This is a genomic window from Paenibacillus sp. ALJ109b (assembly GCF_010747435.1).
GTDB classification, from domain to species: domain Bacteria; phylum Bacillota; class Bacilli; order Paenibacillales; family Paenibacillaceae; genus Paenibacillus; species Paenibacillus taichungensis.
Genome location: NZ_JAAIFP010000031.1, coordinates 57,672 through 115,342, shown reverse-complemented (window position 1 = coordinate 115,342; position 57,671 = coordinate 57,672). Strand labels below are relative to the sequence as shown.

Here is a 57,671-nt window from a genome sequence, read left to right as displayed (position 1 = left end):
TGGCATGAGCGACAAACTCACCGTGATTTCCCCAACTTGTGATCCGTCTCTGCCAGCTCCAGATCGATGGGTGCACTTAAGGGAACGCAAACGCAAAGAGCTTGGTTTCAAGCCATCGCAAATCTGTATCGGTTATATCTCATCATTTATATATGATGCCAAAGGTCTGAAGCCGTTTATTGACATGGCGCTGCAATTGTGTGAAGTCCATTCACGCTGTCGTTTCTGGATCATTGGCACATCTGCGGACAAAAAGTACTATGACGAGTGTGTGTCACGGGTGAAAAAATCGGGTTACTATCGCAGGTTCATCTTTACGACGTTCGAAGAGAACGTATCTCTGGCGTATACGGCTATGGATATCGTTGTTATCCCGAGTATGGTCAAAGAAGGATTCGGAATGACCGCGCTGGAGGGGCTTTATTTTGCCAAACCGGTTATCGCATTTGCCCAGGGTGGATTGAAGGAATTGCTGGAATCGGTAGGCAGTGGTGCATTTCTGGCTCCTCCGGGTGATACTCAAGCGCTGTTCACGCTGGCCACAACGTTGTTGAATGATCCTGAACTGGCTTCCGACACCGGATGGCGCAATCGGACAGAAGCGGAAAAGCTCTATGGTATTGAAACCTACAGGGCAAAGTTGCATACGATGGTGACACAGTGGTTAACGCGTTTTCCCGGATGGTTTCCGTATATTCAGCCTCCGAATGGTCCAGTGTACGCATGGGGCGAGGGGCAATTGCGAACCGTGCTGGTTCTGGAACCAGCTACAGTTCGGGCACTTTTATTTCCACTGAATGTGATCCAGGCGTTGCCGCTCTCACCGTTACCTCCGCTTGCGATAGGTCAACCTGTCCATGAAGCAACAGACACCCGATCAAACGGTAGAACGGGACGGAGCCGTCACCAGCGATTATCCCATCGCAGTAGGGTACATGACGGAACGAAACGGGTGACGGGAACAGGTAGAAGGAAGCTGAAGGCGCGTAAAAAGAAACGTGTACGCGTGGGGCAACCGACTACTCGCAAACGTGCTCCTGGCAAAACCAGACGAAGCCGGGTACGCCGGAGAGTATCCAATAGACGATGAAGGCAGGGATTACGATGAAGATCATGACGGTGCTGGGGACGCGACCTGAAATTATACGGCTCAGCCTGATCATTTCCAAGCTGGACCAGTACGCGTCCAAACATATTCTGGTACACACGGGGCAGAACTTCACGGAAAGTCTCAGCGGTCTTTTCTTCAAGGAAATGGGCTTGCGGGCGCCGGACTACGTACTTCAGGATGAAGCAGCCTCGTTGGGTCGGCAGTTATCCTCGATGTTTACGCAAATGGAAGATTTATTAAATCAGGAGCAACCGGATAAAGTGCTGCTGCTCGGCGATACGAACAGTGCATTATGTGCTGTGCTGGCTGAACGGATGGGCATACCCGTCATTCATATGGAAGCGGGCAACCGATGTTTTGATCTGGATGTGCCTGAGGAGAAAAATCGCCGGGTCATCGACGCCATTTCAACCATAAATATGCCTTATACCGAACAGAGCAAGAAACATTTGGTTAGTGAAGGGGTTCCCAGTCGACGAATTGTGCTGACAGGCAATCCGATCTATGAAGTGATGCGTCACTACGACACACAGGTGAGTTCCAGCAAAATATTGAAAAAATTGAAGCTGAAGTCCGGGCAATATTTCTTGGTTACGGCCCATCGGGCAGAGAATGTTGATCACCCTCCTCATTTGCTGGAGATCATGAAAGGCTTGAACCAGGTTGCTGAAGAACATGCCATGCGAGTCATATGCAGCATTCACCCTCGAACGGCTATTCGAATTGCCGAGCATCTGCAACTGGAGATGCACCCGCTGGTGGAATTTCACGAACCATTCGGTTTTTTCGACTTCGTGATGCTGGAACGACATGCACGCTGTGCACTTACGGACAGTGGTACCGTACAGGAGGAGTGCTGCATCATGGGTGTGCCTACGGTAACCATGCGTCGCACAACAGAACGACCGGAGACGGTGGATTGCGGCAGCAACGTGGTCTCAGGTCTGGATGCGGAGCGTATTGCAGGCTGTGTGAAAGTAATGATCGAAATGTCAAATGACTGGGATTGTCCACAAGGCTACAAAGCAACCGATGTATCCAGTATAGTGGTCAAATTTCTGCTTGGAGGGAAAATGCATGTTTGAAAATAAGCGTATACTCGTGACTGGCGGTACGGGATCATGGGGTTATGAACTTGTGGCTCAACTGTTGCCCCAGCAGCCCAAGGAGATTATTGTATACTCCCGGAATGAGTCCAGCCAAGTGGCGATGAGCCGTGAATTCGAAGACCCGCGTCTTCATTTTCGCATTGGTGATATTCGAGACAAAGAAGCGTTAACGGTTGCCTGTCAACATGTGGATTATGTGTTTCATCTCGCAGCGCTCAAGCATGTTCCAGTGTGTGAAGATCAACCCTACGAAGCACTCAAAACCAACGTGATCGGCACACAAAATGTCATCGAGGCTGCGATTGAAAATAATGTGGAAAAAGTCATTTACATCTCGACCGACAAGGCCGCCAATCCATCCAATTTCTACGGCATGACTAAGGCGATCGGTGAGAAGTTGATCGTATACGCCAATCTGCTCCACAGCAATACGCGATTTGTCACTGTACGTGGTGGCAATGTACTTGGAACGAATGGCAGTGTTGTGCATTTGTTCAAAAATCAGATTCGTCAGAAAGGTCAAGTTTCCATTACCGACATGAACATGACGCGGTTCTTTCTGACCTTGAAAGATGCCATCACTTTGCTTTTCAAAGCATCGGTGGAAAGCGTGGGTGGCGAGATTTTTGTTATGACCATGCCGACGTGCAAAATTGTGGATCTCGCTGAAGTGTTGATTGAGGATTCAGGTGTGGAGAATGTGTCCATTGTGGAGCGTGGCACCCGGCCAGGCGAGAAGATTCATGAAATACTGATGAGTGAATTCGAGAGCATGACAACCGTTGTATACGATGAGCAATACTTGGTGATTTTGCCTACCCTCGGCATTCCAGGGCTAAAGGAGCATTATACCAATTGCCCCCCTGTTTCTTTCAGCAGTTTTAGTTCGGAACATCAGCTGATGACCAAACAGGAGATTCGTGACATTCTGCAACGTGGAGGGTTCCTGTCATGAAGTTGCTGATACTTGGGGGGAACGGAATGGCCGGCCATATTATGGTCGACTATTTCCGCCGTCAAGGCATCCACAGCGTCTTCTATACCACCCGGGATGTAACGGACCCTAACGGTCTGTTGCTGGATGTAAATGACAGCTTTATGGTTGACCGTCTGGTAGAGGCGGTGCACCCGGATGTCATCGTTAACGCTGTGGGTGTTTTGAACAGCTTTGCAGATGAAGACAAAATTACGGCTTATCACATTAATGGATTCCTGCCGCATCGTTTGCGGCGGGTTGCCGACACGATTGGTGCACGTCTGATTCATATCAGTACGGACTGTGTGTTCAGTGGGGACCGTGGGGCGTATCGGGAGAACGATGTTACCGATGGGACATCTGCCTACGCGATCACGAAAGCACTGGGTGAAGTCCAGGATGCTGGACATCTGACGATTCGCACGTCCATTATTGGACCTGAAATTCGGAAGGGTGGCATCGGTCTGATGCATTGGTTCATGTCCACTACAGGGGAAGTTGGCGGATATACACGTGTCTTCTGGAATGGGGTAACCACCCTTGAATTGGCCAAATGGGTAGATCATTATCTGTCGTCCCCGCTTAGCGGTCTGATTCATTTGGCTCATCCGAAACCTGTCAGCAAGCATGATCTGCTTCTCCTGTTCCAACAGACATGGAATAAGCAGGATGTTGTTGTCGTACCGGATGATAGCGTAGTGCAGGATCGTACGCTGGTGTCCACACGTGAGGACGTGAAGACAGACCTTCCGGATTATTCTACAATGCTGAAGGAGCTGGCATTATGGATGGAGCAGAGCTGACAGGCAAGAAGGTGCTGATCACAGGTGCGTCCGGTTTTACCGGACGGCATGCGGTCGCTTATTTCCGGACAGCTGGTGCAGTGGTTACAGCGGTGGTCAGGCGAGTCGGAGTGCATTCGTTCGGCGATGGTGTAGCTGTGCATGTCTGTGATCTGAATGATAAAAAGCAAGTTCGTCATTTGATTGACGAGGTGAAACCGGACTATGCCTTGCATCTCGCAGGCAAAAATTCGGTGCCGGATTCCTGGTCCGATCCGCTACTTGTATTGGAGACCAATGTGATGGCTGTACTATATCTGCTAGATGCTCTCCGGAGCTGCCCAGCGGCACGGACCGTTATTGTAGGTTCCCGGTTAAAATACACGCCTGAACCCGGTCGGCATCCGCAGCCTCCCCACCCGTACAGTCTTAGCAAAGCACTAGAGGAGATGGTGTCGCTGTCGTGGATGTCCCTCTTTGGACAGCAAATTATGCTGGCAGAGCCGGGCAATCTGATCGGTGCAGGTCCTTCAACAGGAATATGTTCGCTTCTGGCACGTCATGTTGTCGCCTGTGAACAGGAAGGCAAAACGGAGCCTTTCCGTCTATCTGGCCGGGATAATACCCGTGATTTTCTGGATGTACGGGATGCGGTTCGTGCCTACGCAACCTTGCTTGTTCAGGGCACGTCAGGCACCGTTTACCCCGTCGTATCGGGCAAAGAGAGAAGCCTGGGTGAAATAGCGGATACGCTGCTGACCATGACCGAAGCGAAAGTACCCGTACGCTGGGACGGAGCTTCTTCCGGTCCGGACGGCGCTGGAGAGCAGGAGGAGATGTCACTGCTGCGCAAGTTGGGCTGGCAGCCACTGATTCCTTTTGCTCAATCTCTTCAGGACATTCTGAGCGATGTTCGTACCCAGCAAGGGAGGTCCACTGGATGAATCCAAGAGTGTCCATTGTCATTCCGTTTTACAATTGTCCATATGTGCCTCAAGCGATTCAAAGTGCGATGAACCAGACGTATCCCGATGTGGAGATCATTATCGTCAACGATGGCTCCACACGGCATGCGGATCTGCTTCAGCCTTATCTTCCATACATTAATGTTCTGGGCAAAAGTAATGGCGGCACAGCTTCAGCTCTGAATCACGGCATTCGTCATGCCTCCGGGGATTATATCGCGTGGCTGAGTTCGGATGATCTTATTTATCCGGATAAGATTCGTCATCAGGTTGAATTCATGCAACGGGAGAATGCGCTCATCTCGCATACCAACTTTCATTACATTAATGAGCATTCAGCGGTGACCAAGCTAAATGGAGGAGCTGAACCAATGGCCGAGCCGGATTGGCTGCGCCTCTTCGTATACGGTAATCCGGTGAACGGCTGTACCGTGATGATCCGCAGGGATCTGTTCAGTGGGGTGGGTCTGTTCAATGAACTGTTGCCTTATACGCATGATCTGGATCTATGGATGCGTATTCTGCTGAACGGTCATCGATTTCCATATCTGAACGAATCGCTTACGGCATACCGACGGCATGGGGGAATGGGGACGGTACGCCATGCGGATGCCATCGGTCGGGAGGCCTCCATGGTATGGTCCAGATATCGGGAGCCTTTGTTGCAGCGGATTGCTGCCATGGGGGGATAAAGAACTTTGGTGGGGGTTATGGAGGCCGCAAGTTGGCCGAATAACTCCCTCTTTATTTATATGCATTTCGATCTGAATTTTACTGAGGGAAAGCCCCTCTTTGGATTAATGCAAAATGCTCATAGACGTAATTTATGAGTCGTTATGCAACAGATGCCCGATACCTAACGGATCTATCCTCATATAATAGGGAGAATGGTAATATTCACGCGGAGAAAGGGGAGGACCGAATGGAGCCGAAGGTATCAATTGTCATTCCTTTTTATAATTGTGCGTATATCGAGCAGGCAGTTCACAGCGCCATTCACCAGACGTATCCGCATATTGAGGTCATTGTGGTGGATGACGGCTCTACGAAGCATGTGGAGCGGCTTCAACCATTCATGGATCGCATTCGCTATATTCGAAAAGAGAATGGTGGAACAGCAACCGCGTTAAACGAGGGAATCAAACAGGCGACAGGTGATTACTTTGTCTGGCTCAGCTCCGATGATGTGATGTTGCTGGACCGGGTAGAGAAACAACTGAAGTTCATGCTTGACGTCAAAGCTTCGTTCTGTCACGGTGCCTATCATTATGTAGATGCGAACAGCGAATGGATGGACACGGTGAGACCAGAAGTAGGGAGTCGTCTGGAGATGCTTCAGGTACTGACCGAAGGTTGCCCAATCAACGGTTGCACTGTGATGCTTGAGATGGATGCATTTCGAAAGTTCGGAGTGTTTGACACCGATTTTCGCTATACGCATGACTATGAGATGTGGCTGAGACTGTTTCCGCTCTATGAGCTGTTCTATTACAATGAGCCACTGATGTGTTATCGGGTTCATGAATCAATGGGAACCAAGAAACACTTTGAGGCATTGAAAGCCGAGATGGAACTTGTTCAAGCGAAGCATCGGCCCGTATTACTCAATCTGCTACAGGTTGGCGGTTACTGGAAGTAGATGTGACAAGTCATGGAAGAAACCACGAATGCTAGATAGTGAACCGCAAGAAAAAGAGGGTATTCGGTTGCCGTAAAGTGATTGCGGCATGAACGAATATCCTCTTGTTTGTTCCTGTTTGTATAGTTACTTGACTCTAATTTTTTTCGGAAGTGAGAATGTGCATGGTTGCCGGATCAGGAAAAACGTATCCTTTGGGCAGCTTTCTCATTAATTCATTCATTACAGCGTAATCCACCTCGATATGCGTCGTGGACACAGGGGTGGAGAACCAACGATTATACAAATCACTGGGGACGAGTAATGTCATATTCTCTGACCTCCCAACTGAATGGCTTCCTGGTAGACATGCAGCGTGCGCAATCCCATCTCTTCCAGTGATCGATGTTGTTCAGCCCATGCTTTGGCTGCTGCTCCTACCTTTGCACGGGTAGCATCATCCTGCAGAAGGGCATTTAACAGTGCGCTAAGGGCTTCGACATCCTGTGGTGGCACGACCCAACCGGTATGTTCAGGCTGCACCATCTCAGGCATACCTGCCGTACCGCTTACAATGACAGGTAATCCGGCGAGCTGAGCCTCTGTAACCGAGAAAGGCTGCGTATCCTGCAAGCTAGGCTGTACATAAATGTCAGCATGACGTAGGAATGAAGGGATGTTGTCGAGTTTCCCCCAGAAAACGATGTCAGCACCTACTCCAAGATCATTGGCTAGGGAGCGCAAATCCTCCATCAGATTGCCTTCCCCAGCAATCCAGCAGACCCAATCCGAGCGATTCTTCTTAAGGCTGGAGAGTGCTTTGACCAGAATATGAACCCCTTTGATGTGCTCCAGTCTGCCCGTAAAGGCGATCACTTTTTTGCCCGCTGTTTTCCTCTGACGGAACTTGACTGCTGCTTGGGCACGGTAGGCTGGAATATCCACAGCATAAGGAATAATTCGAAATTTGGACTCGGGAACATGGAGGTCCGTAAGTGTGCTCTTAATCCAATGGCTGGAGACCAGAATAAGCTGGGATTGTTCAGCGCTTCGCTCTTCCAGTGATAGGAAGTATCGTCCACGTTTGGATTGCAAATATTCGGGAAGTGTAAGCTGCGCGTTAGAGTTCTGAGCATCGTAAAAAGTTTCGCGCGCAAGCGCTCCGTGATAACTCGTTACCATGGGTGTGTTGCGGTTTAATATACGTCTCATTGAGACCGCTGCTACCGGGTCCTGCGCATGGATGACATCGTAATGATCAACGCCGAGATAGGCGGCTCCCATTTCAAAGGCATACCTGTTCAATTCATAATAAGCCACGAGAGAATCGGCAGTGAATTGAGGCAAATCTGTCGGATTAAGTTTGGCTTGAAGCATGGGCCATACCTTATCTTTGGAGAAGGAACGATTGAGATTACGAATGTACACTTCATTTTTGGCTCCGTTGGTGCCCATAATATCCACCTCTACGCCAAGAGCCATCAGCCTGTCAGCCAGCTGTTTCACATATGTCCATATTCCACCCATCTGTGTAAGCTCCCAATAGGTCACGAGCAGAACTCTCATAGGTACCTCCTTGTCACGGCCTGCACAGGCCGATCTTCTATCCTGTTAGTCTATGAAAAAAAGCAGACGAAAGGGTGGGCATTTCCGTGGAATTAATTAAAATGGGTGATTGCAAATAGCAATGGACGAGAGCAGGCATACCATATCTAGAGAAAGATTCAACTCTACTCTACAGGAGGGATATACCGTGGCCGCATATGTACTGGAGATTAACGAAAACCTGCTGCAAACCGTTGTTCCGGTGAAGTATATGGACATTGAATTGTCATTTGTGGGGAATGACGATGTGGATATCTTTGTCGGCGGAATCAGTTACACCCGTGGGGAGCTGTATCGCTATCTTTGCCGGATTGGGGCGGATACGGGAAATCACATTATTCATAATCTCGCGGTCTCATCCGAACCGTGCGAACTGCGCATCATTAGCAACAGTTCTACACCAAGTCATCTGGTTATTCGCATGTACTGTAGAAGTGACCAAGGCCAAACCTTGGGTATACTTTCGGAGCATCAGATGATCAAATTGGCAGATTAGCAAAGATCAACATAATGAGCATCGATTAACCAATGGGGTGGAGCAGGAGAAGACCTGGTCCATTTTTTGGCATACATACGGTTCGTTAACCAATAAAAAAATAGCTTGACAGCAAAGGTATTTTCATTAGAATTAACCTATGCTTAAACAAGAGTTTAAAACGACGGTTTAAAACAAAAGTTTGAAACGTCGTGAATATAAGGCCGATGGAGAGACAAATACAAAGACAATGCCTCCAGGCCGGAAAAGAGAGTGGAGAGAGTGAAACAACAAACAGCAGTGCCCCAGGACCCGGCGGAGTTTTCAATTAAAACGATTATTCTGCCGCTACTGGCTATTATTGTCGGGATGATTATGGTCATCTTGGACAGCACGGTGGTTAACGTGGCAATTCCGAATCTGGTTCAATATTTTGAGACCGATTTGAAGACCATTCAATGGACGGTTACAGGATATACGTTGGCCTTGTCAGCCGTCATTCCGCTGGCGGGATGGTTGACCGACCGATTCGGTGCCAAAAGAGTATTTCTGTTCACGATCGCGATGTTTACTCTGGGTTCAGTCTTATGTTCGATCGCGCAATCTCCTGAACAATTGATTATTTACCGTATCATCCAGGGGCTTGGCGGAGGTATGGTTGCGCCGATTGGTATGGCGATGGTGTTCCGTCTGGCTCCTCCTGAAAGAAGAGGCTCTATCATGGGTATGCTGGGGATTCCGATGCTGTTGACCCCTGCGCTGGGTCCGGTATTATCAGGCTGGTTCATTGAATCATTCAGCTGGCACTGGATCTTCCTGATCAATCTGCCGATTGGTATTGCCGCGTTTATTCTATGTATCAAATTCCTGCCGGATACGGATCGTGGACGCACGCCTGCGCTTGATCTGCTTGGTATGATTCTGGCACCAATCGCATTCTCGATGCTCGCATACGGTGTAAGTGAAGGCGGAACAAGCTGGACGTCTGCAACAACACTGACAGGTGTGATTGTCGGAGGCGTGGCGCTGATCTTGTTCGTTATCGTGGAGCTTCGTCACAAAAATCCGTTGTTGGAACTTCGGGTGTTCAAATCATCTGATTTCACACGGGGTATTATTCTGGCATGGGTATCACAAGTCGCTTTGTTTGGGGCAATGATTTTGATTCCACTTTATCTGCAACAAATCAAAGGCTACACTGCATTGGAAACAGGGCTCATTCTGCTCCCGCAGGCGTTGGCTTCGGGTGTAGGTATGCCGCTTGGTGGACGTTTGTTTGATAAAATTGGTGCAAGACCACTCGCTTTCGTGGGTCTGGGTATCATCTCGGGTGCACTGTTTATTCTGTCTTCAATTACGGCGGAAACTGGCCTTGGCCTGATTATTCTTAGCCTTGTCATGATGGGATTGGGTATGGGTTTCTCCATGATGCCACTCAATACGCATGTACTGAATGCTGCTCCACGTAAGCTGGTAGGTCGGGTTACCCCGCTTACTGCTGCTGCACAACAAGTGGTTGTGTCCTTTGCAGTTGCTGGCTTGACCGGATTCCTGACCTCCCATATTGCAAGCAATACAGCTGGAGCTACTGATCCTATAGGTGTGGTGAATGGATTAGTGGCTGGTTTCAACGATACCTTCTTCCTGGCAGCATGTATTGCCTTGTTTGGATGCCTGCTCAGTCTGATCCTGCGCAAACCAAAACGGTTGGAGGAAGAATCCCTTCAAACAGGGGATCAACCTGATCCTGCAATGATGATGGGACACTAATTCTTATAAGCCGATCTCAAGAAATTAATTTTAGGCAGTTCAGAGCATCTTCTGAACTGCCTTTTTGTTTTGTTTAGAAGAAAATGCTCAGGGCTGTCATCATTTCCCGGAATGAAGTGGCGTATCGATCAGGGGAGAAGGAGACGGCCATATGCTGTCTGCCCTGAATGCGTATATACTCCCTTAGTTCGTTGTTACGCATAAGGTCTACGGCTTCGGATACAGCAGCTTTGACGTTGCCAAGCGGATAGAATTTTCCCGTTCGGTTATGTGTAATAAAGGAACGTACACCATCCGAATCGGTACTGAGAACCGGACAGCCGCAGCTGATAGCTTCGGCAACGGCGTATCCAAACCCTTCAAGCAGCGAAGTCGACAGCATGATTCCTCCGGAAGCAGCCACCATGGAGTAGAATGTAGGCATCTGGGAATGGGGAACATTGATAAAGATGCCAATCCGATCTTCAAGCCCGTACTCCGCAAGCATGTGTCGAAACAAGACCTCGTCCTCTGGATTGGCCAAGGTGGGATCGTGGAACAACCATAGTCTGGCTTTCGGAATTTTTTTAATGATTTTCCTGGATATCGTCAAATATTCCCGCCAGTTTTTGTTGTGTTCGAGCCTTCCCACCCATGCAAGTACCGGATAGGGAGGGGTATCCACAGAAACTGGGGCAAAGGTATTGGTATCCAGCATATTGGGAATGACAAACCGGTGAAGCCATGGACACATATGGATGAACAGTTCCAGTAAATGATCCGTTGGAGGAATGACCGCTGCATTACAGTGGGCTTGCAGATAAGGTACTGCCATCTGGATGGTTTCCAGAGCCTGTTCACGCGTCCCAAGCCCCTGTGCTTCATAGATAATGCGTCCTTTATACCCGAGGGCTCTTAATCTACCCGGCATGGCAATATCGGAGGTAACAATAATGGCATCATAACGATGATGATGAATCAAACTGTGAATTTCCTCATCACTGGAAGTGGTGAAGACCGGCGTGCTGGCATTGTTCTGCATTCCCGAGCCAGGGTACAGATACAACACATGCGCTTCGATGCCATGGCGTTGCAGAACAGCGGTACGCAATCGGTTTAAAGTATCTACACCGCCGCTTGGAACAAAAAATGTGAATAGTACTTTCACACGGTTCACCCTCTGACTTTTGTGCAGGTGCTCATGCTCCTGTACTGTATGGTACGTTGCCCTAGAGTGCAGGGTGTGGGTGAATGAAGTGTTATTCACATTTTAGACACATATTTTTAAGCTCTCTTTTAAGTGACTTTAAGCTGCATTTAGGATACAACACGTAAGATACAAGGAACTTCCCGTGTTGACCATCTGAAGAAAGCAATGATGGCACACGGGTATTTTAACGGGAAAGGATGAATGATGTGCTCGAAGTGAAACAGGTAAGCAAAGTATTTGATGGACGGCGCGGCGTGCATCAACTGGATTTCACAATGGAGCGCGGTGAGATTGTTGGATTTTTGGGACCGAATGGTGCCGGGAAAACCACAACGATGCGAATGATTACAGGCTATTTGCATCCAAATGCAGGCTCCATTGCAGTGGATGGCATATCGGTGCACGATCAGGGCAGGAGCGTTCGTTCCAAGATCGGTTATCTGCCGGAGACACCGCCGCTTTATCCGGATATGACGGTACAGTCGTATTTGAAATTCGTTGCTATTCTGAGGGATGTCCCGACACGTGAAGTGAAATTGCGGATCAGTGAGATGGTCAGCAGGCTGGGTCTTCAAGGTCGCGAAAAGCAATTGGTTCGCGGACTGTCCAAAGGGTACAAGCAGCGTCTGGGGCTGGCAGGAGCCATTATTCACAAACCGGATCTGCTTGTGCTTGATGAACCGACTTCAGGACTCGATCCAAATCAGATTATGGAGATACGGGATCTGATCCGTGAACTGGGTGAGAATCATACAGTGCTGCTCAGTACACATATTTTGCCGGAAGTGAGCGCGCTTTGTAATCGCATGTTGATTATTAATCAGGGACAGCTCGTATTGGACGGTTCACCGCAGCATTTTGGTTCAGCGATGGGGGATCAGTTCAAGGTATCTATTGAAGTGAAGGCAACAGAGCAGCAATTACATAATGTGCTGACACCATGGGAGAAGGTACGTTGCGAAGTCATTCAAGCAGCAGATGGACAGGCTTCCACTGTTTCTGCGGATACGGTTAAAATGCTGCTTACCGGCGAATCTTCCGAAGATTTCCGGGAGGAACTATTCTACCTTTTGTCTGGTGCAGGCTTGCCGATCCTGGAGATGAAGAAAGAAAACCTCAGTCTTGAACAGATTTTCCTGAAGCTTACCACAACGGAAACGGAATCCGAAGCGGAACTGGCAACGCAGGAGACTGAAACGGATAAAGTGCAGCTCGCCAATCAGGCGACAGATGAAGAGGCCAATTTGGGCACGACGTCAGATCTGAAGCAATCGACTAGTTCCGAGAGCGCCTCATCTGATTCCCGCACAGGGGAGGGCTCCAAATGAGACGAATGATGGCGGTTTGCAATAAAGAACTGCAGGCATACTTCCTGTCACCGACCTCGTATTTTGCTTTTGCCGTATATGTACTGATGACAAGTTTGCTGTTCTATTCCAGCTTTGTGTATTACCAGCCTAGTATTGTAGATTATCGTCTGGTGCTGGGAGACACGTTATCCATGCTGCTGTTTGTGGTGCCTTTGCTGACGATGCGACTGGTGGCAGAGGAATTCCGGCAGGGAACGGACGAACTGTTGTTGACTTCACCTGCACGGGTGACGGAGATTATTTTCGGTAAATATTTGGCGTCACTCGCCATTCTTGTTGTACTTATTCTATGCAGTCTCGTTTACCCGTTTATTATGTCCTTCTTTGGTGAACTGGATCTGACATCTGTATGGTTATCTGCACTAGGTCTCTTTTTCCTGGGCGGAAGCATGATGGCGATTGGATTGTTTGCTTCCACGTTATCTCAGCACCAGATGGTGTCTGCGGTAGCCGGTTTTATTATTTTGCTCGTATTGTGGATGCTTGATTCATTTGCAGGCAATTCCGGATCTGCGTTACAGCAATGGCTGGACCCGTTTGCGTTGACGAACCGGTTTGACAGCTTCACGAAGGGTGTACTTAGCGGGCCAGATATATTGTATTACGTGACGCTCTCAGGTGTGTTTCTGCTGTTAAGCATTCAAATTGTGGAACGGAAGCGGTGGAGGTGAGAAGATGAAAAAATGGTTGAGTCATACCAACAGTACCGTGCTGTCTTTAGCGGTGATTGGCATCTTTATTTTGCTGACCCTGTTTCTGAATTCGCTTGGCGGCTTCCAACTGGATCTGACCTCGAATAAACAATATACCTTATCTGACCAGTCTCTTACTGCGATCAAAAACGTAAAAGAAGACGTCAACATTCTGGTGTTAACCGTCGAAAATGCGAATAATACGGTCTTGAACCGGGAAGTATCGGATATGGTTCAGGAATATACGAAACGCAACAGCAAACTGACGATGAAGCAATACAATCTAACGCAGGAGCCTACGCTGGCCTCCAAATATGGGATCACAGGCAGTTCCATTGTATTAGAGCAGGGCGATCAACATAAAGTTATTGATATCGCCAGTCTATTCACGGCTGTCGGAGATGGAAGCGATGGATCGTACCAGTTCACAGGTGAGGAAAAGTTGACACAAGCACTAATGAATCTGTCTTCAACGGAGATGCACAAAATGGTCTTCCTGACAGGACATGAGGAGCTTGGCCTGGATCAACTGACTACGCTGCGCTCATCTTTGGAACAGAATAATATCACGACAGAAGAACTTCAACTGAATCAGGCAGGTCAGGTTCCAGAAGATGCGGACGTACTCGCGATTATTGGGCCACAGCGGGATATTAGTGATACTGAACTCAAGGCTATTCGGACTTATCTCAGTAACGGAGGAAAATTGCTGTTATCCCTCGGTTTTCACGAAGACATGAAGTTGACTTGGAAAAATATCGATGCACTCATGACGGATTATGGTGTGGTTGATGAGCATGCAGTCATGGTGGATAATCAGCAGGCCAGCACAATGGGCCCACTGTGGGTTGTGCCGGAGTATGGCACACATGCCATCACGGATAAACTATCAGAAAGCAAACTGTACCCGATGTTATCCCTGTCTATTGCTTTGACAAGCAAAGAGCAGGATAAATACACCTTGTCGCCGCTCATTCATTCATCGAATGACAGTTATGGCGAGACGAACATTGCAGGTTTATTACAAAACGAAACAAATAACGATCCGGATCAGGATGTACAAGGTCCTGTTGAGCTTGGATATGCGGCGGATACAACAGAAGGCAAACCGAAAGCTGTAATTCTGGGTTCATCCATTTTCATGCAGGACTCGGAAATAGTGAACGGTGGTAACCGAGATTTTATTCTGAATACTGTCAATTATTTAAGTGAAAAAGAAGATGGAGTAACGATCCGACCTCGGGTGCAATCCGGTTATCAAACGGCGTACCTGGACGGTGAACAAGCCAGAACCATTTTCTTCGTGGCGATTGTCGCATTCCCGCTCATCTTTGTTATGATAGGTGTACTCTTATGGTGGAGGCGCAGACGTGTATGAAAAAATGGGTCCCAACGATTTTAGTCTTATTGGTCTTGATTATCGGGTGGGTCTATGCGGCCAGTCAAAATTATTTTCGTGAAGAGGAAGCGGAAAAGGTCAAGTTGCTCGGTATAAAGTCTGCCGATATACAGTCGATCACGATTCATGATAACAATACAGAGACATCAGGTGCATCAGCACCCTCATCTTCACAATTAGAACTAAAGAATGGCGTATGGAGTATGGTGGAACCTAAGGCCTATCCTTTGAATGGATATACGGTTAGCAGCTGGCTTGATGCCTTAAGTGCTGCGGATCAGGAACTGGTTGTAGAGGAAGAGCCGAAGGATCTCGCCAAGTATGGATTGGGCTCAGATGCAACACTGCTCGATATCCAACTAAAGGATAACCGTGAGATTAAACTGAGCATCGGTGGCCAGCTGCCAGCAGATGACGCTCGTTATGTGCGGGTAGACTCTGGGCCTGTCGTTGCAGTACAGACGGAATCCATCAGCAATATAGAACTATCACGGCAGGATCTGCTGGATACAACTCCTTTTAATCTGGATGAATCCAATGTCACTACGCTGGAATGGGAAGGTGAAGCAGCCACCTGGATGCTCAAATCTTCCTCCGAGGAGGGTGCGGCAGAGCAGACGTGGATGCTTAATGGTGAAGCGATTGAAGCTACAGATGCTGTATCTCTGATTGGCAAAATTAAAAACCTGTCCACAGCTGACGATGTGCGCAAAGCTTCTGAACTGAAGGGAACCGTGCCACGCTTTACTTTATCCGTTGAGCAGAAGGTTAATGGAGAAGCTGTTACGGATGTGTACCGAGGACTTACTATTCCATCAGAACCGGATCAGATCTGGGTAGTCACACCGGACGGTCAGTGGGCTTATCCCATGGATGCAGTTAGTCTGAAGGAAGCAGAGCAGTTTCCGAATTCGATCAAAAAATCAGAATCAGATGTAACATCTTCTTCGAGTGAAGATAATGCTGATGCGAATTCCTCCTCCACATCCAAATAAGTGAATGGCTCTTCAACATGATAATGAAGGTTCGCACTTGAATAGGAAGTAGAAGGTTATATGGAGCGGTGCTGCACTTTGTGCAAGCATCGCTTTTTTATTTTTTTTGTGTAAGAGAAATCGTTTGAGCCCAGATAAAGGAGGCTAATGTTCCATATCCTTTCAGCATATCGCTTTGTACAGAAGAGCATCCTATCCTTGTGACCAAAACCAACATAATTGGAGGATGAGACATGCCAGCAGCCAAAAAGGCGACAGCAATCAGCTTATCTTTGTCTACTGCAATCTTCGTAATGGCTGGATTGACGGGTTGTGGAACGAACACAAAAGATAACAATCTGCACACCCAAAGTGTTCGTCACGAAGTGAAAGGCATCAACCGATATGGTGTTGAGTCCAATGGGATGGATGGTATTCGTGCGAAAAGCTATCGGACGCATAACGTCAATGACCTGAAATCAAGTGACGAGCTGGCCAAACGTATTTCAGAAATGAAGGAAGTAAAGTCCGCCAGTGTTATGCTGACTGATCGTAACGCATATGTTGCAGTCCGTTTGACAGATGGTCACACTGGCAAATTGGAAAGCAAAAGCAAAGCAAACAGCACTTTGCGTAACCGGGCGAACGGAAATATGCGCACAGAAAGCTACAACCAGGATATGGGTGGGTTGCGTGTACATGGTGGTAATGGAACCATGTCTCCATACAGCACCAGCGGCATAGCCCCGGGATTGAACACGGATGCAGCTACGGATCGCAGCCACATGGGCAATGACCGCAGCATCTATGGAACCATGGGAACCGGATCTTATGGCATGATGCGTGGTCTTACTAACAGTGGCAATGCACGTACAATGAGCGAAGGTCGCTACGGGATGAAGAGTGAAACATCACGTATTGACAGCACGGATGACAACACATCCGAAGAGATTAAATCCAAAATCTCGGCGAAAATCAAACAATTTGCACCTCACGTGGAGAACGTATACGTGTCAGCTAACCCGGACTTTGTACAACATGTGGAGAGCTACGCCACAGATATTCGTAATGGCAAACCGGTTAGCGGCATGATTAACACGTTCCAATCGATGGTTGAACGTATTTTCCCAACGAATGCGTTGAACACAAATCACCGTGACGGCGTGCTTGATGATGGCATCATGAATCGTAACAACAACGATGGCATGATGAACCGCATGAATCGGTAATTTAGGTTGAACAATATGCCTTTGCGCTGATGGTCAACATTAGTCGCAGGGGCATGTTTTTTTTAAAAGGAATATTGATAATAACGATTAAGAAAATGATACATAGTATGCTTATATGAGACTAAGTCCAAATTGACGATTTCGGTTTATTAAGTTTGTACCCACATAGCGATATTCATTCAAATTGCAATTCACTGCCCATTTTTTTGATAAAACTGAACCAACGCCCTTGACCTAACATAAGATGAGTTGACTGTATCCCCTTAACCTTGTTACACCAACACAACCCAGGCAAGGAGGGGTGAACATTGAAGGGTATCGATCATAAAAGCAAATTTCTGTTGACCCACCGTGAACGCGAAGTATTCGAATTACTGGTTCAGGACAAAACGACGCGTGACATCGCAGGGCAGTTATTCATCAGCGAGAAAACGGTGCGCAACCATATTTCGAATGTGATGCAAAAACTCAATGTTAAGGGTCGTTCGCAAGCAGTTGTAGAGCTGATTAAGCTCGGAGAACTGAAGATCTGACGCGATACTGCACAGTTGATTGAAGCAGCATGAAAGTCTTTTTCTATTCTTCATGATGAAGAATGGGGAAAGGCTTTTTTGTTTAGGTGGAAAGCAAAAACAAGCGAATTCCTAAAGTGAAGGAATTCGCTTGTTTTGAATAGATATTCTCAGAAGTCTGGATTCAGAAGCTGCTGATTGCAGTCCGCTATTCTGATTAGCTCAGATTTTGGATAGCCTAGCCGCTTTGTCTTTTCGCAGCACCACCTACAGGAACAATGTATTTTGCCTTTGGCAAAAATCCCTTCGAACTTGTAGGACCAACCGTACCGTACAGCAAGCTGTTTTTTTCGTTGAATAACACGCTTTCTGTGATGCCTGTAATAGGCTTGATTTCTTTGCTGAGATTTCATAGATCATCACGCTCCCTTGGGAAAAGGCTCAGCCCGCAGAAATTCCAAGGGTACAGATTGCTACGGGCAGAGCGTGATGGGAATCACAACCGTAATCGTAATCGTAATCGTAATCGTAATCGTAATCGTAATCGTATATGACATAAGGGTTCACCTACATATGGTTATTGGAATGCAACTCAATAAAGGATCTCCATTGTTTCTTTGAAAAAGGCTGATAGAAGAGCTGCTCCAATTTCCCGTATTGTGTTTCATCTAGATGCAGATAGAGTGCTTTTTTCGCAATTTTGGCAGCAGGTTGGAAGGAAGATTTTGTACCGCCAGTTTTACGTTTGATTGGAATATGAAACTGCTGCAAGTCTGCGAGGCTATTCCAACCTTCCCAGCTCAGTCGCGCTCCGCGCTTCCAGTCGATGGCATAGAGGGCATAGTATTTATGAGCTTCAGTCTGTTTTATGGCAATAATCCAGGTGGAAGGAATCATTTTTTGACGTTGTCGTTGATTCATCGAGTGTACTCCTTCCTTAGAAATGAAATGTCCACATTCACTTCAAGGTTTATCTCCAATATAAGCGGAATCCCATTCCTTAATCAAGAAGATCCCTTTTTTAAAAATTTCATCATACATACCGTTAGTACATGGTTAAAATCCTCTTGATTTGCAACAACGTATTGATTAAAATAAAAATATAAAAATAATTTTCTTTATTTATAATAAATTAATAAAAATAATTTTCATAAAAGGAGAACTCATGGCAGCCATACTACATGCGTTGCAGCAAGAGCTGAATGAACTTCCATCTCAGGAACGACGAATTGCAGAGGTGATTTTACAGTCTCCATCTGATATTCCTGGCTGGACCATTAACCATCTTGCACAGCAAAGCGGAACAAGTGCGGCTACGGTAACCCGCTTTTGCAAATCATTCCATTTCAAAGGTTTTCCTGATTTCAAAATGAAGCTGGCTGCAGAATTGTCCCATTCCACCAATGAAACAGCATATCAGGATATCGTGGCAGGTAATCCTTTATCCAAAATTGTGGAAGCCATTGAAGCCAATCATCTTGCATCCATTGCGGACACCACCCGTTTGCTGGATCTAGGAAGGTTGGAGCATGCAGTTCAGTTACTATGTCATGCCCGTCGTATTGATCTCTACGGTGTCGCAACCTCTTCCATTGTTACGCAGGATTTCTATCAGAAACTTGTGCGGATTGGCAAAAGCTGTACTGCCTTCTCGGATTCACATATGCAAATTACGTCGGCTTCTTCACTGGGTGAGGGAGATGTGGCGATGGCGGTATCTTATTCGGGTGAAACACCGGAGACGATCGATGCCTTGCATTGTGCCAAAAAGGCTGGAGCTTCTACCATTTCACTGACATCCTATGGCAATAACAAACTTGCGGCGGTGTCGGATATTCCGCTCTTTACGTCTTCACTAGAAGAAGGCATGAGGCGGGGGGATATGGCTTCACGTATTGCACTGCTGCATGTCGTCGATATTCTGTTCACGGGCATGGTTAGTGCCGACTTTGACCGTTTTATCCCCAAATTGGAACAATCGTATCACAATGTACAGTCTTATCGAGTTCAACATAACGGAGGTGCCTAAGAAGATGAATATACGTATTTTTGAAAATGAAGAAGATTTGAACGCAACGGGTGCAGGTGTGATTGCCAGTTTGCTACAAACCAAACCCCGGGCTGTACTGGGACTTGCGACTGGAAGTTCTCCTGTGGGTATCTATAAACAGCTTATTGCTTTGTATCAAAAAGGTCTGGTCAGCTTTGCGCAGGCATCTTCCTTCAATCTGGATGAATATGTCGGTCTTCCTGTAGAACATCGCGAAAGCTATCGCAGCTTTATGAATGAACAATTGTTTTCCCATATTGATATCGATCTCGCCAGAACTCAAGTGCCGGATGGGCAGGCTTCGGATTTGGGTGAGGAATGTATTTCCTATGAACAACGGATTGATGATCGTGGGCCTGTAGATCTGCAGCTGTTGGGTATTGGACATAATGGTCACATTGGCTTCAATGAACCCGGAACCGAGCTCACAGGGCGAACACATGTGGTGGATCTCAAAGAAGAGACAAGAAAAGCAAACGCACGCTTTTTTAATAGTATTGATGAAGTTCCGACTCAGGCGATCACGATGGGTGTAGGTACGATTCTAAAAGCCAAACAAATCTTGCTGATCGCCCGTGGTGAGGAAAAAGCCGAAATTATTCGTGAAGCCTTTATGGGGCCGATTACAACACAATGTCCCGCTTCGTTGCTGCAATGTCATCCCAATGTGGTGGTATTGCTGGATCGTGCTGCTGGGAGGTTGGTGAAATGAACGTAGAACCTATGGAAAACCAGGAGCAAGAGAGTGAAAAAACCATTTCCCTTCTTCGAGGTAAAATCGTACTGCCCGATGGTGTAATGGAGGATGGTGTACTTGTCTGGACAGATGGGAAAATCCTTTATGCTGGCGCACCTGAGGGATTATCTGAACAGATTCGCCGTGAAGCCGTATCTGTGCCTGTTTCCAAGCATGGCGTCATTGTGCCTGGATTTATAGATATCCACGTACATGGTGGTAACGGAGAAGATTTCATGGACGCGAGTAAGGAAGTGTTGGATAAAATCACTTCATTCCACAGCACACAGGGAACTACTGCAATGCTCGCAACGTCCATGACAGCGCCCAAAGACAGTCTCGATCGGGTATTGTCTGAAGTGGACAGCTATCGTTCCGGTGACATGCCTTTTGCACAGTTGGAAGGTGTACATCTGGAAGGCCCGTTTTTCAGTCCTAAGTGGCCCGGCGCACAAAATCCGGATCATATCGTGTTGCCTAATGTTTCCTGGCTCGAAGCTTGGGAAAAGCAATATCCGGGCCTGATTCGTCAAGTCACCCTGGCGCCGGAACGTGAGGGAGCGCTCGAAGTCATTTCGTGGCTGTGTGAGCAGCGAATTACAGCGGCATTAGGACATACAGATGCGACGTATGAAGAAGTACAACTTGCGGTCGAAGCCGGGCTGCACCATGCCGTGCATACATTCAATGCGATGACACCGCTGCATCACCGCAATCCCGGAGCTGCCGGCGCAGTGCTTAGTGATTCCCGCATCAGTGCAGAGGTCATTGCAGACGGTATCCATGTGCATCCGGCGGCGATGTCTATTTTGGCTCAACTGAAAGAACAAGCAGATCAGCTTGTGTTAATCACAGACGCGATGTCTGCTACCGGGCTGGATGATGGTGAATACAAAATTGGCGATCTGCCTGTGATTGTTACGGAGGGTGTGGCACGTTTGAAAGACGGAGGCGCACTGGCAGGAAGCACGCTCACGATGATTCGTGGTTTCCGCTATCTGGTACAGGAAGTGGGCTTGAGTCTGAATGCAGCCTCACGCGCAGCCAGCCTGACGCCGGCACGTCTGCTCGGCATTGATCACAGAACGGGTTCCTTTGCTAAAGGAAAACAGGCGGACGTCGTTTTGCTGAATGGTGATTTGAAAATTGAGGAAGTGTGGGTGAAGGGCAGACGAGTCGGCGGTTAATTCTACATCTGTACTGTTGTCGTGTGCCTCAACAGGCAATAGCTTGCGTAATGTGTTAAAATAGATCTCAAAAAAGCCGGGATCTGCGGATCACGCATTACGGAGGCGTGAAACATGGAACGTAACGCTATGCTCGAATTCGACCCGTTCATCACAGAGCTGGCGGAAAAGCTGCACGTACACGGATATTATGCCTTTTATGGCGAGCACTACAATGAGACCGATATGGAGCAGTACCGTAGACACCTGTTCACCTCATTCAGCAATATCGTATGGGTGGAGCTGGATGCACGCAAAAAGTATATGATTGTGGATCATCGTGGACGCAACACGGTTATGAAGTTAATCGACGGTATGCTGAACACCCGTAGAACGCTGCGGGCCAATCTGGCGATGGCTGGTACAGACACCTCCGAAGTCCAGCAGGAAATCACGCACATGATGCAGCTTGTGCATATGCTAAATTTCACAACCTTCCGCTCATAAGTGGAGGATACAACGTGCTAGGTTCGTTAAAAGGTAAATAACGATTAGACGAATGAGTGTAACTGTCTCAATTGATGAGCAAAAAGAGGAGTCCTGTCATGAATATGGCAGAACTCCTCTTTGGTATATCACATATATGACCAATAGCGTAGCCTAATGCCTGCATGCGGAAAGCTATCATTTTACACCGGTCCTAAAGTTATACCTAATCTACTATCCAATTTTAAATCTCACTTACGCATAGAATTCACTTTTCTCGAATAAAAACGACGACCTCTAGGGCCGTCGTTTCTTTGTTGTATCTACCTACTACCCTTCATTTGTAAAGTAGGTTCAATCTTAAAATCAGTCATGGAAAAGCTGCAACGTAGTGAAGGAGACGAAATCGATTCTGAAGAAGCGAAGCGTTCGCCTAAAAGCTTTCTGCAAGAAAGCTACTTCGGAAGCATATGCTATCGTCGGATTTTACCCTTTGAGAAGGGGAATCCAAAAAATCCGACGATAACAGCGATCGAAAGAACGATTCGTATCCGTAACGGCCACTTCGCACGCTGACCAGCACTTATTTTTGAAATGAACTAAACTTTACAAACTTTTTAAAAACTGAACAATCGTCAACAACCCTTTATCAAAGTTCTCCAGGTTGAAATGCTCATTCGGTGCATGCAGATTCTCATCTGGCAAACCGAAGCCCATCATAACAGCCGGAATACCAAGCACACGCGAAAGTTTCTCCACGATCGGAATGGAGCCGCCGTCTTTCGTAAACAGGGCACGAACGCCGTACACTTGCTCATAGGCATCAGCCGCTTTTTGTAGTACTGGATCGGATGGATCAGTATTGAACGCAAAGGCTTTCTCGATCTGTTTCACATGCAGCGTTGCGCCTGGTTGAATATGAGCGCGCAGATGTGCCTCGATACGGTCCAGCACCTGCTGTGGATCTTGATCCGCAACAAGACGGCATGTAATTTTGGCATGAGCTTCCTTCGGAATAACGGTTTTGGTGCCTTCACCTTGGAATCCGCCCCATACGCCATTCAGTTCCAGCGTTGGACGTGCGCCAACACGTTCAACGAACGAGTAGCCTTCTTCTCCATACAGTTGCTCCAGTCCGAGGTCTTGACGAAGCTGCTCTTCATTGAAGCCTTGCTTCACGAACTCTTCTCTCATCTCAGGAGAGAGCGGCAGAACGCCATCATAGAAACCGTCTACGCTCACGCGGCCTTGCTCATCATGCAGCGTAGCGAGCAGGGATACCAATGCGTGCAGTGCGTTCGGTACACCGCCTCCAAATGAACCGGAGTGCAGGTCCGTGTTGGCAGTGTTCAGATCCACTTCGAGTGAGCAAAGACCACGCAGACCTGTGGAGATCGCCGGTTTTCCTTTTTCGAGAAGGGACGTATCCGAGATTAGTACCATGTCTGCACGCAGCTTGTCTGTATTGTCATTCAGATAGATCGGCAGGTTCGGGCTGGAGATTTCCTCTTCGCCTTCGATGCAGAATTTCACATTAACGGGAAGTTCCTTGTTTTCGGCAAGCAGTGCTTCAACCGCTTTGATATGTAAGAAGATTTGTCCTTTGTCATCCGTAGCACCACGTGCAAACAGTTTGCCGTCACGAACGGTAGGTTCGAATGGAGGTGTTTCCCACAGGTTAAGCGGATCGACAGGTTGTACATCATAGTGTCCATAGATCAGTGCAGTTGGTTTGCCGGGTGCATGCAGGTGATCTGCATATACAATCGGATGTCCCGCTGTTGGAATAACCTCTACATTTTCCATACCTGCACGAGTGAGTGCATCTGCAGCCCATTGTGCAGCCCGGTTAATATCCTCTTTATGCGTTGAAATGGCTGAAATACTTGGAATGGATAACCATTCGTTCAATTCTGCCAGGTGTTTCTCTCTATTTTCTTGAAAATAAGTTTGTTCCTTCATTAAAAGGCCTCCTTCATGTTTTGCTTTATCCTATTGTAATCCATTTTGATGCGTTAATAAAACATTGGTTAAAAAATGATCTGATACATACCGTTTCATTCCCCTGGAAATTATGCGTATAATACAAGAAACGGATTTCATCCATATATTCTCATGTAAATCATTCCGCAGGGGAGTTGAGGAGTTCCCATGACAGTCAGACCTTACGCAAACAGGCAGGTGAGCGCTAATGGAACCAGTTAGGAAGGGAAGACCCTCCAGCAGACTCACGCGTTGGCCAGGGTTAACCACAGGACGACATAAAGGGCGTTTTTATCGAAATAGTTTGATGCTTATTTTGCTGATTGCCAGCATTCCCGGACTGATTACAGGCATCGTGATGTACCAGTTGGTCGTTGGCCGGATGGAAAATGAATTTAATCAGATGCACCAAAGCCAGATTGAGAACCGGGCGCGCAACGTGGACGACCAACTCGCTTATCTGGAGATGACCTTGTCCCATTGGGCTTTTGAACCCAGGTTTGGCAATGTGCTGCGAACGCTGGATTTTGTGTATTATTTCAACGAAACACAGGAGATCGTCACCACACTGTACGTGCTGCAAGGCTCTCATCCGCTCATCAAATCCGCGCAGCTATATTTACAGGAACCGAAACCGATTTTGTTTAACCGGGATTATAACGAGTTGAAGGATGATGCAAAAATACAGGCCTACAACCGTTATCTGACGATGGGCAACCATGTGTATTGGACAGACTGGATTGCGAGCCAAAGCAGTGATAAAGCATCTCAAACGAATGATAGTATACTGCATACCGATCCGGGTAATGCAATGGTTCTTGTACATAAGATTCCGGGTGAAAGCATTAATCCATTTGGTGCGCTGATCATTACGCTGGATAATGAGAAAGTCGCCAGTTTGTTGAAAACGCTTACTCCTTATGATGAAGGGTTAACGTTCCTCATGGACCAGCAGGGCAATACACTGGTTACCGGTAATCCGGTAGCAGGGAAGGCTGACCTTGCTTTTGAGCAGCAGCTTAAAGAAGAAATTGCCATGAATTCAGACGCGCATTCCTTTCTTTTCAAATATGAGGACGAAACTTATTCGGTGTCCTATGGATCATTGAGTCGGATTGATTCGGACTGGACATATGTCTCCGCAGCTCCGCTGACATCGGTGACCTCGCCCGTGAAACTCGTATCCAAAATTATTGTCATTGCGAGTGCAGGGAGTCTCATCCTTGGGCTGGTGTTATCCTGGTTTGCTTCACGCAAAATATACTCCCCCGTAGCAAGGATGCTCCATTTATTGACGCCGGGCAGGAATGAAGCGACAACAGACACCAGGCTGGATGAATTCCAGCTGTTGGAACAACAGTGGAACGAATTGACTTCGCAGAGTCTGACCGCCCACCGGCAATTGCAGGAGCAGCTTCCCCATTTGCGGGATAGTTTTGTATTACAACTGGTGCAGGGGCATCTGTATGCCTATAATGAGCAGGATCTTCAGCAGCGGATGAGGAATCTTGGGTTTGAGGTGGACGACCAGCAGTTTTTGCTGCTTCAGATGTATTTTACGGGCTATGCCCAGCTGCAGGGGAGATTTGGGAGCCAGGACACGGGGCTGGTTACCTTTGCGGCGGTTAATATCATTGAAGAAGTTGCCAAAAATTATTTTGGTCAAATTAGTGTAATGAACTTTCACGACCTGTCTTCAGCCATGCTTGTGATTGCACCTGAGGACGAGCCTGTGAAGTCACAAGCATTGTTATGGGGTCAGGAATTGGTGGAGGTCATTGGTCAGACATTGAGAATGAACGTGACCGTGATGGTGAGCCGCCCGGCCGCTTCTCCTCAGGAATTGCCGGGATTATTCATGGAGATGGAGCAGGCGGTTGCCTATCGCAGCGTGGAAGACGGGAGCCAGATTCTTGATCTGGAGGATGAGCAATGTTTCCGCAGAAAGGAAGGAGCCTCGTACCCATTGGGGCTGGAACGTGAGATCCTTCAGGCAATTAGACTTGGGAAGAAAGATGAGGCTGAGCGCGTACTGGAGCAATTTATGGCCGAGATCACCCGAGCGGGCAGTTCCGAATTCCAGGTGCAGCAGATGATGCTTCAATTGCTGGGAAGTATTCAGCATATGATGCTGCAGACTGGGGTAACGCCTTACAAGTTGTTTGGTGGTTGCAACATGTATGAGCGCTTATCCACGATTCGCGAACCAGCACAAATGATGAAATGGATGATCGGAGAAGTATTGCTGCCATATGTGCAGGAGATTGAGATGCGATCCCAGGAGCCGCTGAAGCAGGTAGTGGAACGTACGATGTTGTTTATTGATGAGAATTATAGAAACGAACTTTCCCTGGAAGGCTGTGCAGATGCGGAGCAGATGACCCCTTATGCATTAAGCAAGGCATTCAAGCAAGTTTCGGGCATGAATTTCATTGATTATTTAACACGGGTTCGAATGGATGCTGCGAAGCAATTGCTGCGTGAGACTACGATGAAAATCAATGATATCGCAGGCGCTGTTGGATACCAGCACAGTTACTTTAACCGGATTTTTAAGAAACAGGAAGGTTTGACGCCGAGCCAGTATCGGGATCAATGGCTGGGTAAATAAATGTCCATAAGACTTCATCATTGACCGGAATCCCGCTTCATGGGATTCCGGTTTTTCATGTTTCACCTCGGAAACAAAGAAGGATAATGCTGCAAAAATGTGCAATAACTTCTGCCCAAATATGTCCAAGTCGAATTAGAAATGGCGTTATAGCGGGCTTTCAGACCACTTTGCGCAACCATGCAAAAAATGAAGGTTGCCGGAAACAAGGCAGCTGTATAGTCTGAAAAACAGATCAATTGATAACGCTTACATTAATAAGGAGGGGAGACATCATGAACGGGAAGACGGACTGGAATGGAAATGGCGCTACAGCAGCTCAAGTGGAAATGGCCGCATTGCCGATGAAGCGGGAGTCCAACTGGAAGAGGCAGTTCAAACGAAATAAATGGCTGTACGTGCTTGTGCTTCCCGGATTTTTGTACTTTGTCATTTTTAAATACTTGCCCATGTGGGGGATCGTTATTGCCTTCCAGGACTATCAGCCTTTTCTGGGCATTCGCGACAGTCAATGGGTGGGCATGGAGAACTTCACGAATTTTTTCTCCAATCCGGATTTCTTTCGATTACTGAGGAATACGCTCGTTCTTGCCCTATATGATCTTATATTCTTTTTCCCGGCACCGATTATTATCGCTTTGTTACTCAATGAAATCCGGGTCGCTTTCTTCAAAAGAACGATTCAGACGCTGGTCTATGTACCTCACTTTGTTTCCATGGTCATTATCGCGAGTATCACTTATGTATTCCTGACTCCGCAAGGTGGGGTACTCTATGACCTGATCTCCTGGATCACAGGCAAACCGATCGATGTATTGGCAAGTCCAGGGGCATTCCGTCCGCTCATTATTGTTCAGATGATGTGGAAAGAGATGGGCTGGGGAACGATTATCTTCCTGGCGGCACTGGCAGGTGTGGATACAGAGCAGTATGAAGCTTCCATTGTGGATGGTGCAGGTCGTTTGCGGCGCATGTGGCATATCACGCTTCCAGCGATCCGTACGACCATTGTTATCTTGCTCATTCTCAGGCTTGGGAACTTCCTGGATACCGGATTCGAACAAATCTATCTGATGACCAACTCGCTGAACCGTGATGTAGCAGATGTATTTGATACGTATGTATACACCGTCGGGATTACGCAAGGTGCATTCAGTTATAGTACCGCGGTTGGGTTATTCAAGTCTGTGGTCGGGATTATTCTGGTGCTGGGCAGCAACAAACTGGCCAAGAAATTCGGGCATCCCGGAATCTACTAAGCGTGTGTTGACATCCATTCATAAGGAGGAAATCGCCCATGAACAGCCGTCTATACAACAGCCCTGCCGGCAGAGTATTTGATATTTTCAATTACGTCATGCTGGGGATTCTGGGCATATTAACCGTCCTTCCTTTCCTGTATATTATAGGAAATTCATTCGCGACCGAAGCCGAGATTACCGAACGCAGTTTTTTCCTTATTCCTAAGGTGTTTTCATTCAGTGCGTATGAGTATATTTTTTCCTCGTCCACCATCTTCCGCAGTATAGGGGTTTCAATATTTGTTACGGTTGCAGGTACATTGGTCAATCTCTTCTTCACGCTGACGATGGCTTACCCGCTGTCCCGAAGTGACTTCTGGGGCCGGAATGTCATGATGAACATGGTGATTTTCTCTATGCTATTTGGCGGCGGGATGATCCCGACCTATCTCGTCATTCGTGTACTTGGACTTCTGGATTCCTATTGGGCCCTCATGCTTCCTGGCGCGATCAGCGCTTTTAACTTAATTGTTGTCAAAAACTTCTTTCAACAAATGCCGCCAGGGCTGGAGGAAGCGGCCCGCATCGACGGTTGTTCTGATCTAGGGGTACTGTGGCGAATTGTTCTGCCATTATCCAAACCAGTGATTGCCACATTTGCGTTATTCTACGCCGTAGGGCACTGGAATAACTTTTTCTCGGCACTCCTGTATATCTCCGACAGTGACAAATGGCCACTGCAAGTCATGCTGAGACAGATCGTATTGCTCTCGCAAGCCAGTGTCGGAGATATGGCGAACATGGACCCTAATTTTGTACAGCCACCAGAGCAGTCGATCAAAATGGCAGTTATCGTCGTAGGCACTATTCCGATTTTGCTGGTTTATCCGTTTTTGCAGAAGCATTTTGCCAAGGGTGTCATGTTAGGTTCAATCAAAGGCTAAAGCCAAGGGGGAGAACGTATGGGACAAAAGACGGGATTCAAAAAAGGTGCATTGCTACTCTCTGCATCATTGGTACTGAGTACGGTTCTGGGAGCTTGCTCCACGGACAAAGCAGGTTCAGGAACAGCTGCGGGAGGCACGGATCAGATCACAATTATGCTTCCGAACTTTGAAGCGGAGAATCCGCCCGATAACAGCCCTGTGGTTCAGAAGCTTGAAGAATTGACCAAGGTGGACGTGAATCTGCAATGGGTACCGAGCAGCTCTTATGAGGACAAATTCAATATCACGCTGGCCTCGGGCAAGCTGCCAGATGTTATGGTTGTGCTTGGTAAGTCCCCAAGTTTTATTAATGCGGCTCGTACCGGAGCTTTCTGGGAGCTTGGACCTTATTTGAAAGACTATCCGAACCTGAGCAAGATGAATGAAATTATCACTAACAATGCTTCTATCGATGGCAAAACCTATGGCATCTACCGCGCACGTGCTCTGGGACGTAACGGAGTCACGATCCGCAAGGATTGGCTGGAGAAGCTCGGTCTGGAAGAGCCAAAGACCATTGACGAGTTCTACAATGTATTGAAAGCGTTCACGAAGGATGATCCAGACGGCAACGGTAAAGACGATACTTACGGTCTGGTGGCGAGCAAATTCACGGGCCCTTGGGATAATATGCAGATTTGGTTTGGTGCACCCAACAAATGGGGCGATGATGGTAACGGAGGTTTAATGCCGGCACATGAGACTCCAGAATATATGGAAGCTCTGAAATTTTTCCGCCAAATCTATAGCGAAGGTCTGGTCAACAAGGACTTTGCCGTGATGGATGCGACGAAACTTCCTGATCCTTTTGTTAACGGGCAAGCGGGTGTCATGGTGGATGTAGCGGATAACGCACAGCGGATGGATCAGAAGATACTGGAGAAAGATCCGTCAGCGACTGGACATGTGGATGTGCTTCAAGCGATGGAAGGTCCAAAGGGATTGCGCGATATGCCAACTTCGGGCTATTCCGGCATGATTGCTATTTCCAAAAGCAGTGTCAAAACGGAAGAAGACCTGAAAAAGGTGCTGCGTTTCCTGGATCAACTGAATGAACCTGAATTGCAGGCGCTGCTAGGGAACGGTCTGGAAGGCAAGCAGTATGAGAAAAAAGAGGGTTACGTCATTCCGACCACTGACAAACTGGCGCTGCGAGATGTACAGGGTCTGAATCAGATCCTCATGTTTATTCCAGAGGACAAAACACTTCGTGTGCAACAGACCCCTGTTCGCGAAAAGGTTGCACAGGTACAGAAAGCCAATGAGGAAATCGTCATTGCCAATCCTGGCGAACCGCTGATTTCCGATGTGTATGCCCAGAAAGGACCACAGCTGGATAACATCATCAATGATGCCCGTATCAAATTCATCGTGGGGCAAATGGATGAAAAAGGCTTCCAGGATGCTGTTGCATTGTGGAAAAGCAGTGGCGGCGACGACTATGTCAAAGAAGTGAATGAGTTGTATGCTGCACTGAAGTAGTTTGATGTTCCAGAGCCCGGCAGCCTTGCTTGTAGTGTCTAGGCGGTAGCCGGGCATTTCCGTATATGCATAGTTCAGGACAATTAAAACCATCTTCCTCTTTTTTTTGTGAATTATAGCTTCCAGTCTTTGGATTTTGATGTATAATCATTGCAAAACAAACCCATTTGAACTTAAATGAACGTTATCGGTAAATGGACACCACTCTTGCACATACAGGGAGGAAGCGACATGTGGAACAGGGATGCATTTGAAAATCCCGAGGCGCAGTACCGGGTTCATCCCTTTTGGTTTTGGAATGGGGATATGGAAGAAGGGCAAATCAAACGGCAAATAGCCGAAATGTCTGCACAGGGCGTAGGTGGTTTTTTCATCTGTCCACGTCAGGGGCTAGAGATTCCCTATCTGTCCGAAGCATGGTTTGACAAGGTACGGATTGCAGTGGAAGCGGCGGCCGCATGCGGCATGCAGGTATGGTTATATGACGAGTATCCCTATCCAAGCGGGATGGCCGGCGGTGAGGTGACACTTGATTTTCCTGAGGCGAAGCAGCGCCAGCTTGTACATCAGCAGATTTGTGTTCATGGCGGAGAAACAGTGGATCATGAGTTGCCGTGGGGTCGGATTTTAGTGGCGAAGGCAATACCCAAGGATGCGCAGGGCAAACGATTGTGGCATGAATCCATTGATTTGCGTAGTAACATCGGCAATATCCAGACTGATCAGGTATATCAGGAGACAGGACTCACGTCGTATAATCGCAAGCGGTTTTTTACATACCGAACGGCCTTTCGCCTGTTATGGAAAGCTCCCGCTGGGGAATGGGACGTGATTATATTTCAGGAAGAAGAGATGGATGATTTCAAATATTACGGCAACTTTGTAGACCCTTGTCACAAAGAAGCGATGAGCCGTTTTATTGAACTGACCCACGAACGGTATAAGGAAGCCGTTGGAGAACAGTTTGAAAGCGTAATCAAAGGCATGTTCTCTGATGAAATTGCGCCGCTTGGGCGTATTCCTTGGTCTCCACAGCTTCCCCGATTTTTTAGCGAACGCTGTGGTTACAGTCTGATCGAGTCCCTGCCTGCTCTGCTGCATGGCGATGTCCCAGACGCAGAACGTATCCGGTATGACTATTATCAGTCGCTACATCTGCTGCTCAGGGAGTCGTATCACAAACAGGTACATGACTGGTGTGAAGAGGCAGGGATTCAGTATGCGGCAGAAGTGCCCGGGGTACGGATGACCACGCAGTTGTTCAGTCATATGCCAGGTGGAGATTCAGCACATGAGAAAATCGGACGCCCCTTATCCTGGATTCTGGAACGATATGGCAAAAAAATGCGTGACAATCCGAAGATGGTCAGCTCGCTTGCCAGACAGTTGGGACGAAGCCGTAATCTGATTGAGTGCTTCCACAGTGTAGGCTGGTCGATGACCTTACAGGATGCCAAATGGATGATTGACCGCATGGCAGCTATGGGCACCAACTTTTTTAACTTCCACGCCTTTTTCTATACCATCGGTGGACTTGCCAAGCATGATGCACCGCCATCCCAGTTTATACAGAACCCGTATTGGCGTCACTTCCGGCAGCTGGGGGACTACACGGGACGTTTAAGCTATCTGATGAGCAGCGGGACAGCGGACATTCGAATTGCCGTGCTTGATCCAACGACCACGTTCTGGAGCCTGATGGGCAATCCGCTTCACGGGTTCGAATATGGCGGAGAAGACGAAGCAGAACGGGCGAAGCTGGATCGTCTCACGAACGACTGGATGCGGATCACCTCACATCTGCTCGAAAACAGACGTGACTATGATCATCTGGACCCCGAGCTGTTAGCCGAAGCTGTACTGAACGAGGGTACGATTCAGATTGGCGTTGCACGTTATGACGTACTGATTCTTCCACCGATGCTGAATCTGGAGGCAGCAGCCTGGCAGCAGGTGAAGCAGTTCGTGGAAGAGGGGGGGACGGTTATATCTGTAGGTATGCCGCCGCATGTAGCCATCCAGCCAGGAAGCCCTGCAGGAAATGAGGCCGCTCAGTTCTTTGGTGCAGGTAACCAGCCGCACGAGGCATATTGGGGCAATGCGGAAGAAACAGGTCACGAGAGCAGCGAATTGATGTGGCAACAGGGACAGGGGAATGCCTATTTTCTACCTGCGGGAACAGGTCGCGGGGATGACTTCTCCTTGGAACTGATCTCCCTGCTGCTGGATCAGGTACTGCCCGAACCGATCTGTTGGATCATGGAAGAAGAAAGTGCATCGCTGCTTATGCAGACCCGTCAATTATCGGACGGAGAGTTTATGATCTTTTTGTCCAACCAGGAAGGACAGCAACTTGAAGGGCAATTGAAAATAGTAGCCAAGCGGTTATGGACGGATGTGGATCTTTCAGCGGGTACAACTATGCAGGCGGAACGGCTCGATCTGGAGACAGGACAGCTTGAATCATTGCCGTTTACCAGCAGTGGTGGTGAATGGTGCATTTCTCTAAAGCTTGCTCCCTATGAAGCACACGCGGTAAGACTTACTTTACAACTTGCCCAAGGGGTATCAGAAGGGAATTCTTTTGCTCTGAACCAAACAGGGACGAAGTCTGGAGCGGATCGTTTAGTTACTGAGACTGAGAACGCACCCTATACCATTCAGCTTCCTGCGGAAGGGCCATGGCGCCTGGAAACCGTGCAGTCCAACACACTTCGAATGGGACAGTTCAACGTAACAGCTTCCAATGACAACGGTGTAATTTTTGAATGTAATCATGCTGCAGTCAAACCGTTTATTGACCAGGCGGCTGAATTGTCGAAGAATCATCATCTGCCGCTCCAGTTTAATCAAGTATTTGGTACACCGAAGAAAGCATCCGTTGCCTATCCAATCCAGTGCAAGTATACGACTACATTTGAGCTGAGAACGGCATTGGCAGATTGTCTGTTATTCATGGACAGGGCAGCGATATCAGGTGACTGGACCATGGAAATTAACGGACAACAGATCGGACCTGATCAATTTGAATCGATTGAAATTACCGATCACCATAATATTGGCTGCAATATAACTGAATTGTTGTGCAGTGGTCTGAATGAAATGACCGTTACCGTACAGGTCACGAGGGATGAAGAAGGTATCGTTGATCCGCTGTATCTGCAAGGGCGGTTTGGCGTGGAATTCCATCATGAAGGCATGGTCTCTCTCGTTCGTGAGCCGGATACGGCGACCCGAATTGGGCCTGAGCCTCAGCCGTTTTATCCCCATTTTGCAGGGGAGTTGAGTTACAAACGAAGCTTCTGGCTGGATCAGTCTGCTGAAGAGGTTGCGTCCTTTGAACTGGAATTCAGCGACTGGCAGGTGCAGGATGTGGTCGAGGTACGGGTGAATGGTCACACTCTGGGTATTCGATGCTGGTCTCCATATCGCTGGACGGGAGAAGCCTCGTGGCTGCTAGCAGGGGATAACGATATTGAAGTACGAGTTACCAATACATTAATCGGACTGCTGGAAGGTACGTATTTTGACTCGGGCAGCCACCGTTTGCAGGAAGCTGGTCATGTATCAACTGAAGAATAAACCTCCCAAGATAAACGGATTTATTCCTTAAGGAGGTAGAAGGATCGTTGATCTGCTGTTCTACAGCAAGGAAAATGAAAAGCCGGAAAAAAGCAGTTGAAGTGGGAGGAGTAAAAAGATGGGACATCGTATCCAGTTTGACCGCTACCCACATGGCGTGATGAAGGCGTTGACGCTCAGTTATGACGATGGTGTGGTGCATGATCGCAGACTGGTGGAAATTTTCAATCAGCATGGGTTGCGGGGCACATTCAATCTGAATTCCGGTACGCTGAGCAAGCCTGGCCGAATTGAGACGACAGAAGTTGCGAAGTTGTATGCCGGGCATGAAGTGGCTGTGCATACGGTCACCCATCCCACATTGCCCTATGTTCCGGATGAGCTGCTGACCGAAGAGATCATGGAAGATCGGAGATCGCTGGAACAGCTTGTCGGTTATCCGGTAAGAGGTATGGCCTATCCGAATGGGGGTTATGACCGTTCACTCAGCACCAAGCTCGAATGGCTTGGCATCGATTATGCACGCACGGTTGAATCCCATGGCAGGTACACACTGCCTGAGCGGCCGCTCGAATGGCATCCAACCTGTCATCACAACCATGATTTGGCGGCCCATGCCGAACGATTTATCCAGCATACGAAGACAGGTACGCCACTCTTGTTATATGTATGGGGTCACAGCTACGAATTCAATGATAACGACAATTGGCAGATTATAGAGCAGTTTGCTGAGCAGATTGGTGGCCGGGATGACATCTGGTACGCAACGAACATCGAAGTGATTGCTTACTGGAAAGCGGTCAAACGTCTGGAATGTTCAGCAGATCGGTCGATTATCCATAACCCATCGGCCATCTCCATCTGGTTTACAGCGGATCAGCAGATGGTTGAAGTGAAGGCTGGAGAGACATTGCGACTAACCGAACGAATCAAGGTATAGGAAGGGAGCTGACGATCATTCGTTATTTTCATGAGAACGAGGCGATTGCAGGCAAGGTGTATGATTCAATTCCGGATATTTTGACTACCGTGGCACAGCGTTATATTGGGGACCATCCGAAACACTCTTTTCTGTTCCGAGCGTACCATCGTGGAGGCTTCCGCAGACTTGGGGATTATCGTTATGATCTGAATCTGGATGCCAAGTGGAAAGAGGCTCGTGCAGGACAGTACGTGTACGTATGGGGTAAGTTGTGGAGTCAGCAGGAGGCTACATTAAATACGGGACTAAACTGTTATAGTCCGGTGACGGTCTATGTGAACGGAGAAGAGATTTTCAAATCGGAGCTATTGCAGGAATTATTTCCCGAGCGCAGAACCCAGATTTCGATTTCCGTGAAATATGGCTGGAACGATGTGTTGCTTTGTTTTGTAAAAACAGAGGTGGGATTCGGCGGAATCTACGGAACGGCCTCCTTTAAAAACTTTCCGCTTCACTTCCACACACCTGGTGTGGACCGCCAAGGACAGGAGGGCTGGCTGTACTCGGAACCAGTCGATGAACCTTTATCATCACTCCCACGTGATGGCATGACTGAAGCAGAAACGGGCCTCTCCTGGTATCCGCGCAGGGACTGGACAGAAGGGGAACAGAACGTTGGAGCTTTCGCCAGAATCTTTGGGACAGAGCAGCCTGCTGTTGCGTACGCATGGTCCAAACTGGATGTCATCCAACCGGGATCGTCACCTGTTCTTTTGCAAGGGAAACATGAAGGTGCTCTCACCCTGTACGTTGATGGCAAGGTGATATATTCCGCTGGGCAAAGCGGTAATTTCCGTATTGAACTGCCTCGCCGCTACGGTGCATCTGATCTGGTAGCGAAAGGTGAAACCAAGGCTGGGAGCGAGTTGTGGGGATTCATAATTGAAGATGCGAAGGATTCCACTACAAAAGACTGGAGATTGAGACCACCTCATCCGGTTGCAGGATGCCCCGACGCTTGGCTGTATACGGGTGTATTTTCCCCAGGCTCTGAACCATCTCCCCAAGACATCGTGGTAACAGATACTGTATTTGATGATGGAGCCCAAGGTGTATACTGGCATGTTGATCTACCTGAAACGAGTGTCCGGCCCTATTTAGAAAATACCCATTATGGTAAATGGAACTATCCACTTGGTGTCACCCTCCTTGGACTTCTTCAGATTGGACAGGAGTTGGGACGTGACGACTATGTTCAGTATGTGCGGGACCATATCGGCCTGAGTACGTCGTTTGACCGTTATGGTCTATGGGATCGAGAAGGGTATGGCGCCACGGGAATCAATAATCAGTTGTCTGCAATCGACAGTCTGGATGATTGCGGTTCGTTTGGATCTACTTTGCTTGCAGCGATGGAACTCGGCGACATTCGTGGAGGCAGGGATACCGCAGATCGTATTGCGGGCTATATTACGGATGAACAGGAACGTCTGGAAGACGGGGCCTTTTACCGTGTTCGTGGCAGCGGAGAGATGCGCCAGGAAACGATGTGGTGTGATGATCTGTATATGAGCACACCTTTCCTGATGCGGTACGGTCAGTTGACGGGAGATATTTCTTATTGGGAGGATGCAATCAACCAGTTCCTGATGTTCCGCAAATATCTGTATATTCCCGAACAACAAATCATGTCCCATGTGTATGATTTTGTGCGTGGACGGGCGACAGGCATTCCATGGGGGCGCGGAAACGGATGGGTTCTGTTTTCGCTAACCGAACTACTATCGATTCTACCAAGCGATCACGTCAAACGGCCGGAACTGCTGGGCTTCTACCGGGATTTATGTCAGGGGTATCTGGCGCTGCAAGGTCAAAATGGACTCTGGCATCAGGTGCTGAATCGCCCCGATTCGTATGAGGAAACCTCCTGCACGTCAATGTTCATCTACGCTTATGCCCGCGGTATTCGTGAAGGCTGGCTGGAGCAGCCAGAGGCCTACCTGAATGCGGTGCGCAAAGGATGGGAAGGCATAACGCGTCTATCCATTGATTACAAAGGCAATGTGTACGGTGTATGCCGGGGTTCCGGTTACTCCTTTACCGCACTCTATTACCGGGATGATCTGGGATGGATTCTGAACGATACGCACGGTATCGGCATTGTGCTTCTGGCCGGGATTGAGGCGTATAAAATGAATCAGCAGCTGAGCCGGATTTCGTTCGACTCTTCGGTTACAGCTGCACAACGCTAGTACAGGAATCATGAGTTCATCTGCATATAACCTAACGACAGAAAAAGCGGCACAGCCTTAATGGCTTACCGCTTTTTTTCATTATGAATGGAAATATTCAATTCAGATTACAAATTTACCGTGTTGTTAAAACAGCTCCAATTGCTCCGGACCCTCTTCCTCCTCCGGCTCCGTGCGGTCAGGGAAGGGCTTCACGGGTTGCTCCAGCAGCTCCATCATCATCTGTGCATTGGCAGCCGCGTCGCCGCCCGAGTTGTTGTTGAAAATCACATACACATCTTTGCTCTGCTCCTGCAATTGCTCCAAATAACCTTTCCACTCCAGCAGCTCTTCCTGGTTGTAGCGATACAGATAACGGGTCTCGCGCCAATTGGGTGCACCATTCTGATGCCAGCCTGATACATTGCGCCCATGCATACGCACCAGCGTCATTTCCGCATCGGTAGCCTCAGGTACGATAGGGATAGATCCTGGCCCCGCTTGAGGTTCATCACAGACGCTGTGAATCCAGCCTTGTTCCTTCAGGAATGCCAGCGTTCGTTCGCGCATGCCCTCTTCATACCAGCTGCGATGCCGAAATTCGAGGGCACACGGGATGCCTTCCATTCTCAGTTTTACTTCACGCAGTTCATTGACGTTGTCCCGATTGCATTCAAACCACGGCGGGTACTGGAACAAGGCCGCTTGCATCTTGCCTGCTTCCATGACAGGCTGCAGGGATTCGCGAAAAGCCTTATACATCTCCGAGGTGCTTGTGAAATAGGGTTTTCCCCGCAGATGTCCTGTCATCCCTTGATAGGCTTTGACGATAAAAGCAAAGGACTCTGGCGTCTCCGCTGCCCAGCGTGCCATCCGGTCCCGAGGCTGAACGGCGTAGAAGGAACTGTCTACCTCCACGGTCGTAAAATATTGTCCATACAGACGGAGCTTGTCTTTCGCTTTGGTACGGTTCGGGTACAAATCTTCCTGATCTCCCCAGCCCGTAAGTCCAATCCGAATCATAAATAACACCTCCTGTTGCTTCTTCTTATGTCAACGTTATATTTTAGTCGTCTAATGGCGTTCATGAAGTGAAGATGCCATAGTAGTTATATATCAATCTTCTATGTATAGTTAACCGATTCGCGTGGGCCTGACTATGTTTAACATTATATCGTGTGGTTTCCGGCCGTTCAATGTGGACGATCCTTGGAAATTTTTGAGTTTGAAGGATAAAGACGATACAATGGCTAAAAGCTATAGAGATATGATCCGGCTGATAGAACAGCGTATTACGGATAGTTGGGCCAGTGACCATGTGGAGGGCGATACGTAATGACGGAATGGTATGAAAAGAGTTTTGGAGAAGACTACCTTCTTGTGTACAAACATCGGGATGTGCAAGGTGCATATCAGGAAGTACATAAAATGATCAATTGGTTAAAGCTTAAGCCAAAGTCCAAGGTACTTGACCTGTGCTGTGGTATGGGCCGACATTCTCTGGCCCTTGCAGATGCTGGTTTCCAGGTGACCGGAATCGACCTGTCTGATGTGCTTCTGCGTGAAGCACGCAACATGGACACCGAACATCGTGTTGAGTGGTATCATGCCGATATGCGTGAGCTTCCGTTTAAAGGCGGATTTGACGCCGTTGTCAATCTATTTACCTCATTTGGTTATTTCCGAGAGGATGGAGAGCAACTAAGAGTGTTACGCGCCATTCATCGGATGCTGAAGCCAGGCGGCAGCTATATTATTGATTTTATGAACACGGCTTATGTGACTCGCCATCTGGTGCAGCATTCAACACGTGAAAGCGAAGGACAGAATATTGAGGAGTTTCGCAAGATCCAGGATGGATTTGTGCAAAAAGAAATTCACATCACCGATACCGCATCGGGCCGAAAACCACGAATCTATCAGGAACGCGTCAAGCTGTACACTCGCGAACAACTACGTGATCTGCTTCACGAGGCAGGACTCATGGTGGATCAGGTACACGGTGGTTATGATGAAGAGAAGTACGATGAGCAGACATCGCCGCGGATGATTTTTGTCGGTCATCGGCCGGAGCAGTAGAGTTGGAGGAGAATATTAATGAAGCGAACGGAATCCATTTCCATGCCAGTAGGCATGCATCGTGTCAAGATTACTATGGCTTTTCCTCTACGTTGGGTGAACAGCTATGTGCTCTATGAACCGGATGGAACAATAACGATTGTTGACCCGGGACCACGCAGTACTGAGACGGAACAGGAGTGGTACGAAGCACTCGCAGATTTCAATTTAACTTTTCAGGATATTAGTCAGATTGTACTGACCCACCATCACCCCGATCATCTGGGGTTGTCCGGCTGGATACAGCAGCAAACGGGTGTGCCTGTTCGAATGTCCACACGATCCCGCCAGGAAGCGGATTACATGTGGGGAACGGGGGCAACCATCAATACAGTGTTGCCTGAATATTATGGTCGCCATGGAATGCCGGAAGACAAGACGCAGCAGATACGCGAACATATGGAGGGATTTATCTCACAGATTACGCCACTTCCGGTAGTGACACCGATTGAAGATGGCGATTGGCTGGTTATGGGCGGGAAAAAGTGGCTTGCTGTAGAGACAGGTGGTCACGCGCCAGGACATCTATCCTTCTATGCGCCGGATTCCAGGGAGATCTTGTGTGGAGATGCCGTATTGCCGCAGATCTCACCGAATATCAGCCTGCAGCCAGGAAGTGACGATCAGCCTTTATTGTCTTATATGGAAGGGCTGCATCGACTGGGGGCATTGGATGTAGAAGTGGCATATCCAGGGCATCGGAATCCGTTTGGCCATTTTGCCGATCGAACGGTTCATCTGCTCACTCATCATGAAGAGCGCCTTCAGAAAATGATGGAGCGAATCCGGGAAGCACCGACGAATGCGTATGATATCTGTGTGTTTATGTTTGGTGACCGATTGGGAACACATCAGCTTCGTTTTGCGATGAGCGAAACTTTGGCGCATCTGCAGGAATTGATCCGGCGAGAGCATATTGTACAGGAGCAGCAGCCCGACGGAGTATTCTTTTTTATCGAAAATACTTAGGATTACAAGACTTTGACCAGGAGAACTGCCTGTTCAGAGTCTTTTTTGCGTGTAACGACTCAAATAAATGAAAGCTTTAGTCTCTCTTAACCGTTCATTCATCTTCTTTTAAGGCAGCACTTCTATGATAAATGCATGAACTTCGCCAGAGAAAGCAGGGAAGAGCGATGACTAGGAAAAAACGAAATCAATGGAGAAAATGGCAAGCCTCAGCGGCAGCAACGTTGACCGTGGCTGCACTCTTTCAATATGTAAGAACTTCTGATGCCTTTGATGTCGCTTATGCGGCGGCTAATGGTACTGATATAAGCAATACGGCTTCTACCCAGATAGATGCTCAGGATGATGTCATGGACGAATGGACGAACAACACAGATAGCAATTCTGATGCATCGTCCAATGAGGGCTATAGCCTGGATGAGGGAACGACTGATGGAAGCACTGCCATCGGTTCGAATCAAGGCAGGTCGTCGGGCAGCTGGATAACAGATCAGAATAGCAATCAGGATACAGACTCCGGATATAGCCGTGGTAATTATCAGTCACGCACGGGTGCATCATGAGTCGCACGGAGCAAGTCTCCCGTCTTCTTAAGTTCCGCTTCCGGGCGATGAACACGGACGTGGAAGTTCAGTTGGCCGCAGGACGGGAAGAAGCTGAGCATGCGGCAGCTTTGGTGAAGAATTGGTTCGAAGCGCAGGAACAGCGTTTCAGCCGATTTGTGGAAGACAGTGAATTGAATCGTCTGAATTGTTGCACAGGATGGATGCCGATTTCCGCAGCAATGGATGAAGTGTTAAGTTTGGCATACGGTTATATTGGACAGACGGAAGGGATTTTTCAGCCAGGTATCTCTCAGGCTCTGCGGGCTTCGGGTTACGATGTCAGCTTCGAGCAGCTGCAACAAAGAGAGCTTCAGCAATTTGGAACCGAACGCAGATTGGACATCAGACCATCGGATACAACAGATATGCTGAGAGACGAATATGACTATAGCCGCCCACGTTGGATTCAAAGGGAAGGCAGCCGAATGGTTCACAAGGACCCTGGGACTGAGCTGGACCTTGGGGGCATTGTTAAGGGTTGGGCCGTTGAGCGTATCGCCGATTGGCTGCAACGTACACTTCATATTTCGGCAGGATTAATTAATGCAGGTGGAGACATTCAGGCATGGGGGACAACACTTCATCCGATGTGGTCCGTACAAGTCACCGATCCTTACCAGGAGGAGCGAAATCTAATAGGGAATATTCAATTGAGGAAAGGTGCAATTTCCACTTCAGGAGTGGGACGAAGACAGTGGCAGAATACGGACGGAAGCCTTTCACATCACTTAATTGATCCCCGGACGATGGAGCCAGCAGATACGGATGCGCTGCAGTGTACGGTTCTGGGCCAGCATGCCTCGCAATGTGAGATTATTGCCAAGACCGTCTGTATTTTGGGAAGTGCCGATGCAGTAGGTTGGTTAAACCGTCATTACGATCGTCATGACGTCCTGTGGATGACCCGGGATGGGAGCACTTATTTTAGAGGAAATACCGATACGCTCGCTGAACGCTGGCCTGGTTTCGATCCGGATCACCGCTTCAGTCTTATATAAACGACAAGTCTATCAGATATGGGGGAGCCGGTTATGGCGCAATGGATTGTAGATTACCTGCCGACGTGGAATATCATTCGAATTAGTGGGATCGCCGCTTATTTGCTGCTCTTTGCGGGGGTATTTCTGGGGATTGCCCAAGGGATGCCCATGGCTAAAGGCAAACCTAAAGCGGCCATGTTTAAATGGCATACCCGAACGACCTGGCTCGCCTTTGGACTTGGACTTGTGCATGCGTTAACCCTATATATTGATCACTATAGTCCATTCACCTGGAGTGAACTGCTTATTCCGTTTACGGCTTCAGTACATCCGATCGGCAGCGGACTGGGCACGTTATCCTTTTATGGTTTGGTGATCGTACTGCTATCCAGTGATTTGCGTAACAAGCTTGGCCGCAAATGGTGGTTTATGTTCCATATGTTGTCTTATCCCGTATTCATCGGTTTACTGTTTCATGGCATGGTTACCGGTTCTGATTCAGGCAATGTGATTTTGCGTCTGATGTACGTGTTTACTGGCTTGAGTATAATTGGTATTACGGTACTTCGTGGCATGCTGCGAGAACGCAAAGGCCCGGAAATTACAATTGGACCCAGTCGTGTACAGTCTAAGCCAGCAGCGGAACAGAAATGGGCTGAGGTGTATCGTTTGGCGGGAGCGGGAAGACAGGAGCATCTGAAATAGCGTATTACAAAAATAAGTGAATCAACACAAAAGAAGCGGCCTGGTGGCCGCCTTTTTGTCATGATCAGAATAAGTCTGAATGTTGAATTTACTTGGTTCGTTCATTTCCAACTCCTGTTACACATGCAAATTATACGATATCATCGCTGACAGGTTTCTCACCCAGAGCTTCTTCAAGCTCCGATTGTTTGCGATGCGCAATCCGACTGCTGGCCGCCGAGGCGATAGCCCCCACGATATCATCCAGAAACGTATGCACAGGCCCAAGGCTCTTGTCGTTCAAACGTTCAAGCACACCGGGTTTTAGCTTGTCTACATAACCGTAGTTCGTAAATCCGATACTGCCGTATACGTTGACGATGGAGAATGCGAGAATCTCATCCACGCCATATAATCCTTCATCATTTTCAATCATCTCCTGCAAAGGAGAAATGAGTTTGCCTTGCTCTGCCAGTAAGTCCAGTTGAATGCCTGTCAGGACTGCGTTCTGCACCTCACGTTTGCGTAATACTTTCTCCACATTGTCGATACATTCTTCCATCGTAAGACCTGGGTAATACTTTTTCTGCAGCATCATGACCAATTCTGCGATCTCAGGGATCGTAACGCCCCGCTTGTGCAGCCATTCCCTCGTTGCCTCTGCCACTTTACGGCTATTCAGGCTGTAAGGGATTTTTTCTTGCTCCGGATGTTCCATGGGCGATTCCTCCTCTGAAGTTAGCAATGTCCCTACACTTGTATCCTAATACGTTATTAACCGTTTTGGGTTTCTTTGCTATCCTTCGACGGGGATGGAAGGCCTGTTTTCAGCTTTATGCATGATGAGCTTGTTTAAAAAGTAGTTATTTTTTGGACAAAGGCTCGTATACATGGTAGTACAAACTGTAAAAATGATGAGGGGGAACGTGATCATGAGTAAGATCCGTTATTTACGTACAGCTTCTGCAGCTGCGCTGTTGAGTATTCCTGTGGTGTTATCTGGATGTGGCATGTTTGGGGCACAGTCCACCGAGGCTATTGATCCACCGCCGCCGATTCAGGAAGCGGCCATGATTCAGGCGGCTGAAGGCAATGGATCACTTGCCAAGCTGACACTTACAACCGTATACCTCCAGGACCAACAAGGTTTGCTGGCTCCGGTATCCATGACACTCCCGTCGGGCACGGACGTCAGCAGTCCAAAAACAGCCCTGGATACACTTGTGACGGGTGGTCCATATGCAGGGATGTTGCCTGAAGGATTTCAGGGCGTTCTCCCGCAGGGTACCGTTGTTCAGAACGTAACGATTCATTCGGATGATAAACTGGCAGTCGTGGAGTTCTCCGGCAATTTTGCCAAGTATGATGCCAAGAACGAGCGCAAAATGCTGGAGGCAGTCACCTGGACACTCACGGGTACACCAGATGTGCAGAACGTACAGATCTGGGTAGACGGCAAAAAGTTAACGCAAATGCCAGTAAACAGCACGCCACTACCGGAACCGCTGAATCGGGCGGTGGGTATCAATCTCGATTTGGGTGATACATTCACGACTAACAGCAGCCCGGTAACGGTTTATTTCTCAGCCGCTTCGCCAGCAGGCATTCAATATTATGTCCCGGTTACACGTCTAGTGACACCTGGTGTAGACCGGGTGCAGGCGGCGCTGAATGAACTGATCAAGGGACCAGCCAAAGGCGGGGAGCTGGAAGAGGTTATGACAGGCGGAACGCAGCTGCAATCGGTCAAAACGTCTGAGGATGGAACCGTAACGGTTGCACTCAAAGACGATATGTTCACTGAGGGAGATGTCGTGCCAAGTGAACTGCTGCAATCCGTCGTATTGACTACGGCCGAGAACACAGCTGGCAAGGAAGCTAAAGTCCAGATCGAATGGAATGGGCAAAAGACAGTCATGAGTGATGATAACCGGGATTACAGTACCCCAGTATCGAAGCCTGAATATATCAATGAAATTCCAATTTAAGTCACAAAGAGCGGTCTGATGTACGGTTGACAGAACTCTTTGGTGGACAGGATGCTTTTAAGTGAACTCTTTGGTAAAATAGAAGGGATTAGTAAAAGTGTGAACAAGCTCGACATTACAGGATGCTTAAGTCGTAGGAGGCAGAAATGATGAGATCTAACGGACGAACCAGCGACCAGCTGCGCCCGATGAATTTAACAATTAACACGAATAAATACGCCGAAGGTTCTGTACTGATTGAAGTGGGAGATACCAAGGTTATTTGTACAGCTACGGTGGAGGAACGTGTTCCTCCCTTTATGAAAGGGCAGGGTAAAGGCTGGGTAACGGCTGAATACTCCATGCTGCCACGTGCAACACATACCCGTAATCAGCGTGAAGCGAACCGCGGCAAATTGACTGGACGCACCATGGAAATTCAGCGTCTGATTGGCCGGGCACTGCGCTCGGTCGTTAACTTGCAGGCTCTTGGCGAGCGTACGATTACACTGGACTGTGATGTAATTCAAGCCGACGGCGGTACACGCACAACGTCCATTACTGGTTCGTTTGTAGCTCTGGCGCTCGCGGTGAACAAAATTGCCCAACAGCATAAATTGCAAGTATTCCCGATTACGGATTTCATTGCAGCGGTTAGTGTGGGTGTAGTTGGAGAACAGCCTGTGCTGGATCTGAACTATGATGAAGATTCCAAAGCCAAGGTAGACATGAACCTCGTGATGACAGGCGGCGGGAAATATGTGGAGCTTCAGGGAACAGGTGAAGAAGCACCATTTGACCGTCGTGAGCTGAACGCGATGCTGGAGCTGGGTGAGCAGGGTATTCTGGAGATGATTGAGCGTCAAAAAGAAGTTCTCGGTCCCATTGCACTCAAGATCGGTGCTCGTGGATTAGGAGAAGCCTAACATGAGTCTGGATAGCCCAATTATCATTGTCGCAACCCGAAATGCGGGGAAAGTACGTGAATTCGCTCATGCATTCGCTCCACTGGGCAAAGAGGTCAAAAGCATGTTCGACTATCCGGAGCTGCCGGATGTCGTTGAGGATGGCGTAACCTTTGCAGAGAATGCCTGGAAGAAAGCCAAAGCGGTGGGCGATGCTCTTGGTCTGCCTGTCCTGGCTGACGATTCGGGATTGTGCGTGGATCTGCTGGATGGTGACCCGGGAGTGTATTCTGCGAGATATGCAGGCGAGGGTGCAACCGATGCGAAGAACAATGCCAAACTACTTGAGGCGCTGGAATCGCTCAAATCCGGTGAGGATACGGAGCAACCGCTTTTGAGTCCAGCAAGTTTTGTCTGTGCATTGGTGCTGTATGATCCCGCAACCGGACACAAGTATGAAGCGGAAGGTACGGCTGAAGGCTGGATCACAGCTGAGGCAGCTGGTGGTGGCGGTTTTGGATACGACCCACTTTTCTACGTACCTGAATACGAGATGACGATGGCTGAGCTTACGCTGGAGCAAAAGCAGGCGATCAGTCACCGCGGGAATGCCCTGAGAGCGCTCGTATCCAGCCTGAAAGGCTGAGATTCAAACGAATCGGCTCATATGATTATGAATGTATAAGGTGAATTATTGCCTTGCTTAAATATCAAAGCGTTAGTGGAAGGTAAGAGTCATTCCTGTGGAATGCTTCACCGACCATTAACGTTTTTTTATTTTTATGGAGTGGAGCCGATGTTAATAAAGCCAGTACGTGGGACCCAAAATAAATCCCGCTTTTTTCAGTGAAGATATCAGAACGTATGTTCTTATACCTATATAAAAAATGCGGAGATTTCACGTTTGAGCAGCGCATTAGGACCGGGGTTGGAAGAAGTTGCAAGTCTTGTACCGCATGGGTTAACATTCAAGTTAACGAATCATCAATGAACTCAAACGGAGGGGATTTGCTTATGCAAGAAGTGAAGCTTACGGTGTCTTATGATGATTATGAGAACGGTATTCGTATGGAAACGCTGATTAGGGAACTGGCTGCCAAACCGGAGGCTGGTTCGCTGGAGAGTCTGATTATTGGAGACTGGGGGCAGGCCTATGAAAATTCGCCGGATGAATTTATGGGCACGCTCATCGAGCTGGCTCCAAGCTTTCCTTCTTTGAAGAAACTGTTCATCGGAGATATGGGCTTTGAAGAATGCGAAGTATCATGGATTATTCAGACGGATCTCACACCACTATTGGTTGATTTCCCAGAATTGAAGTCATTCACTGTGAAGGGCAGCAGCGGACTAATTCTGGAACCCATCGAACATGCCAAACTTGAAGAATTAATCATTATTTGCGGTGGTCTTCCCAAAAGTGTGTTAGCTTCAATTGCCCGGGCTAAGTTGCCTGAATTGCGTAAGCTTGAGCTGTATCTGGGCGTGGAAGATTATGGATTCGATGGTTCACTTCAAGATGTACTTCCACTTTTGGAACAGGGTTTATTTCCAAAGCTCGTATACCTGGGTCTGAAAGACAGTGAAATTCAGGATGGGATTGCGAAAGCTGCAGCTGAGGCGCCAATTCTGGATCAACTTGAAATCCTGGATCTGTCAGAGGGCACGTTGTCTGATGAAGGGTCTGAGGCGCTTCTTGCCAGTGACAAGATCAAAAAACTGAAACATCTCAATCTCAGTTACCACTATATGACAGACGAAATGCTTATTCGCTGGAAACGTTCCGGTATATCTGTAGATGTTAGTGAGCAACAACAGAGTGATGAAGATGACTGGCGTTACCCGTCGTTAACGGAATAAATGATGTCAGGCATGACGGAAATGGAAGAAAATTTGCAAAGCCCAGTTAAGGATTCGGATATGACTCTGGAGCAGCCGTTATTGTTAATTGGAAACCCGAATAATCGCCGTACCCTTGGATTACAGGAGGCAAGACAGCGTATTGGCTTACAACCTGCATTTGTGCTGCCTTATGCCCATTTACTAAAGACTTGGAGACGGGGCGGAACGATGGCGGATGCCGTACAGCAATGTCTGGAAGGGCGAGGGACTACGCACATGCAGGGAGAGCCGTGGATATCTTCACCAGCATCGATGTTATATGCGAATCATGATTCAGTAGACGGAGTGAGTAACGTACCTCTTATTCGAATAGATGCCCCTGGTGAGGAATGGGATGTAGAGCGTGAGCTGCTCTTTCTTGGAGCTGTAAATGATGTATCTCCGTTAATCGATGGCCCTTCTGCGGGAATAATTCCGGCAGCACAGACACTTACTCTTGAACAGGAGTGGGGGCGGATCTACGCGCCTAGCCAATGGTTTCGTGGCTGGAAGGCCTGTTTGGAACGAGTTCGTCATGAAGCCCGGAAATATTGGCCTAATGCCCGATTCATGAATGATCCCGATGAAATTGCGATTATGTTTGATAAAAGGAAATGCCAGCAGCATCTATCTGCCCATGGCGTTCACGTTCCCCCAACGCTCCAATCTTCGGAGCCGATCCGCAATTATGCGGACCTGCGTACAGCGATGACAACAGCCGGTATGAATCGCGTTTTCGTGAAGCTTGCGTGTGGCTCCGGTGCTTCAGGCGTTGTTGCCTATCAAATTAATCCGCGAACGGGTGCCGAAATCGCTATAACCACTGTGGGAATGGAACGGGTTCAGGGAAGGATCATTTTTTATAATGAAGGCCGGTTGCGCAGGTACACACATACTTCAGAGATTTCTGCGCTCATGGATTGGCTGTGTGCTGAGGGGGCCCAGATTGAACGTTGGATGGCAAAAGCGTCCCTGGGTTCAAGTGTATTTGATATTCGCCAGCTTGTGGCAGGTGGACAAGCAGGTCATGCCATCGTACGACTTAGTCAGACACCAATCACCAATCTGCATTTGCGCAATGAGCGGTTGCTTCCCGAAGAAGCAGGGCTGGATGAACAGCAGATGAATGGAGTAAAGACGGCAGCGAAAGCAGCAATGGCTGCCTTCCCATACTCATGGTCTGCCGGGATTGATGTGATGCTCAGTGGAGATACTGAGCCGCGTGCCTATATTTTGGATGTGAATCCGTTCGGAGATTTGTTGTACAGAGTGCAGCATAACGGACTTGGAACCTATGAATGGGAAATGGAACTTTTGCGAAAGGAGCCTTACAACTATGACTGATATGAACACCATCGTAGGCTCCCATGATCTATTAATGATTACACTGGACACGTTAAGGTATGACGTAGCCAAGCTGGAGGAACCGAATTGCCCCAACCTGTGCGGTACGGGTCCTTGGGAGAAGCGTCATACTCCGGGAAGTTTTACATATGCGGCACATCATGCTTTTTTTGGTGGCTTCATGCCTACACCTGCTAATACAAACAAAGCATCCCACGTACGACTTTTTCATTCCCGGAATACCGGATTAAAGACGCATCCGCATACGTGGCTGTTCGACACACCGGATATCGTATCCGGTTTTGCAGCTGAAGGATATCGTACGATTTGTATAGGTGGGGTCATTTTCTTTACCAAGAAAAATCCGCTCGCCAAAGTGCTGCCAGGTTATTTTCAACAGAGTTACTGGCGGATGAATTTTGGGGTAACCAACCCCAAATCGACTGAGCATCAGGTTCAGCATGCCTTGAAGCTGCTAGAGCAAAGCGCACCAGATGAGAAGTTGTTTTTGTTCCTGAATGTGTCTGCCATCCATGGGCCCAATCGCTATTTTGTGGAGGGTGCAAGAGAGGACTCGGTAGAAACACAGCGTGCAGCGCTTCGGTATGTGGACGAGGCCCTTGGGCCATTGTTTGATGCAATGAGGCAGCGTTCAAGGCCTACGTTTTGTTTAGCTTTTTCCGATCATGGCACGGCGTATGGTGAGGAGGGCTATCAGGGGCACAGGTTGGCGCATGATGTTGTCTGGAATGTGCCTTACCGTGAATTTATTTTATAGAACTAATGATTCATATCATCAACAACTACACACCGGATACAGGGAGGAAACCGATGGACGATCAATCTCAACATACGACAGCAGGTCATTCCGCACAGTCCGGATCCAACACAACTACAGGTCTCAGAGAAGTACTTGCTTCACCCTATCGCTCTTATTTATATTCGTATCCCCATAAGACCGCATATCGGGAGTTGAACCCGCCTTTACCGCTCGGTCCATTGTGGGAACGTGAGAATACCGATACGTATTTTTTATATATGCACATTCCGTTTTGTGCCGCTCGTTGCGGATTCTGCAACCTATTCACGTTACCGGATCGTCGTGATGACACCCATGTGCGTTATGTGGATGCGCTGGAACGGCAAGCCAAACAGTGGGCACCACTCACATCACGCAGACCCTATTCGAGGTTTGCCATCGGTGGTGGGACACCCACATTATTAAATGAAATTCAGTTGAACCGCTTGTTTGATATTGCGGAACAGGTGATGGGGCTCGATCCGACGCAAGCTTCGATCTCGGTAGAAACGTCACCGGATACCGTGACGGAAGCCAAATTGGCGATCCTGAAGGAGCGAAGTGTGGACCGGGTAAGTATGGGCATCCAAAGTTTTATCGAAGCCGAAGCCTCAGCCATTTACCGTCCGCAAAAACCACAGGAAGTGGAACGCGCGCTTGAGAAGCTTACACGGTATGAATTTCCTCTGTTGAATCTAGATCTGATCTATGGTCTGCCGGGACAAACGGTGGAATCATGGCTGTACTCGCTGGAACGTGTCCTTTCATATGAACCGGGTGAGATTTTCATTTACCCACTCTACACCCGCGAGAATACCATTGTGAAACCAGATGATATTCAGCGTCAGGGACCGGATATTCGGATGGAGCTGTACAAGGCTGCGCGTGAGACTTTAAAAAGCAGGGGCTATGTCCAGTATTCCATGCGCAGATTTGCCAAAGAACAATCATCTTCTGGAAGCAAAGAGCTTCTACCCTACAGCTGTCAGGAGGAGGGCATGGTTGGTCTGGGTTGTGGCGCACGCTCTTATACCAGTGAAGTACACTATGCTTCCAAATATGGTGTTAGTTATAAGGCTACACAGAGCATCATCGCCGATTATGTGGCAACCGAGGGTTATGATGTGGCCGATTACGGCATTGTACTCAGCCGGGAGGAGCAGAAGCGCCGCTTTATTCTGAAAGCCCTGCTGCATCGGGAAGGTTTGGCGCTGTCGGATTATGATGAGCGATTCGGAACGGAAGTCCTGTCTGACTACGGATGGTTGAGTGAACTGTTGTCTGAGGGCATGGCTGAGCTTGAGCAGGACGATAAGGGTAACCAGGTGCTGCGTCTGACAGAAGAGGGATTGGGCTACTCGGATGCTATTGGAGATTGGCTCATCTCCGCTGAGGTTCGTGAACAAATGGAAGGGTTTGTGTTCTCATGAGAGCAACCTTGTATTATCGGGGGAAGCTGTCGTCCTGTAATTACGACTGTCCATATTGTCCGTTTAGCAAAACGGTAGATTCCAAGGAGACGTTGGAAGTGGATGAACAACAACTGCGTCAATTTGTGAATTGGGTGAGAGATCAGGAGAGTGCTGGTCATCAATTTTCGATTTTCTTTAACCCGTATGGAGAAGCTCTGGTAAGACGTTGGTATCGGGAAGCAATGATTGAACTATCCCATATGCCACACGTTGACAAAATTGCAGTTCAAACCAACCTATCTGTCAAACTGGACTGGGCCCGTGAATTGAACCGAGATAAAGCGGCTTTCTGGGCGACCTATCACCCACGTGAGACGAAGGAGTCTTCCTTCGTCAAACAATGTTTGACTTTACGTGAGATGGGACTTGCTTTTAGTGTGGGGACAGTTGGATTGCGCAGTGCATTCCCTGCTATTGAATCGATGAGGCAGACTTTACCCGATGACGTGTATATGTGGATCAATGCATTTAAAGATCGACCCAAATATTACAGCGTGGAAGAGGTCGACTTTTTACGATCCATTGATCCACTGTTTGAAGGGAACCTGCGGGATTATGAGAGTCTGGGCAAGCGCTGTTCCGCTGGTTCGGAGGTATTTTATGTACAAGGGTCAGGGCATGTAAAAAAGTGCTACAAGGATCGTCGGATTATTGGGCATTTATACCGCGATGGTTTGGAGGCTTTGGCAGCGGATCGGCCGTGTGGCATGAAGAAGTGTGGCTGTTATATCGGTTATATTCATATGGAGAATTCACCGTTCAGGGATATTTTCGGCAATGGGTTGCTTGAACGTAATCCGGTTCTAATTAATCGATAGATAGAGGTCAGCAAGTAGGAAGATGCTACGGAAGAATTGCAGTAGCCTCTTGGTCAATTTAAAGTGGGATAACGTGTAGCCATAGTTAATTTGAGTATGATAAAGGGGTGCCCGATGAACAGCTATTATGCTGCTCATCGGCACCCCTTTTACGAATGAAAAGATACATTATTTATCGAATGGCCACTTTGTACGTACGCAACCACGAGTTGATCTGTGTCAGATAAGCAAACAACTGTGGACCCGACATTAACTGTCCAAACCAAGGCAGGTTTGATGAAGCATCCGGTGAGGAGGCCAATTTGCGAATTTGGGCTTTGTCGATTAATGGCAAGATCGGTGAGCTTGCGTCATCCAGAATATCAAGCACCTGCTGTTTAACGGCAGCAAGATACTGAGGGTTATGTGTTTTCGGATAAGGACTCTTTTTCCGGTACAACACATCGTCAGGCAGTACACCTTCCAGCGCTTTACGCAGAATGCCTTTTTCCCGTCCGCCTGTCATTTTCATGTCCCAAGGCACGTTAAACACATATTGAATCAAACGGTGATCACAGTAAGGTACCCGAACCTCAAGCCCAGCCCCCATACTCATCCGATCTTTCCGATCCAGTAGTGTAGGCATGAACCGGGTGATGTTCAGATAGGACATTACTCGCATTTGGGCTGCCTTACCGGTCTCCCCATCGAGTAAAGGCACTTCAGCCACAGCATCCGAGTAGCGGTCCGCGAGGTAGTCCAGAGGCCTGATCCATTCCCGAATGTCCGGGGATAACAATCCTGCTCGCATATCAGGCGCTACAGACCATGGGAATGTACCGGAGTTCAGCATTTCTTCCCGATGGAACCAAGGATAACCACCAAATACTTCATCCGCTGCTTCGCCTGAAATGGCAACGGTGGCTCCTTTTTTGATTTCCTTACAGAACAGATAGAGAGAGGAATCTACATCTGCCATACCCGGCAAATCACGCACAAGCATCGCTTGGGTCAGGGCATGAACCAGTTCTCCGTTTTCAATCTCAATCCAGTGATGATCTGTCTTCAGTTCATCTACCATACGCTTAATCCAGGGACCATCTGCTCCAGGTTGGAAGGAATGGGCCTGAAAATGCTTTGCATTATCCACATAGTCGACAGAATACGTGCTGACCTGGCCTTGACCTGTACGGTTATAATAATCCACCGCTAACGCAGATAGAGCACTTGAGTCCAATCCACCCGACAAAAGGGAGCAGACCGGAACGTCCGAAGCCAATTGGCGTTCTAATGTATCCTGCAACAGTCTGCGTACTTCGGCAGCTGTCTCTTCCAAATTATGTTCGTGATTCTGACTTTCCAGCTTCCAGTAAGCATAGGTTTTAATCCCGTTTCGGTTGTAGATAAGCGCATGCGCAGGTTTAAGTTCGTTAAGGGAGGAGTATACGCCGTGTCCAGGTGTCCGGGCAGGACCGACAATAAATACTTCTGCCAAACCTTCAGGGCCTACCGCAGCTTCAACATCCGGATGGATGAGCAGTGCTTTGGGTTCTGAGCCAAATACGAGTGCATCCTTTGCATGACTGTAGAACAGGGGTTTGACGCCCAGCCGATCACGGGCGATAAAAACCTGTTCGCGTCCGCCATCCCATATGGCAAAAGCAAAAATTCCGTTAAACCGGTCAACGCAGGCCGGTCCCCACTCAATATAAGAGGCGAGCAGCACTTCCGTATCACATTGTGTGCGGAAATGGTGTCCGCGCTGGAGCAATTCCTTTTTCAACTCGGGTGCATTGTATAGTTCTCCGTTATACACGACGGTATAGGAGGTGTCTCCCTGTAACGCATGCATGGGCTGTGCCCCGTTCTCCGGGTCCATAACGCTGAGACGCCGATGTCCGAATGCACAAGGATTGGAGATCCATGTACCTGAAGCGTCGGGCCCCCGGTTCGACAAGCTGTCCGTCATCCGAACCAGCAGCTCTGATTCCTGGGTCAAATCCCGATTCCACTGTATGAAGCCGGTTATACCGCACATGGTTTGTTCATCCTTTCTTAGTCGAGTCATTCATCCGTATGGCTGCTTAGTTGCTAACAGCCAGCAAATGTTGTCTTTTTCGTCAGAAGTCGTAACAAATATATGCCGAAAGCAGGCATAAAATGTCTGTCCTCTTCGGAAACTAGTTCTAGGGACAACGGCATCAACATGCCTGTGAAGGAGAGAACTTGCAAATGGACAGTATGACCTATTATGTATCTGTCATGGGGCGCTCCGTTATTCCGGATCCGCACGTAACGTCGTATGAATGGGTGATCCAGGCGACGCCTCAGGAGGCGGAACAATTACTGGGACTGCTTAATCTGATGCAGGAAAAAGAGGAAGAGGCCTTTCCAGGAATGGTATTCCCTTGGCCGGATACGCCGGAGGAGTCTGTAAACCGTGCATATGAAGCTGTGTTACAGCAGGTGTATCGGGAGATTTATCGCCTAGGAACACCAGAGACCCGATACCAGATCGAACAAAGTACATGAAATGGACAAAGGAGCGAGATAACAAATGTATGCTATTCAGGATGCCAAAATACGCAGATTAACCGAAGTGGATGGATTATCTTGTGCAGAAGTTGAAGTACAGCCTGGAAATACGGGTGATCCGTCTTTACTTGTATACGTTGCGGCTACCCAGCCAGGGAATTCGCTTGAAGTCGTTCGAATTGTACGCAATCATTCGGATGCAGTCCTGGATTGGTACAATAACAACATGCATACAGCGTTTGAAGATGCCACGGAAACGGCGTTTGAGAACAGTGAAGGCATTGCAGCAGGGGAAGATAAAGCCCGGTTTCAGAGTGAGTTACTTGCTTTTGGATTACTGGGACCGACACTTCAACGCTATTTGGTGGGGCAAGGTTAAGGTGGTCGTTCCAACAAATACCGATAGCTGCAAAGGATAAGCAAAATTACCCGGAGCCATACTATATACAAGTTCCGGGGAGGTGATAGCAATGGCTTCCAAGTTCAAGAAAAACAAAGGGAACCTTTATGCGCATCATACCGAGTTTGCCGAGGAAGTGCTCGCCATTAACAGCAAGCGTCCTGCCCAGAAAAATCCGTGGCGTCAGGGAAACAAGTAACCGGAATGCAGAAACCCGCCCTTCTTTCGAAAGGCGGGTTTTTGAATGTTAATTTGGTTATGGAGCTTGTGGTTAGGCATATTCACGCAGCACTTGAATACCTTTGACGATATTGTACACAAAACTTAATGCATAAATAACAAAGAAGAGTATTACAAATCCGACAGCGGAACCCAGACTGTGGGCGGTAACGAAGAAATAAAGTAGCGGTATTGCCGCAAGAAACGGGAATATATGCGAGAATAAGGCTCGTTTCGCATGTCCTTCAATATAGTTGTCTTTGGCTACAATCCAAATGATGATGGGAAACAAGAACGGTGCGAAGAAAATACTAAAATAGGATAATGCTGATAAAAGTTGTCTCATAGCGGTTTCTCTCCTTTATTTGGTTCAGTAGAATGTATGTATGCAAATGATTACCCAGCAAGTCTCATCATGAATATGTCTGCCATTTTAAATGCACTGAGCATAATATCCTCAATATTGCCTGCTTAAAGCATTCATATTCTGTACCTGTGTTGAGTATGAAAATAATACGTTCAAGTCATGTGGAATGATGCAATTATTAATTTTTTTATAAAACTATTGAAAAATATAGAAATCAGAGTATAATAGAAATCGCGCGGTATTTTTATTATACATATTTGTCTCAGTAGCTCAGCAGGATAGAGCAACGGCCTTCTAAGCCGTCGGTCGGGGGTTCGAATCCCTCCTGGGACGTTAGAAAAAGCTTCCTTCGGGAAGCTTTTTTGCGTACAGGGGATGAGAGCCCCAAAGGTTCGTCGGAGCATAAGCTTCGGAAGGAATACTTCGCAGTCTCGACTGCAAGGAGAGTATCCCTCCTGGGACGTAAGAAAAAGCTTCCTTCGGGAAGCTTTTTGCGTACAAGGGATGAGAATCCAGAAGGTTCGTCCGAGGTTGGTATTGTTTATAGGTGTAAACTATCAATGAAATAGAATTTATATATTTAAATAATAAACCATCTTGTGACACAATGAAGATATCAATCATGAAAGCGATGGTGGTATCCATGCAATCGATTAATCAATGGCAAGCGGATGAGTATGACAACAAACTTGGCTTTGTTTCTGGTTACGGTAAAAGTTTAATCTCATGGCTTCAACCTCAAAAAGGGGAGTATATCCTTGACTTGGGATGTGGAACGGGGGATTTGACGTACGAAATCTCTGTAGCGCAGGCTGAGGTAGTTGGCATGGATGCATCACCGGACATGATTCGCCGTGCAAAAGAGAAGTTTCCAGATATCGAGTTCATGGAGGGTGACGGACATCAGTTTGCGACGAACAAGCTCTATGATGCCGTCTTTTCCAATGCAGCTCTGCATTGGATGCGAAGTCCTCGACTTGTAGTGGATAGTGTATGGAAGTCTTTGGAGCCTGGAGGACGTTTTGTGGTGGAGTTCGGTGGCAAAGGCAATGTACAGATCATTGTAGATGCATTAGAAGAAGTGTTTGAACGACACACTGGCATTCGTGGATCAGAGCGAAACCCTTGGTATTTCCCGACGATCGGGCAATATAGCAACATTCTCGAACAATGTGGATTTTTGGTGCGACAGGCCTATCACTATGACCGTCCTACCAGATTGGCGGATGGTGAACAGGGTATAGAGGGCTGGTTGGCTCATTTTGGAGGGGACTATTTTGAAGGTTTGAGTCAGGAGCAAATTCAGAAGATCTGTCGTGAAACTAGCCAAATCGTTGTGCCGAAGCTCTGGAAAGAAGATGCAATCTATGCCGATTATAAGCGTCTTCGAATTGAAGCAGTGAAGCCGGGAAGTTAAATAAGCAAAAGATGTGTCACTGTTAAATGAATTAATAAAATATTTTTCATGAATCCATCGATCACATATAGGCTGGGAATCTCTTTCGGAATGAAGAGGCTCTTGGCCTTTTTTCCTATGTTGTATTTAAAAATTGAATTATTCAATCGACAAATAAATACAATTCCACATTTTTCTCTTACTCAAGAACCATATAAGTAATTTTTATATCATATTTGTAATTATTTAGAAGGTGAATGTGCTATTTTAGTAGAATAATTTACCAAGGGTCAATCTACTTGCAGATAGGGCGGTGAGTTGTCACAGGTATTGCAGTACTTGTCATTGCAGGACCCAAGATTGGTGAGGTACTTTCATATTGAGAAGGAGGGGCATAGCCTTGAATAAACGATTGATATCCATATTGTTAAGTATCCTAATGACTTTTTCTATCATTATGCCAGCGGCCGGAGCCGCTCCTGTAGGTGTTCAGCTTGAGAACTCGCTAAGCAAGGCCGAAGCCAAACAATGGCGAGAAATTCTTGCCCAGCGGGAAGGCAAGCTTGCAGCAGATCCATTTTTGGACAAGAGCCTGGAAGGTCTTGGAGGGGAGAAAACAAGAGTAATTGTTGAGCTCTCCAATAAACCAGTTGCTGTTGCGCAAGGCGAATCTACCCTCTCTGGAAAATCTTTTACCTCCTCTATGGAAACAAAGGCTGTGAATCAAGTCGAGCAACAACAACAGTCATTTGTACATAGCCTCACTCAGAATAAAATCAAACACGAAGTATTGGAAAATTACGCATATGCTCTGAATGGTGTAGCCATTGAACTTAAGGGCAACCAATTGGGGCAATTGCTTCGCATACCAGGCGTTGTCAGTGTATACCCTGACCTTGAAATTAACGTAGCCCCGGAAACAGATGAAGTGAATCCTTATATGAAAGATACCGCACCATTTATTGGCGCCCCTGAAGTATGGAA

General features: G+C 47.9%; 54 protein-coding genes and 1 tRNA gene (2 of these 55 cut by a window edge). 46 read left to right on the top strand and 9 right to left on the bottom strand.

Features of this window, described 5'->3' with window-relative positions; all coding sequences use genetic code 11:
- The 7 genes from G3352_RS26575 to G3352_RS26545 form a co-directional block, all read left to right on the top strand.
- A protein-coding gene (locus G3352_RS26575; RefSeq protein ID WP_205525071.1) for a glycosyltransferase crosses the window boundary here: on the top strand, window positions 1–1,090 show its 3' portion. 548 nt of this gene lie to the left of the window's left edge; only the last 1,090 of its 1,638 coding nucleotides appear in the window; its start codon lies beyond the left edge, outside the window; the stop codon is at window positions 1,088–1,090.
- Between the two features lie 14 nt (window positions 1,091–1,104).
- Entirely contained in the window at window positions 1,105–2,196 is a 1,092-nt protein-coding gene (gene wecB, locus G3352_RS26570) for a non-hydrolyzing UDP-N-acetylglucosamine 2-epimerase (RefSeq protein ID WP_163761174.1), read from the top strand.
- Window positions 2,189–3,175: a polysaccharide biosynthesis protein gene (locus G3352_RS26565; protein WP_163761149.1), complete on the top strand. Its 987-nt coding sequence runs from the start codon at window positions 2,189–2,191 to the stop codon at window positions 3,173–3,175. Before wecB ends, G3352_RS26565 begins: the two co-directional genes overlap by 8 nt.
- Window positions 3,172–3,999, top strand: coding sequence for a dTDP-4-dehydrorhamnose reductase family protein (locus G3352_RS26560; protein ID WP_163761148.1), 828 nt, complete (start codon window positions 3,172–3,174; stop codon window positions 3,997–3,999). The genes G3352_RS26565 and G3352_RS26560 overlap by 4 nt, the downstream gene beginning before the upstream one ends.
- Entirely contained in the window at window positions 3,981–4,922 is a 942-nt protein-coding gene (locus G3352_RS26555) for an NAD-dependent epimerase/dehydratase family protein (protein ID WP_163761147.1), read from the top strand. The genes G3352_RS26560 and G3352_RS26555 overlap by 19 nt, the downstream gene beginning before the upstream one ends.
- Complete coding sequence (locus tag G3352_RS26550) at window positions 4,919–5,635, top strand: glycosyltransferase (RefSeq protein WP_163761146.1); 717 nt, start codon at window positions 4,919–4,921, stop codon at window positions 5,633–5,635. Before G3352_RS26555 ends, G3352_RS26550 begins: the two co-directional genes overlap by 4 nt.
- A gap of 230 nt (window positions 5,636–5,865) precedes the next feature.
- Window positions 5,866–6,582 carry a glycosyltransferase gene (locus G3352_RS26545; protein WP_163761145.1) on the top strand — a complete coding sequence of 239 codons (717 nt, stop codon included), beginning with the start codon at window positions 5,866–5,868 and terminating at the stop codon, window positions 6,580–6,582.
- A 136-nt stretch (window positions 6,583–6,718) separates the two neighbouring features.
- Here the strand turns inward: G3352_RS26545 and G3352_RS30960 are convergent, their stop codons facing one another.
- Both G3352_RS30960 and G3352_RS26540 read right to left on the bottom strand, forming a co-directional pair.
- Entirely contained in the window at window positions 6,719–6,892 is a 174-nt protein-coding gene (locus G3352_RS30960; protein WP_170867946.1) for a hypothetical protein, read from the bottom strand.
- The gene (locus tag G3352_RS26540) at window positions 6,889–8,127 is read right to left on the bottom strand and encodes a glycosyltransferase family 4 protein (protein WP_163761144.1); all 1,239 of its coding nucleotides are present in this window, start codon (window positions 8,125–8,127) and stop codon (window positions 6,889–6,891) included. The genes G3352_RS30960 and G3352_RS26540 overlap by 4 nt, the downstream gene beginning before the upstream one ends.
- 187 nt (window positions 8,128–8,314) lie before the next feature.
- On the opposite strand from G3352_RS26540, the gene G3352_RS26535 reads away from it, so the two are divergent.
- Together G3352_RS26535 and G3352_RS26530 are read left to right on the top strand one after the other, a co-directional pair.
- Window positions 8,315–8,662 carry a hypothetical protein gene (locus tag G3352_RS26535; RefSeq protein WP_163761143.1) on the top strand — a complete coding sequence of 116 codons (348 nt, stop codon included), beginning with the start codon at window positions 8,315–8,317 and terminating at the stop codon, window positions 8,660–8,662.
- Window positions 8,663–8,923: 261 nt separating this feature from the next.
- Window positions 8,924–10,411: a DHA2 family efflux MFS transporter permease subunit gene (locus tag G3352_RS26530; RefSeq protein WP_163761142.1), complete on the top strand. Its 1,488-nt coding sequence runs from the start codon at window positions 8,924–8,926 to the stop codon at window positions 10,409–10,411.
- 73 nt (window positions 10,412–10,484) lie between these two features.
- On the opposite strand, the gene G3352_RS26525 is transcribed toward G3352_RS26530, so the two are convergent.
- On the bottom strand, window positions 10,485–11,558 hold the full coding sequence (locus G3352_RS26525) for a glycosyltransferase family 4 protein (RefSeq protein WP_345940809.1): 1,074 nt from the start codon (window positions 11,556–11,558) through the stop codon (window positions 10,485–10,487).
- 239 nt (window positions 11,559–11,797) lie between these two features.
- On the opposite strand from G3352_RS26525, the gene G3352_RS26520 reads away from it, so the two are divergent.
- The 6 genes from G3352_RS26520 to G3352_RS26495 all read left to right on the top strand — a co-directional run bounded on the left by G3352_RS26520 (window position 11,798) and on the right by G3352_RS26495 (window position 17,797).
- Complete coding sequence (locus G3352_RS26520; RefSeq protein WP_163761141.1) at window positions 11,798–12,928, top strand: ABC transporter ATP-binding protein; 1,131 nt, start codon at window positions 11,798–11,800, stop codon at window positions 12,926–12,928.
- A complete protein-coding gene (locus G3352_RS26515; protein WP_076290830.1) occupies window positions 12,925–13,641 on the top strand; it encodes an ABC transporter permease subunit in 717 nt (238 codons plus the stop codon). The genes G3352_RS26520 and G3352_RS26515 overlap by 4 nt, the downstream gene beginning before the upstream one ends.
- 4 nt (window positions 13,642–13,645) lie before the next feature.
- Entirely contained in the window at window positions 13,646–15,040 is a 1,395-nt protein-coding gene (locus G3352_RS26510; protein WP_163761140.1) for a GldG family protein, read from the top strand.
- On the top strand, window positions 15,037–16,056 hold the full coding sequence (locus G3352_RS26505; RefSeq protein WP_163761139.1) for a DUF4340 domain-containing protein: 1,020 nt from the start codon (window positions 15,037–15,039) through the stop codon (window positions 16,054–16,056). The genes G3352_RS26510 and G3352_RS26505 overlap by 4 nt, the downstream gene beginning before the upstream one ends.
- A 233-nt stretch (window positions 16,057–16,289) precedes the next feature.
- The gene (locus G3352_RS26500) at window positions 16,290–17,264 is read left to right on the top strand and encodes a YhcN/YlaJ family sporulation lipoprotein (protein ID WP_163761138.1); all 975 of its coding nucleotides are present in this window, start codon (window positions 16,290–16,292) and stop codon (window positions 17,262–17,264) included.
- Between the two features lie 308 nt (window positions 17,265–17,572).
- On the top strand, window positions 17,573–17,797 hold the full coding sequence (locus G3352_RS26495) for a helix-turn-helix domain-containing protein (protein WP_017692532.1): 225 nt from the start codon (window positions 17,573–17,575) through the stop codon (window positions 17,795–17,797).
- A gap of 546 nt (window positions 17,798–18,343) precedes the next feature.
- On the opposite strand, the gene G3352_RS26490 is transcribed toward G3352_RS26495, so the two are convergent.
- The gene (locus G3352_RS26490; RefSeq protein WP_163761137.1) at window positions 18,344–18,697 is read right to left on the bottom strand and encodes a hypothetical protein; all 354 of its coding nucleotides are present in this window, start codon (window positions 18,695–18,697) and stop codon (window positions 18,344–18,346) included.
- A gap of 244 nt (window positions 18,698–18,941) precedes the next feature.
- On the opposite strand from G3352_RS26490, the gene G3352_RS26485 reads away from it, so the two are divergent.
- The 5 genes from G3352_RS26485 (at window position 18,942) to G3352_RS26465 (ending at window position 22,790) form a co-directional block, all read left to right on the top strand.
- On the top strand, window positions 18,942–19,805 hold the full coding sequence (locus G3352_RS26485) for a MurR/RpiR family transcriptional regulator (RefSeq protein ID WP_163761136.1): 864 nt from the start codon (window positions 18,942–18,944) through the stop codon (window positions 19,803–19,805).
- A gap of 4 nt (window positions 19,806–19,809) precedes the next feature.
- Window positions 19,810–20,538 (top strand): glucosamine-6-phosphate deaminase, encoded by a 729-nt coding sequence (nagB, locus tag G3352_RS26480; protein ID WP_163761135.1) that lies wholly within the window; start codon window positions 19,810–19,812, stop codon window positions 20,536–20,538.
- Window positions 20,535–21,749, top strand: a complete 1,215-nt coding sequence (gene nagA, locus G3352_RS26475) for an N-acetylglucosamine-6-phosphate deacetylase (RefSeq protein WP_240343231.1) — start codon at window positions 20,535–20,537, stop codon at window positions 21,747–21,749. The genes nagB and nagA overlap by 4 nt, the downstream gene beginning before the upstream one ends.
- Before the next feature lie 114 nt (window positions 21,750–21,863).
- Entirely contained in the window at window positions 21,864–22,235 is a 372-nt protein-coding gene (locus tag G3352_RS26470; RefSeq protein WP_053783145.1) for a hypothetical protein, read from the top strand.
- A 351-nt stretch (window positions 22,236–22,586) separates the two neighbouring features.
- Window positions 22,587–22,790 (top strand): hypothetical protein, encoded by a 204-nt coding sequence (locus G3352_RS26465; protein WP_163761134.1) that lies wholly within the window; start codon window positions 22,587–22,589, stop codon window positions 22,788–22,790.
- A gap of 30 nt (window positions 22,791–22,820) precedes the next feature.
- Here the strand turns inward: G3352_RS26465 and G3352_RS26460 are convergent, their stop codons facing one another.
- On the bottom strand, window positions 22,821–24,176 hold the full coding sequence (locus tag G3352_RS26460; RefSeq protein WP_163761133.1) for a dipeptidase: 1,356 nt from the start codon (window positions 24,174–24,176) through the stop codon (window positions 22,821–22,823).
- A 229-nt stretch (window positions 24,177–24,405) separates the two neighbouring features.
- On the opposite strand from G3352_RS26460, the gene G3352_RS26455 reads away from it, so the two are divergent.
- The 7 genes from G3352_RS26455 (at window position 24,406) to G3352_RS26425 (ending at window position 37,273) form a co-directional block, all read left to right on the top strand.
- The gene (locus G3352_RS26455; protein ID WP_163761132.1) at window positions 24,406–26,808 is read left to right on the top strand and encodes an AraC family transcriptional regulator; all 2,403 of its coding nucleotides are present in this window, start codon (window positions 24,406–24,408) and stop codon (window positions 26,806–26,808) included.
- A 329-nt stretch (window positions 26,809–27,137) separates the two neighbouring features.
- A complete protein-coding gene (locus G3352_RS26450) occupies window positions 27,138–28,067 on the top strand; it encodes an ABC transporter permease (RefSeq protein ID WP_205525079.1) in 930 nt (309 codons plus the stop codon).
- A 38-nt stretch (window positions 28,068–28,105) separates the two neighbouring features.
- Window positions 28,106–28,993, top strand: a complete 888-nt coding sequence (locus tag G3352_RS26445) for a carbohydrate ABC transporter permease (protein ID WP_163761131.1) — start codon at window positions 28,106–28,108, stop codon at window positions 28,991–28,993.
- Window positions 28,994–29,011: 18 nt separating this feature from the next.
- The gene (locus G3352_RS26440; RefSeq protein WP_163761130.1) at window positions 29,012–30,517 is read left to right on the top strand and encodes an extracellular solute-binding protein; all 1,506 of its coding nucleotides are present in this window, start codon (window positions 29,012–29,014) and stop codon (window positions 30,515–30,517) included.
- A gap of 231 nt (window positions 30,518–30,748) precedes the next feature.
- On the top strand, window positions 30,749–34,099 hold the full coding sequence (locus G3352_RS26435; protein ID WP_163761129.1) for a glycosyl hydrolase: 3,351 nt from the start codon (window positions 30,749–30,751) through the stop codon (window positions 34,097–34,099).
- A 118-nt stretch (window positions 34,100–34,217) separates the two neighbouring features.
- Window positions 34,218–35,039: a polysaccharide deacetylase family protein gene (locus tag G3352_RS26430; RefSeq protein ID WP_163761128.1), complete on the top strand. Its 822-nt coding sequence runs from the start codon at window positions 34,218–34,220 to the stop codon at window positions 35,037–35,039.
- 56 nt (window positions 35,040–35,095) lie between these two features.
- A complete protein-coding gene (locus G3352_RS26425; RefSeq protein ID WP_163761127.1) occupies window positions 35,096–37,273 on the top strand; it encodes a glycoside hydrolase family 88 protein in 2,178 nt (725 codons plus the stop codon).
- A 126-nt stretch (window positions 37,274–37,399) separates the two neighbouring features.
- On the opposite strand, the gene G3352_RS26420 is transcribed toward G3352_RS26425, so the two are convergent.
- The gene (locus G3352_RS26420) at window positions 37,400–38,275 is read right to left on the bottom strand and encodes a DUF72 domain-containing protein (protein WP_163761126.1); all 876 of its coding nucleotides are present in this window, start codon (window positions 38,273–38,275) and stop codon (window positions 37,400–37,402) included.
- Between the two features lie 312 nt (window positions 38,276–38,587).
- On the opposite strand from G3352_RS26420, the gene G3352_RS26415 reads away from it, so the two are divergent.
- The 5 genes from G3352_RS26415 to G3352_RS26395 all read left to right on the top strand — a co-directional run bounded on the left by G3352_RS26415 (window position 38,588) and on the right by G3352_RS26395 (window position 42,629).
- Window positions 38,588–39,331: a class I SAM-dependent methyltransferase gene (locus G3352_RS26415; protein WP_163761125.1), complete on the top strand. Its 744-nt coding sequence runs from the start codon at window positions 38,588–38,590 to the stop codon at window positions 39,329–39,331.
- 18 nt (window positions 39,332–39,349) lie between these two features.
- Window positions 39,350–40,339: an MBL fold metallo-hydrolase gene (locus tag G3352_RS26410; RefSeq protein WP_163761124.1), complete on the top strand. Its 990-nt coding sequence runs from the start codon at window positions 39,350–39,352 to the stop codon at window positions 40,337–40,339.
- Between the two features lie 167 nt (window positions 40,340–40,506).
- Window positions 40,507–40,902, top strand: a complete 396-nt coding sequence (locus G3352_RS26405) for a hypothetical protein (protein WP_163761123.1) — start codon at window positions 40,507–40,509, stop codon at window positions 40,900–40,902.
- Complete coding sequence (locus tag G3352_RS26400; RefSeq protein ID WP_163761122.1) at window positions 40,899–41,942, top strand: FAD:protein FMN transferase; 1,044 nt, start codon at window positions 40,899–40,901, stop codon at window positions 41,940–41,942. Before G3352_RS26405 ends, G3352_RS26400 begins: the two co-directional genes overlap by 4 nt.
- A gap of 33 nt (window positions 41,943–41,975) precedes the next feature.
- Entirely contained in the window at window positions 41,976–42,629 is a 654-nt protein-coding gene (locus G3352_RS26395) for a ferric reductase-like transmembrane domain-containing protein (RefSeq protein ID WP_163761121.1), read from the top strand.
- A 130-nt stretch (window positions 42,630–42,759) separates the two neighbouring features.
- On the opposite strand, the gene G3352_RS26390 is transcribed toward G3352_RS26395, so the two are convergent.
- Window positions 42,760–43,326, bottom strand: coding sequence for a phosphatidylglycerophosphatase A family protein (locus tag G3352_RS26390; RefSeq protein WP_076290808.1), 567 nt, complete (start codon window positions 43,324–43,326; stop codon window positions 42,760–42,762).
- A 214-nt stretch (window positions 43,327–43,540) separates the two neighbouring features.
- Here G3352_RS26390 and G3352_RS26385 point away from each other — a divergent pair, with 214 nt between their 5' ends.
- From G3352_RS26385 to G3352_RS26350, 8 genes are all read left to right on the top strand, one after another.
- The gene (locus G3352_RS26385) at window positions 43,541–44,596 is read left to right on the top strand and encodes a GerMN domain-containing protein (RefSeq protein ID WP_163761120.1); all 1,056 of its coding nucleotides are present in this window, start codon (window positions 43,541–43,543) and stop codon (window positions 44,594–44,596) included.
- A gap of 146 nt (window positions 44,597–44,742) precedes the next feature.
- Complete coding sequence (rph, locus tag G3352_RS26380; RefSeq protein ID WP_053783129.1) at window positions 44,743–45,501, top strand: ribonuclease PH; 759 nt, start codon at window positions 44,743–44,745, stop codon at window positions 45,499–45,501.
- Window position 45,502: 1 nt separating this feature from the next.
- Window positions 45,503–46,126, top strand: a complete 624-nt coding sequence (locus tag G3352_RS26375) for an XTP/dITP diphosphatase (RefSeq protein WP_163761119.1) — start codon at window positions 45,503–45,505, stop codon at window positions 46,124–46,126.
- A 368-nt stretch (window positions 46,127–46,494) separates the two neighbouring features.
- On the top strand, window positions 46,495–47,337 hold the full coding sequence (locus G3352_RS26370; RefSeq protein ID WP_163761118.1) for an STM4015 family protein: 843 nt from the start codon (window positions 46,495–46,497) through the stop codon (window positions 47,335–47,337).
- A gap of 12 nt (window positions 47,338–47,349) precedes the next feature.
- Window positions 47,350–48,702 (top strand): STM4014 family protein, encoded by a 1,353-nt coding sequence (locus G3352_RS26365; RefSeq protein ID WP_240343230.1) that lies wholly within the window; start codon window positions 47,350–47,352, stop codon window positions 48,700–48,702.
- Window positions 48,695–49,480, top strand: a complete 786-nt coding sequence (locus tag G3352_RS26360) for an STM4013/SEN3800 family hydrolase (RefSeq protein ID WP_163761117.1) — start codon at window positions 48,695–48,697, stop codon at window positions 49,478–49,480. Before G3352_RS26365 ends, G3352_RS26360 begins: the two co-directional genes overlap by 8 nt.
- Before the next feature lie 53 nt (window positions 49,481–49,533).
- Complete coding sequence (locus tag G3352_RS26355) at window positions 49,534–50,931, top strand: STM4012 family radical SAM protein (protein ID WP_163761116.1); 1,398 nt, start codon at window positions 49,534–49,536, stop codon at window positions 50,929–50,931.
- Complete coding sequence (locus tag G3352_RS26350) at window positions 50,928–51,791, top strand: STM4011 family radical SAM protein (protein WP_163761115.1); 864 nt, start codon at window positions 50,928–50,930, stop codon at window positions 51,789–51,791. Before G3352_RS26355 ends, G3352_RS26350 begins: the two co-directional genes overlap by 4 nt.
- Before the next feature lie 172 nt (window positions 51,792–51,963).
- On the opposite strand, the gene asnB is transcribed toward G3352_RS26350, so the two are convergent.
- Window positions 51,964–53,808 (bottom strand): asparagine synthase (glutamine-hydrolyzing), encoded by a 1,845-nt coding sequence (gene asnB, locus G3352_RS26345; protein ID WP_064635806.1) that lies wholly within the window; start codon window positions 53,806–53,808, stop codon window positions 51,964–51,966.
- A 194-nt stretch (window positions 53,809–54,002) separates the two neighbouring features.
- Between asnB and G3352_RS26340 the strand changes: the two genes are divergently transcribed.
- The 3 genes from G3352_RS26340 to G3352_RS31515 all read left to right on the top strand — a co-directional run bounded on the left by G3352_RS26340 (window position 54,003) and on the right by G3352_RS31515 (window position 54,904).
- Window positions 54,003–54,302, top strand: a complete 300-nt coding sequence (locus tag G3352_RS26340; RefSeq protein ID WP_063566707.1) for a hypothetical protein — start codon at window positions 54,003–54,005, stop codon at window positions 54,300–54,302.
- 25 nt (window positions 54,303–54,327) lie between these two features.
- The gene (locus G3352_RS26335; RefSeq protein ID WP_053783121.1) at window positions 54,328–54,684 is read left to right on the top strand and encodes a hypothetical protein; all 357 of its coding nucleotides are present in this window, start codon (window positions 54,328–54,330) and stop codon (window positions 54,682–54,684) included.
- Between the two features lie 91 nt (window positions 54,685–54,775).
- On the top strand, window positions 54,776–54,904 hold the full coding sequence (locus G3352_RS31515; RefSeq protein WP_256984583.1) for a hypothetical protein: 129 nt from the start codon (window positions 54,776–54,778) through the stop codon (window positions 54,902–54,904).
- Window positions 54,905–54,976: 72 nt separating this feature from the next.
- On the opposite strand, the gene G3352_RS26330 is transcribed toward G3352_RS31515, so the two are convergent.
- Window positions 54,977–55,270, bottom strand: a complete 294-nt coding sequence (locus G3352_RS26330; protein ID WP_053783120.1) for a magnetosome magnetite crystal formation protein family — start codon at window positions 55,268–55,270, stop codon at window positions 54,977–54,979.
- Between the two features lie 280 nt (window positions 55,271–55,550).
- On the opposite strand from G3352_RS26330, the gene G3352_RS26325 reads away from it, so the two are divergent.
- From G3352_RS26325 to G3352_RS31510, 3 genes are all read left to right on the top strand, one after another.
- A tRNA-Arg gene (locus tag G3352_RS26325) sits at window positions 55,551–55,624 on the top strand.
- Window positions 55,625–55,913: 289 nt separating this feature from the next.
- Window positions 55,914–56,708, top strand: coding sequence for a class I SAM-dependent methyltransferase (locus G3352_RS26320; protein WP_240343229.1), 795 nt, complete (start codon window positions 55,914–55,916; stop codon window positions 56,706–56,708).
- A gap of 379 nt (window positions 56,709–57,087) precedes the next feature.
- On the top strand, window positions 57,088–57,671 hold the start of the coding sequence (locus G3352_RS31510) for a S8 family serine peptidase (RefSeq protein WP_275898461.1). It continues 3,943 nt past the right edge of the window; 584 of the gene's 4,527 nt are visible here — the first part of the coding sequence; it begins with the start codon at window positions 57,088–57,090; its stop codon lies beyond the right edge, outside the window.

Coding starts and splice junctions, on each gene's coding strand:
- wecB (WP_163761174.1), top strand. CDS start 1,105: ATGAAGATCATGACGGTGCTGGGGACGCGACCTGAAATTATACGGCTC.
- G3352_RS26565 (WP_163761149.1), top strand. CDS start 2,189: ATGTTTGAAAATAAGCGTATACTCGTGACTGGCGGTACGGGATCATGG.
- G3352_RS26560 (WP_163761148.1), top strand. CDS start 3,172: ATGAAGTTGCTGATACTTGGGGGGAACGGAATGGCCGGCCATATTATG.
- G3352_RS26555 (WP_163761147.1), top strand. CDS start 3,981: ATGGATGGAGCAGAGCTGACAGGCAAGAAGGTGCTGATCACAGGTGCG.
- G3352_RS26550 (WP_163761146.1), top strand. CDS start 4,919: ATGAATCCAAGAGTGTCCATTGTCATTCCGTTTTACAATTGTCCATAT.
- G3352_RS26545 (WP_163761145.1), top strand. CDS start 5,866: ATGGAGCCGAAGGTATCAATTGTCATTCCTTTTTATAATTGTGCGTAT.
- G3352_RS30960 (WP_170867946.1), bottom strand. CDS start 6,892: ATGACATTACTCGTCCCCAGTGATTTGTATAATCGTTGGTTCTCCACC.
- G3352_RS26540 (WP_163761144.1), bottom strand. CDS start 8,127: ATGAGAGTTCTGCTCGTGACCTATTGGGAGCTTACACAGATGGGTGGA.
- G3352_RS26520 (WP_163761141.1), top strand. CDS start 11,798: ATGAATGATGTGCTCGAAGTGAAACAGGTAAGCAAAGTATTTGATGGA.
- G3352_RS26515 (WP_076290830.1), top strand. CDS start 12,925: ATGAGACGAATGATGGCGGTTTGCAATAAAGAACTGCAGGCATACTTC.
- G3352_RS26510 (WP_163761140.1), top strand. CDS start 13,646: ATGAAAAAATGGTTGAGTCATACCAACAGTACCGTGCTGTCTTTAGCG.
- G3352_RS26505 (WP_163761139.1), top strand. CDS start 15,037: ATGAAAAAATGGGTCCCAACGATTTTAGTCTTATTGGTCTTGATTATC.
- G3352_RS26500 (WP_163761138.1), top strand. CDS start 16,290: ATGCCAGCAGCCAAAAAGGCGACAGCAATCAGCTTATCTTTGTCTACT.
- G3352_RS26490 (WP_163761137.1), bottom strand. CDS start 18,697: ATGAATCAACGACAACGTCAAAAAATGATTCCTTCCACCTGGATTATT.
- G3352_RS26485 (WP_163761136.1), top strand. CDS start 18,942: ATGGCAGCCATACTACATGCGTTGCAGCAAGAGCTGAATGAACTTCCA.
- nagB (WP_163761135.1), top strand. CDS start 19,810: ATGAATATACGTATTTTTGAAAATGAAGAAGATTTGAACGCAACGGGT.
- nagA (WP_240343231.1), top strand. CDS start 20,535: ATGAACGTAGAACCTATGGAAAACCAGGAGCAAGAGAGTGAAAAAACC.
- G3352_RS26470 (WP_053783145.1), top strand. CDS start 21,864: ATGGAACGTAACGCTATGCTCGAATTCGACCCGTTCATCACAGAGCTG.
- G3352_RS26465 (WP_163761134.1), top strand. CDS start 22,587: ATGGAAAAGCTGCAACGTAGTGAAGGAGACGAAATCGATTCTGAAGAA.
- G3352_RS26460 (WP_163761133.1), bottom strand. CDS start 24,176: ATGAAGGAACAAACTTATTTTCAAGAAAATAGAGAGAAACACCTGGCA.
- G3352_RS26455 (WP_163761132.1), top strand. CDS start 24,406: ATGGAACCAGTTAGGAAGGGAAGACCCTCCAGCAGACTCACGCGTTGG.
- G3352_RS26450 (WP_205525079.1), top strand. CDS start 27,138: ATGGCCGCATTGCCGATGAAGCGGGAGTCCAACTGGAAGAGGCAGTTC.
- G3352_RS26445 (WP_163761131.1), top strand. CDS start 28,106: ATGAACAGCCGTCTATACAACAGCCCTGCCGGCAGAGTATTTGATATT.
- G3352_RS26440 (WP_163761130.1), top strand. CDS start 29,012: ATGGGACAAAAGACGGGATTCAAAAAAGGTGCATTGCTACTCTCTGCA.
- G3352_RS26435 (WP_163761129.1), top strand. CDS start 30,749: ATGTGGAACAGGGATGCATTTGAAAATCCCGAGGCGCAGTACCGGGTT.
- G3352_RS26430 (WP_163761128.1), top strand. CDS start 34,218: ATGGGACATCGTATCCAGTTTGACCGCTACCCACATGGCGTGATGAAG.
- G3352_RS26420 (WP_163761126.1), bottom strand. CDS start 38,275: ATGATTCGGATTGGACTTACGGGCTGGGGAGATCAGGAAGATTTGTAC.
- G3352_RS26415 (WP_163761125.1), top strand. CDS start 38,588: ATGACGGAATGGTATGAAAAGAGTTTTGGAGAAGACTACCTTCTTGTG.
- G3352_RS26410 (WP_163761124.1), top strand. CDS start 39,350: ATGAAGCGAACGGAATCCATTTCCATGCCAGTAGGCATGCATCGTGTC.
- G3352_RS26405 (WP_163761123.1), top strand. CDS start 40,507: ATGACTAGGAAAAAACGAAATCAATGGAGAAAATGGCAAGCCTCAGCG.
- G3352_RS26400 (WP_163761122.1), top strand. CDS start 40,899: ATGAGTCGCACGGAGCAAGTCTCCCGTCTTCTTAAGTTCCGCTTCCGG.
- G3352_RS26395 (WP_163761121.1), top strand. CDS start 41,976: ATGGCGCAATGGATTGTAGATTACCTGCCGACGTGGAATATCATTCGA.
- G3352_RS26390 (WP_076290808.1), bottom strand. CDS start 43,326: ATGGAACATCCGGAGCAAGAAAAAATCCCTTACAGCCTGAATAGCCGT.
- G3352_RS26385 (WP_163761120.1), top strand. CDS start 43,541: ATGAGTAAGATCCGTTATTTACGTACAGCTTCTGCAGCTGCGCTGTTG.
- rph (WP_053783129.1), top strand. CDS start 44,743: ATGATGAGATCTAACGGACGAACCAGCGACCAGCTGCGCCCGATGAAT.
- G3352_RS26375 (WP_163761119.1), top strand. CDS start 45,503: ATGAGTCTGGATAGCCCAATTATCATTGTCGCAACCCGAAATGCGGGG.
- G3352_RS26370 (WP_163761118.1), top strand. CDS start 46,495: ATGCAAGAAGTGAAGCTTACGGTGTCTTATGATGATTATGAGAACGGT.
- G3352_RS26365 (WP_240343230.1), top strand. CDS start 47,350: ATGACGGAAATGGAAGAAAATTTGCAAAGCCCAGTTAAGGATTCGGAT.
- G3352_RS26360 (WP_163761117.1), top strand. CDS start 48,695: ATGACTGATATGAACACCATCGTAGGCTCCCATGATCTATTAATGATT.
- G3352_RS26355 (WP_163761116.1), top strand. CDS start 49,534: ATGGACGATCAATCTCAACATACGACAGCAGGTCATTCCGCACAGTCC.
- G3352_RS26350 (WP_163761115.1), top strand. CDS start 50,928: ATGAGAGCAACCTTGTATTATCGGGGGAAGCTGTCGTCCTGTAATTAC.
- asnB (WP_064635806.1), bottom strand. CDS start 53,808: ATGTGCGGTATAACCGGCTTCATACAGTGGAATCGGGATTTGACCCAG.
- G3352_RS26340 (WP_063566707.1), top strand. CDS start 54,003: ATGGACAGTATGACCTATTATGTATCTGTCATGGGGCGCTCCGTTATT.
- G3352_RS26335 (WP_053783121.1), top strand. CDS start 54,328: ATGTATGCTATTCAGGATGCCAAAATACGCAGATTAACCGAAGTGGAT.
- G3352_RS31515 (WP_256984583.1), top strand. CDS start 54,776: ATGGCTTCCAAGTTCAAGAAAAACAAAGGGAACCTTTATGCGCATCAT.
- G3352_RS26330 (WP_053783120.1), bottom strand. CDS start 55,270: ATGAGACAACTTTTATCAGCATTATCCTATTTTAGTATTTTCTTCGCA.
- G3352_RS26320 (WP_240343229.1), top strand. CDS start 55,914: ATGAAAGCGATGGTGGTATCCATGCAATCGATTAATCAATGGCAAGCG.